The organism is Aliihoeflea sp. 40Bstr573 (assembly GCF_024105655.1).
Classification (GTDB): Bacteria; Pseudomonadota; Alphaproteobacteria; order Rhizobiales; family Rhizobiaceae; genus Aliihoeflea.
In genome coordinates this window covers 170811-227636 of sequence record NZ_JAAAMH010000006.1, presented here as the reverse complement: position 1 = coordinate 227636, position 56826 = coordinate 170811, and the positions used below count along the sequence as shown (strand labels likewise).

Annotated in this window: 49 protein-coding genes and 1 pseudogene (1 of these 50 cut by a window edge); 17 read left to right on the top strand and 33 right to left on the bottom strand. The window is 64.5% G+C overall.

Annotation, left to right across the window (positions count from 1 at the left end):
- Nucleotides 1–206 precede the first annotated feature (206 nt).
- The gene (locus tag GTK01_RS10430) at nucleotides 207–1532 is read left to right on the top strand and encodes an EAL domain-containing protein (RefSeq protein WP_252925811.1); all 1326 of its coding nucleotides are present in this window, start codon (nucleotides 207–209) and stop codon (nucleotides 1530–1532) included.
- Nucleotides 1533–1683: 151 nt separating this feature from the next.
- Here GTK01_RS10430 and GTK01_RS10425 read toward each other — a convergent pair whose 3' ends face one another.
- From GTK01_RS10425 to GTK01_RS10385, 9 genes are all read right to left on the bottom strand, one after another.
- Entirely contained in the window at nucleotides 1684–2577 is an 894-nt protein-coding gene (locus GTK01_RS10425; RefSeq protein ID WP_252925810.1) for an SDR family oxidoreductase, read from the bottom strand.
- Nucleotides 2578–2585: 8 nt separating this feature from the next.
- Nucleotides 2586–4700 carry a catalase gene (locus GTK01_RS10420; RefSeq protein ID WP_252925809.1) on the bottom strand — a complete coding sequence of 705 codons (2115 nt, stop codon included), beginning with the start codon at nucleotides 4698–4700 and terminating at the stop codon, nucleotides 2586–2588.
- 210 nt (nucleotides 4701–4910) lie between these two features.
- Nucleotides 4911–5303 (bottom strand): monovalent cation/H(+) antiporter subunit G, encoded by a 393-nt coding sequence (mnhG, locus tag GTK01_RS10415; protein WP_252925808.1) that lies wholly within the window; start codon nucleotides 5301–5303, stop codon nucleotides 4911–4913.
- Nucleotides 5300–5581, bottom strand: coding sequence for a K+/H+ antiporter subunit F (locus tag GTK01_RS10410; protein WP_252925807.1), 282 nt, complete (start codon nucleotides 5579–5581; stop codon nucleotides 5300–5302). The genes mnhG and GTK01_RS10410 overlap by 4 nt, the downstream gene beginning before the upstream one ends.
- Nucleotides 5578–6063 carry a Na+/H+ antiporter subunit E gene (locus tag GTK01_RS10405; RefSeq protein ID WP_252925806.1) on the bottom strand — a complete coding sequence of 162 codons (486 nt, stop codon included), beginning with the start codon at nucleotides 6061–6063 and terminating at the stop codon, nucleotides 5578–5580. The genes GTK01_RS10410 and GTK01_RS10405 overlap by 4 nt, the downstream gene beginning before the upstream one ends.
- Nucleotides 6060–7679: a monovalent cation/H+ antiporter subunit D gene (locus GTK01_RS10400; protein ID WP_252925805.1), complete on the bottom strand. Its 1620-nt coding sequence runs from the start codon at nucleotides 7677–7679 to the stop codon at nucleotides 6060–6062. The genes GTK01_RS10405 and GTK01_RS10400 overlap by 4 nt, the downstream gene beginning before the upstream one ends.
- On the bottom strand, nucleotides 7676–8020 hold the full coding sequence (locus tag GTK01_RS10395) for a Na+/H+ antiporter subunit C (protein ID WP_252925804.1): 345 nt from the start codon (nucleotides 8018–8020) through the stop codon (nucleotides 7676–7678). The genes GTK01_RS10400 and GTK01_RS10395 overlap by 4 nt, the downstream gene beginning before the upstream one ends.
- Nucleotides 8020–10947: a monovalent cation/H+ antiporter subunit A gene (locus GTK01_RS10390; RefSeq protein ID WP_252925803.1), complete on the bottom strand. Its 2928-nt coding sequence runs from the start codon at nucleotides 10945–10947 to the stop codon at nucleotides 8020–8022. The genes GTK01_RS10395 and GTK01_RS10390 overlap by 1 nt, the downstream gene beginning before the upstream one ends.
- 96 nt (nucleotides 10948–11043) lie before the next feature.
- The gene (locus GTK01_RS10385) at nucleotides 11044–11406 is read right to left on the bottom strand and encodes a hypothetical protein (protein ID WP_252925802.1); all 363 of its coding nucleotides are present in this window, start codon (nucleotides 11404–11406) and stop codon (nucleotides 11044–11046) included.
- Nucleotides 11407–11732: 326 nt separating this feature from the next.
- Between GTK01_RS10385 and GTK01_RS10380 the strand changes: the two genes are divergently transcribed.
- The gene (locus tag GTK01_RS10380; protein WP_252925801.1) at nucleotides 11733–12560 is read left to right on the top strand and encodes an IclR family transcriptional regulator; all 828 of its coding nucleotides are present in this window, start codon (nucleotides 11733–11735) and stop codon (nucleotides 12558–12560) included.
- A gap of 39 nt (nucleotides 12561–12599) precedes the next feature.
- Here GTK01_RS10380 and GTK01_RS10375 read toward each other — a convergent pair whose 3' ends face one another.
- Nucleotides 12600–14300 (bottom strand): FAD-dependent oxidoreductase, encoded by a 1701-nt coding sequence (locus tag GTK01_RS10375; RefSeq protein ID WP_252925828.1) that lies wholly within the window; start codon nucleotides 14298–14300, stop codon nucleotides 12600–12602.
- Nucleotides 14301–14322: 22 nt separating this feature from the next.
- Complete coding sequence (locus GTK01_RS10370) at nucleotides 14323–15075, bottom strand: SDR family NAD(P)-dependent oxidoreductase (RefSeq protein WP_252925800.1); 753 nt, start codon at nucleotides 15073–15075, stop codon at nucleotides 14323–14325.
- A gap of 174 nt (nucleotides 15076–15249) precedes the next feature.
- On the opposite strand from GTK01_RS10370, the gene GTK01_RS10365 reads away from it, so the two are divergent.
- From GTK01_RS10365 to GTK01_RS10350, 4 genes and pseudogenes are all read left to right on the top strand, one after another.
- Nucleotides 15250–16281 (top strand): TRAP transporter substrate-binding protein, encoded by a 1032-nt coding sequence (locus GTK01_RS10365; protein WP_252925799.1) that lies wholly within the window; start codon nucleotides 15250–15252, stop codon nucleotides 16279–16281.
- 70 nt (nucleotides 16282–16351) lie between these two features.
- The gene (locus GTK01_RS10360) at nucleotides 16352–16909 is read left to right on the top strand and encodes a TRAP transporter small permease subunit (RefSeq protein WP_252925798.1); all 558 of its coding nucleotides are present in this window, start codon (nucleotides 16352–16354) and stop codon (nucleotides 16907–16909) included.
- The gene (locus GTK01_RS10355; protein WP_252925797.1) at nucleotides 16906–18243 is read left to right on the top strand and encodes a TRAP transporter large permease subunit; all 1338 of its coding nucleotides are present in this window, start codon (nucleotides 16906–16908) and stop codon (nucleotides 18241–18243) included. Before GTK01_RS10360 ends, GTK01_RS10355 begins: the two co-directional genes overlap by 4 nt.
- Before the next feature lie 59 nt (nucleotides 18244–18302).
- Nucleotides 18303–18544, top strand: a pseudogene (locus GTK01_RS10350) (MBL fold metallo-hydrolase); the annotation flags it as partial.
- Nucleotides 18545–18662: 118 nt separating this feature from the next.
- Here GTK01_RS10350 and GTK01_RS10345 read toward each other — a convergent pair.
- The 8 genes from GTK01_RS10345 to GTK01_RS10310 all read right to left on the bottom strand — a co-directional run bounded on the left by GTK01_RS10345 (nucleotide 18663) and on the right by GTK01_RS10310 (nucleotide 27330).
- Complete coding sequence (locus GTK01_RS10345; RefSeq protein ID WP_252925796.1) at nucleotides 18663–19406, bottom strand: SDR family NAD(P)-dependent oxidoreductase; 744 nt, start codon at nucleotides 19404–19406, stop codon at nucleotides 18663–18665.
- Complete coding sequence (locus GTK01_RS10340; protein WP_252925795.1) at nucleotides 19403–20314, bottom strand: NAD(P)-dependent oxidoreductase; 912 nt, start codon at nucleotides 20312–20314, stop codon at nucleotides 19403–19405. The genes GTK01_RS10345 and GTK01_RS10340 overlap by 4 nt, the downstream gene beginning before the upstream one ends.
- Nucleotides 20311–21300: a D-erythronate dehydrogenase gene (gene denD / locus GTK01_RS10335; RefSeq protein WP_252925794.1), complete on the bottom strand. Its 990-nt coding sequence runs from the start codon at nucleotides 21298–21300 to the stop codon at nucleotides 20311–20313. Before denD ends, GTK01_RS10340 begins: the two co-directional genes overlap by 4 nt.
- 25 nt (nucleotides 21301–21325) lie before the next feature.
- On the bottom strand, nucleotides 21326–23140 hold the full coding sequence (locus GTK01_RS10330) for an IlvD/Edd family dehydratase (protein WP_252925793.1): 1815 nt from the start codon (nucleotides 23138–23140) through the stop codon (nucleotides 21326–21328).
- A gap of 102 nt (nucleotides 23141–23242) precedes the next feature.
- A complete protein-coding gene (locus GTK01_RS10325) occupies nucleotides 23243–24733 on the bottom strand; it encodes a tripartite tricarboxylate transporter permease (protein WP_252925792.1) in 1491 nt (496 codons plus the stop codon).
- A 10-nt stretch (nucleotides 24734–24743) separates the two neighbouring features.
- Nucleotides 24744–25214, bottom strand: a complete 471-nt coding sequence (locus GTK01_RS10320; protein WP_252925791.1) for a tripartite tricarboxylate transporter TctB family protein — start codon at nucleotides 25212–25214, stop codon at nucleotides 24744–24746.
- 72 nt (nucleotides 25215–25286) lie between these two features.
- Nucleotides 25287–26261 (bottom strand): tripartite tricarboxylate transporter substrate binding protein, encoded by a 975-nt coding sequence (locus tag GTK01_RS10315; protein ID WP_252925790.1) that lies wholly within the window; start codon nucleotides 26259–26261, stop codon nucleotides 25287–25289.
- 58 nt (nucleotides 26262–26319) lie between these two features.
- Nucleotides 26320–27330 (bottom strand): LacI family DNA-binding transcriptional regulator, encoded by a 1011-nt coding sequence (locus tag GTK01_RS10310; protein WP_252925789.1) that lies wholly within the window; start codon nucleotides 27328–27330, stop codon nucleotides 26320–26322.
- A 189-nt stretch (nucleotides 27331–27519) separates the two neighbouring features.
- Between GTK01_RS10310 and GTK01_RS10305 the strand changes: the two genes are divergently transcribed.
- From GTK01_RS10305 to GTK01_RS10285, 5 genes are all read left to right on the top strand, one after another.
- Nucleotides 27520–28290, top strand: coding sequence for an SDR family oxidoreductase (locus GTK01_RS10305; RefSeq protein WP_252925788.1), 771 nt, complete (start codon nucleotides 27520–27522; stop codon nucleotides 28288–28290).
- Nucleotides 28291–28339: 49 nt separating this feature from the next.
- Nucleotides 28340–29404 carry an ABC transporter ATP-binding protein gene (locus tag GTK01_RS10300; RefSeq protein ID WP_252925787.1) on the top strand — a complete coding sequence of 355 codons (1065 nt, stop codon included), beginning with the start codon at nucleotides 28340–28342 and terminating at the stop codon, nucleotides 29402–29404.
- 74 nt (nucleotides 29405–29478) lie between these two features.
- The gene (locus GTK01_RS10295) at nucleotides 29479–30798 is read left to right on the top strand and encodes an ABC transporter substrate-binding protein (RefSeq protein WP_252925786.1); all 1320 of its coding nucleotides are present in this window, start codon (nucleotides 29479–29481) and stop codon (nucleotides 30796–30798) included.
- Nucleotides 30799–30940: 142 nt separating this feature from the next.
- Nucleotides 30941–31840 carry a carbohydrate ABC transporter permease gene (locus GTK01_RS10290; RefSeq protein ID WP_252925827.1) on the top strand — a complete coding sequence of 300 codons (900 nt, stop codon included), beginning with the start codon at nucleotides 30941–30943 and terminating at the stop codon, nucleotides 31838–31840.
- A 61-nt stretch (nucleotides 31841–31901) separates the two neighbouring features.
- Complete coding sequence (locus GTK01_RS10285) at nucleotides 31902–32747, top strand: carbohydrate ABC transporter permease (protein WP_252925826.1); 846 nt, start codon at nucleotides 31902–31904, stop codon at nucleotides 32745–32747.
- Nucleotides 32748–32828: 81 nt separating this feature from the next.
- Here the strand turns inward: GTK01_RS10285 and GTK01_RS10280 are convergent, their stop codons facing one another.
- Complete coding sequence (locus GTK01_RS10280; protein WP_252925785.1) at nucleotides 32829–33671, bottom strand: ureidoglycolate lyase; 843 nt, start codon at nucleotides 33669–33671, stop codon at nucleotides 32829–32831.
- Between the two features lie 22 nt (nucleotides 33672–33693).
- Nucleotides 33694–34425, bottom strand: a complete 732-nt coding sequence (locus GTK01_RS10275; RefSeq protein ID WP_252925784.1) for an SDR family oxidoreductase — start codon at nucleotides 34423–34425, stop codon at nucleotides 33694–33696.
- A 260-nt stretch (nucleotides 34426–34685) separates the two neighbouring features.
- On the opposite strand from GTK01_RS10275, the gene GTK01_RS10270 reads away from it, so the two are divergent.
- Both GTK01_RS10270 and GTK01_RS10265 read left to right on the top strand, forming a co-directional pair.
- A complete protein-coding gene (locus GTK01_RS10270; RefSeq protein ID WP_252925783.1) occupies nucleotides 34686–35405 on the top strand; it encodes a BA14K family protein in 720 nt (239 codons plus the stop codon).
- Between the two features lie 179 nt (nucleotides 35406–35584).
- Nucleotides 35585–36526, top strand: a complete 942-nt coding sequence (locus tag GTK01_RS10265) for a PfkB family carbohydrate kinase (protein WP_252925782.1) — start codon at nucleotides 35585–35587, stop codon at nucleotides 36524–36526.
- Between the two features lie 3 nt (nucleotides 36527–36529).
- Here GTK01_RS10265 and GTK01_RS10260 read toward each other — a convergent pair whose 3' ends face one another.
- Nucleotides 36530–38542 (bottom strand): transcriptional regulator, encoded by a 2013-nt coding sequence (locus tag GTK01_RS10260; protein WP_252925781.1) that lies wholly within the window; start codon nucleotides 38540–38542, stop codon nucleotides 36530–36532.
- A gap of 126 nt (nucleotides 38543–38668) precedes the next feature.
- Between GTK01_RS10260 and cysK the strand changes: the two genes are divergently transcribed.
- Together cysK and GTK01_RS10250 are read left to right on the top strand one after the other, a co-directional pair.
- Complete coding sequence (cysK, locus tag GTK01_RS10255; RefSeq protein ID WP_252925780.1) at nucleotides 38669–39754, top strand: cysteine synthase A; 1086 nt, start codon at nucleotides 38669–38671, stop codon at nucleotides 39752–39754.
- Between the two features lie 18 nt (nucleotides 39755–39772).
- Nucleotides 39773–41245: a pyridoxal-dependent decarboxylase gene (locus tag GTK01_RS10250; protein WP_252925779.1), complete on the top strand. Its 1473-nt coding sequence runs from the start codon at nucleotides 39773–39775 to the stop codon at nucleotides 41243–41245.
- A gap of 3 nt (nucleotides 41246–41248) precedes the next feature.
- Here the strand turns inward: GTK01_RS10250 and GTK01_RS10245 are convergent, their stop codons facing one another.
- The 6 genes from GTK01_RS10245 to GTK01_RS10220 form a co-directional block, all read right to left on the bottom strand.
- Nucleotides 41249–42895: an ABC transporter ATP-binding protein gene (locus tag GTK01_RS10245; protein WP_252925778.1), complete on the bottom strand. Its 1647-nt coding sequence runs from the start codon at nucleotides 42893–42895 to the stop codon at nucleotides 41249–41251.
- Nucleotides 42892–43806, bottom strand: coding sequence for an ABC transporter permease (locus GTK01_RS10240; RefSeq protein WP_252925777.1), 915 nt, complete (start codon nucleotides 43804–43806; stop codon nucleotides 42892–42894). The genes GTK01_RS10245 and GTK01_RS10240 overlap by 4 nt, the downstream gene beginning before the upstream one ends.
- Entirely contained in the window at nucleotides 43806–44813 is a 1008-nt protein-coding gene (locus GTK01_RS10235) for an ABC transporter permease (RefSeq protein WP_252925776.1), read from the bottom strand. The genes GTK01_RS10240 and GTK01_RS10235 overlap by 1 nt, the downstream gene beginning before the upstream one ends.
- Nucleotides 44814–44878: 65 nt before the next feature.
- Complete coding sequence (locus GTK01_RS10230; RefSeq protein ID WP_252925775.1) at nucleotides 44879–46465, bottom strand: ABC transporter substrate-binding protein; 1587 nt, start codon at nucleotides 46463–46465, stop codon at nucleotides 44879–44881.
- 41 nt (nucleotides 46466–46506) lie between these two features.
- On the bottom strand, nucleotides 46507–47184 hold the full coding sequence (locus GTK01_RS10225; RefSeq protein ID WP_252925774.1) for an AroM family protein: 678 nt from the start codon (nucleotides 47182–47184) through the stop codon (nucleotides 46507–46509).
- Between the two features lie 149 nt (nucleotides 47185–47333).
- Nucleotides 47334–48266, bottom strand: coding sequence for an AroM family protein (locus GTK01_RS10220; protein ID WP_252925825.1), 933 nt, complete (start codon nucleotides 48264–48266; stop codon nucleotides 47334–47336).
- Nucleotides 48267–48402: 136 nt separating this feature from the next.
- Between GTK01_RS10220 and GTK01_RS10215 the strand changes: the two genes are divergently transcribed.
- A complete protein-coding gene (locus GTK01_RS10215) occupies nucleotides 48403–49482 on the top strand; it encodes a DUF917 domain-containing protein (protein ID WP_252925773.1) in 1080 nt (359 codons plus the stop codon).
- Complete coding sequence (locus GTK01_RS10210; protein WP_252925772.1) at nucleotides 49479–51035, top strand: hydantoinase/oxoprolinase family protein; 1557 nt, start codon at nucleotides 49479–49481, stop codon at nucleotides 51033–51035. Before GTK01_RS10215 ends, GTK01_RS10210 begins: the two co-directional genes overlap by 4 nt.
- 71 nt (nucleotides 51036–51106) lie before the next feature.
- On the opposite strand, the gene GTK01_RS10205 is transcribed toward GTK01_RS10210, so the two are convergent.
- The 5 genes from GTK01_RS10205 to GTK01_RS10185 form a co-directional block, all read right to left on the bottom strand.
- Nucleotides 51107–52705 carry an FAD-dependent monooxygenase gene (locus tag GTK01_RS10205; protein WP_252925771.1) on the bottom strand — a complete coding sequence of 533 codons (1599 nt, stop codon included), beginning with the start codon at nucleotides 52703–52705 and terminating at the stop codon, nucleotides 51107–51109.
- An 18-nt stretch (nucleotides 52706–52723) separates the two neighbouring features.
- Nucleotides 52724–54163 (bottom strand): aldehyde dehydrogenase family protein, encoded by a 1440-nt coding sequence (locus GTK01_RS10200; protein ID WP_252925770.1) that lies wholly within the window; start codon nucleotides 54161–54163, stop codon nucleotides 52724–52726.
- Nucleotides 54160–55179, bottom strand: coding sequence for an amidohydrolase family protein (locus GTK01_RS10195; RefSeq protein ID WP_252925769.1), 1020 nt, complete (start codon nucleotides 55177–55179; stop codon nucleotides 54160–54162). The genes GTK01_RS10200 and GTK01_RS10195 overlap by 4 nt, the downstream gene beginning before the upstream one ends.
- A gap of 67 nt (nucleotides 55180–55246) precedes the next feature.
- Nucleotides 55247–56035 (bottom strand): IclR family transcriptional regulator, encoded by a 789-nt coding sequence (locus tag GTK01_RS10190; protein WP_252925768.1) that lies wholly within the window; start codon nucleotides 56033–56035, stop codon nucleotides 55247–55249.
- Nucleotides 56032–56826, bottom strand: the final stretch of a protein-coding gene (locus GTK01_RS10185; RefSeq protein WP_252925767.1) for a TRAP transporter fused permease subunit. 1146 nt of this gene lie beyond the right edge of the window; 795 of the gene's 1941 nt are visible here — the last part of the coding sequence; its start codon lies off the right edge, out of view; it ends in the stop codon at nucleotides 56032–56034. The genes GTK01_RS10190 and GTK01_RS10185 overlap by 4 nt, the downstream gene beginning before the upstream one ends.

Below are 56826 nucleotides of genomic sequence, written 5' to 3'. Positions count from 1 at the left end.
AGGTCTTCATCCCAGCCTTCGCCGCGCGGACGGCCCTGCAAACCCAACCAGCGATGCCGCCCGCGCTGGCAACAAGACCGTCAATGCACTAACATTCCAGCCGGACCCGTCAGTGGGGGCTGATCAGGACGACATTCTGGAATCACCTCCGCTTAAGACCGTTCACGGTCGGCGGCGAGCAATTCTATGTCGGTGTTCTGCGAGACGTGTCCGCCATCCGGCAAACGGAAATCGCCCTGGACCGCGCCGCGAATCTCGACATCGCGACGGAATGCCTCAACCGGCAGTCGTTCATTGTCGCTGTCGAAAAGCGCCTCGCCGCCCATGACGGTCCGGCGTTGATCGTAAAGCTCGATGTGATCGGCTTCCACGACATAAATGCCGGATATGGCTTCGATGTCGGAGACGCCCTGCTGCTGGAGACCGGGCGCCGACTGAGGGAGACCGGGGCCGCCACGGTCGCCCGGATGGGAGCGAATGAATTCGCGCTGGCCTTCGAACTGCCGGATGAAGCGAGCGCGCAGCTCATTGTGAGCCGCGTTACTGCCGCGCTCGAGCCGGACTTCGTCGTTCCGGGCGCAAGCGTTTCGCTGCGTTTTGCAGTCGGTTATGCCATAGGCGAACCCGGCGGCAGTGCAATCGCGCTGGTCCGACACGCCGCAACCGCGCTGCAGACGGCCAAGACCGATCCGCTCGGCGGGCCTTGCAGGTTTCAGCGCGACGATGACAAGGAGGCTCGGCTCCGCGTCCGGTTGACCAGAGAGCTGAAGGTGGCTATTGTAAACGACGAGTTTGTCCATCATTTCCAGCCCCAGATCGACCTCTCGACCGGCGAGTGGGTAGGCGCCGAAGCGCTGATAAGGTGGAACCATCCGCTGTTCGGCAGTCAGCCGCCGGGCCGGTTCATCGAGGCGGCCGAGCGGACTGGCCTGCTCCTGGCACTTGGAGAACGCGGCGTTGGGGCCGTGGCGGCCTTTGCACGACGGATCAACGAGCACCGCGACCGTCCGCTGCGCTTCTCGGTCAACGTGTCGGCCACCGAATTCTTGCACCGAGACATGGCCGAGATGATGGGGCGCGTCTTGCGCCAGACGGGTGCTGAACCCGACTGGCTGACGCTGGAGATTACCGAGAGCATGCTCCTCAACAGCACGCCCGGCGTGTTGGATGCCTTCCAGCGACTGCGCGCCCTCGGCGTCGGCCTCTCAGTCGACGATTTCGGGACGGGGTACTCGAGTCTTCGAATGCTCGAGTCGTTCCCGGTGACCGAGATCAAGATCGACCGGAGCTTCGTCGGCGAACTCGCGGCCAGTCCCGCCAAGATGGTCATCGTGCGGGCCATCATCGAGCTCGGGCGTGCCCTTGGCCTGGCCGTGGTGGCGGAAGGCGTGGAGACCGAAGCGCAACGCATGTTGCTGGCCGGCATGGGATGTCCGATCGGACAGGGCTACCTGTTCGGCCACCCAGTCGACGGAGACAACTTCGCTGCGAACCTGGCAAGAGCAACGGAACGGACTAGTGGATTTGATTGAAGGGTTGGAACCGGGCCGGCCGTAGATTCTCGGAAATTGCCGGCTTGGGCCGCTGCTGGAGAATGCGTGGGTTCCACCGTGGATCCGCACGCATTCAAGTCGCAGCGATGCCCTCTCGGCGCGGAGAAGCACGCCAGCTTCTGGTCTGATGTCAGGCGATGCCTCTGCCGCCTGTCGCGCCCAGCACCTCGCCAATCAGGAAGCTACCTTCCTGCGAGGCGAGGAGAACGTAAAGAGGCGCGATCTCGACCGGCTGTCCCGGACGGCCGAAGTCGGAGTTCTTGCCGAAGTTCTTCACCTTCTCCTCAGGCTGGCCTCCACTTGGCTGTAGCACGGTCCAGAACGGGCCGGGCGCAACGACGTTTGCACGAATGCCCTTCTCGATGAGTTGCTTGGCGAGCGCCTTCGTATAGGCGGTAATGCCTGCTTTGGTCGTTGCGTAGTCGAGCAGGATTTCCGACGGCTCGTAGGCCTGGATGGAAGCGGTCGTAATCACGGATGCACCCGCCGGCAGATGCGGAACGGCCGCTTGCACGATCCAGTGCAGCGCGTAGAGATTGGTCTTCATCGTCTTGTCGAAGTCGTCAGTGGAGAGCGCGCTGACATCTTCCCGGAACTGCTGCCGTCCCGCGTTGACGACGAGGATGTCCAGGCCTCCAAGCCCGGAGACCGTCTTCTCGACCAGTTCGCGGCACCAGGTTTCATCCATGATGTCACCCGGCAGCGCGACCGCCTTGCGCCCCTCCCTCTCGATCAGCGCGATCACCTCGTCTGCGTCGGCCTGTTCTTCCGGCAGATAGGAGATCGCCACGTCTGCGCCTTCTCGGGCATAGGCAATCGCAGCGGCGCGCCCGATGCCGGAATCGCCACCCGTGACGAGCGCCTTGCGGCCCTCAAGTTTGCCCGAGCCGCGATAGCTCTCTTCGCCATGATCCGGCTGCGGGTCCATTTTTGCCGACAGCCCCGGGTGGGGCTGTGGCTGTTCGGGAAAGGGCGGTGCGGGATATTGCTTGCGCGGGTCCTGCATCTTCAGTCTGTCAGTCATCGGTTTTCCTACTTTTGCCGGCTTTCGCGGTTCCACAACCGCAATTTCCGGCAGGTCTCGACGAACCCTTTTGCGTCGGCAGCCTTCGATATCGCGACCACGCCTTCGTCCGGCTCGACACCCGCCTTGTCGAACAGCGGCTGAGCCGCCTCGACGTGAGCAATGAACTTGCAGTGCGCGAAGGCGTCGGCGACGAAATCACGCGCGGCGGGGTGGTTTGTGAGACTTTTGGCGCCTTCTTCGCTGACGATCAGCGCTACTGCGTCGTAGAGAACCGACGGGCCGCCGTCGATCATCTGCTGGCCTTCGATGAGCGAGCCGTCCGAGGCTTTGACGCCGCCAACCCTCGGTGCGACGATCTCCATCATCGCGCCTTCTTTGTGAAGGGCATCTGCGAGCGCCTTGACGAGCTGGGCATCGCAGCCATCGGTCACGAGAACGCCGACCTTGCGACCCTTGAAGCTATCCGGACCATTCTTGATGATCGACAACTTGTCCGAAGGTTCGAGGTCGTCGCGCGGAGTGATCGCTGGATCGGCCGGCTGCGGCATCGTCTTAAGCCCGAGGTTCTCGGCAACCTTTGTCGCCAGCGTCTCCTCGATGTTGAGAAGATGCGCCACGACACGCTCGCGGATCACCTCCGTCTCGACCTTGGAAAGCTCGAAGGTGAGCGCCATCGCTATGTGGTTCTGCTCGACCTCGGTCTGGCTTGCATAAAATTGCCTCGCCTGGCTGTAGTGGTCCGCGAAGCTTTCCGCTCGCAAGCGCACTTTCGGCCCTTCGACCTCCTCGCGATAGGAGCGGTGGCCGCGCGCCGGATGCTCGCGCGGACCTTCGCCCCACGAGTTCGGCTGGTAGTTGACGCGACCGGTCGGATTGCGCATCGCCATGTGGCCGTCCTGCTGGAAATTATGGAACGGGCATTTGGGCGCGTTGATCGGCAGGTGGGTGAAGTTGGTCGAGCCGAGCCGCTTCAACTGCGTATCGAGATAGGAGAAGTTGCGGCCCTGCAGCAGCGGATCGTTGGAGAAGTCGATGCCGGGCGGCACGTTCTGCGTCATGAACGCGACCTGTTCGGTCTCGGCGAAGAAATTATCCGGCATCCGGTCCAGCACCAGCCGGCCGACCGGGATCGGCTGGATGACTTCTTCGGGGATTAGCTTGGTCGGGTCCAGCACGTCGAAGTCGAAGCTGTCGGCGAATTCCTGATCGAACAACTGCACGCACAGCTCCCATTCGGGATAGTCGCCGGCCTGAATCGCGTCCCAAAGATCGCGGCGGTGGAAGTCCGGATCCGCGCCGTTGATCTTCACGGCCTCGTTCCAGACGACCGACTGCAGGCCGAGCTTCGGCTTCCAGATGAATTTGACGAAAGTCGACTCGTCCTCCGCGTTCAGCAGACGGAAGGTGTGGACACCGAAGCCTTCCATGAAGCGGAAGGAGCGCGGGATCGCGCGGTCGGACATGACCCACATGATCATGTGCATCGACTCAGGCGTCAGCGAGATGAAGTCCCAGAAATTGTCATGCGCCGACTGGGCCTGCGGGAAGCCGCGATCGGGCTCCGGCTTCACCGAATGGATGACGTCGGGAAACTTGATCGCATCCTGAATGAAGAACACCGGGATGTTGTTGCCAACGATGTCCCAGTTGCCTTCCTGCGTGTAGAGCTTGACGGCGAAGCCGCGTACGTCGCGCGCAAGGTCGAACGAACCTTTCGATCCGGCAACGGTAGAGAACCGCACGAAAGCAGGCGTCTTCTCGCCGGCACGCTGGAAGATGTCGGCGCGGGTGTATTTCGCCAGCGATTCATAGGTCTCGAAATAGCCGTGCGCGCCATAGCCGCGCGCATGGACGACCCGCTCGGGAATCCGCTCATGGTCGAAGTGGAAGATCTTCTCGCGAAAGTGGAAGTCCTCGATCAGCGCGGGGCCGCGTTCGCCATATTTCAACGTGTTCTGGTCGTCGGCGACGGGCCCGCCCTGTGCGGTCGTCAGGGGCGGCGTGTCGCCATCGGCGATCTGGTGGAGTTCGCCGCCATTCCCCCGCATCAACTTCTGGTCGTGTATGGTTGCTTCGCCGGTCCGGATGCCGGACTTCGTTGAAGTGCCCGCTTTTGCCATGGTATTCCCCTTGAGATTGGATGCATTGCCAGTACGGCGTCGGAACCAAACAAGAGTCGGAGCCAGATGTTCCAGCCCCGCGTTTGTGGGGGAAATTATCGCCGAGGCGGTTCAGCTATTCGCCCAGCAGTTGCATCGACAGCACCGGCCATGCTTGCACCAGCGCACGGAAGCATGCGGTCGGCGGTCAGGCAGTCCTGAACGGCCGCGTCAGCTTCCCTTATGATTGCTGACGGTGTCGGCGCGATCAACCGAGGTCTCTTTCGGCAGCGCGCCGGGGTTCTGCTCCGACCTGTCCCTGTAGACCGCAGCTCTGCCCAGCATCATCAAGGTCACGGGAGTGGTGACGGTGACGAAGACGCCGATCAGGATCTCGTGGATGACGGGGCGACCCTCGGCCGCGGTGAAGAAGATCATCGACCCCATCACCATGCCGCCCGCGCCCCAACTGGTCGCAAGCGTCGGCGCGTGGATGCGGTCGTAAAACGTCGACAGGCGTGCAACGCCGACAGCGCCGACCAGAGACAGCCCGGCGCCCAGGAGAATGAAGGCGGCGCTGACGATCGCGGCCCACAAGGGCACGTCCGCATAGCCAGTGGTCATTCGATCACCTCGCCGCGCATGAGGAACTTGGCAAGAGAGACCGTTGCCACGAAACCCAGCACCCCTATTACCAGCGCCGCCTCGAAGTAGAGCGTGTTGCCGGTGCGCACCCCGAAGGCCAGGACCTGCAGCATGGCGCAGACGTAGAGCGCGTCGAGCGCCAGCACACGGTCCTGGGCCCTCGGCCCGATGATCATGCGCCAGGTGCACAGGATCATGGCGAGAGCCAGCATGAGCTGCGCGATGAACAGCGCGGCCTGCATGATGAGGACATTCATTCGAAAATCTCCAACAACAGTCGCTCGTAGCGGTTGGTGATGATGTCGATCCACTCCGCCTCGTCGACAAGATCGAACACGTGGACGAGCAGCGTCCGACGTGCCGAATTGTAGTCGAGCCAGGCGGTGCCCGGCGTGCTCGTAAGGACGATGGCCAGGATGGCAAGCGCCGACGGGTTCGTCAGCCGGATGGGCACCGTGATGAAACCGGACGTCCGGCTGGCGCGACGGCCGCGCAGGATGATGAGCGCCACGGCGACGTTGGATCGGACGATGTCGTAGAGAACGATGCCCAGCAGTTCCGGGATTGCCGCGAAGCGCCGAACGCGCGGGCTCGCTTCGCCGAGCGCACGCAGCGCGTGGCTGGCGGCCACCGCGACCAGGACGGACAGCACCAGGTGACCGGGCGTGAAGCCGCCCAGCGCCAGCCACATGAACGCAAGGCCGACGGCAAGCAGCGGGTAGGGAAGGATCGCCGTCATTTGCTCTCCTGCGCAAAGGGTGGCACATGCTCCGCGCCAAGCACGGCACCGAGGTAGCGGCTCGGGTCATGCAGATCCGCCGCGGCCGCCGTGACAACGGCCATCACCGGGCCGGCCAGCAGTACAAGCGCGAACAGGACGGTGATCAGGAACAGGATTGGTGCGGTTTCCGTGATGGTGACGCGTGGCTGCATTGGTTCGACGGGCGCCCAGAACGTGCGGATACCCATTCGTGAAAGAGCGATCAGCGCCGTCACTCCGGAAAGGATCAGGAGGACGGCAAGCGCGATGCGCATGGCGGCGTCGCCTTCGCCGGCATGCGAAGCGGGCCCCATGATGGCGTGGAGGATCGCGAACTTCGACAGGAATCCCGAAAGCGGCGGCAGGCCGATCAGCACCATCGCCAGCAGGGAAAAGCCGATGCCCAGAATCGCCAGCGCGCCGGGCATCAGGCGGCGGACCTCTGCTTCTTCGCCCTCGTCCTCGCTTGCCGCCTCGCCATAGGCTTCCATGGTGACGGCGAGCACGTCGGCGGCCGCGTCCCGCTCGCGCTCGAGGAGTTCGACGACCATGAAGAACGCACTGACGGCCAGCGTCGAGCTGAGAAGGTACATGAGCGCACCGGCCGTGGCCGCCGGCTCGGACATGCCGAACGTGGCGAGCAGCGTTCCCGACGACATGAGCACGAAGTAGGCACTCGCGCGCTGCATCGACTGCGAGGCGAGGACGCCGATCGACGCGAAGATCAGCGTGACGGCACCCCCGATGAAGATGAGCGCCGAACCAAACGCCTCGCCACCTGCCGGCACCAGAAGTGCGAGGCGCAGAAGCGAGTAAATGCCGACCTTGCTCAACATCGAAAAGACAGCGGCGACCGGAGCGGCCGCGGAGGCGTAGGTGGGAACGAGCCAGAAGCCGAGCGGCCACATGCCGGCCTTCACGAGAAACGCCAGGCCCAGCATCGCCAGACCGACATGCAGCGCAGGCTCCGTGAAGCCTTCCAGCGATTGCGCCCGCAGCGCGATCTCCGCCATATTGAGGCTGCCGGTCGCACCGAAGACGAGGGCAATGCCTATCAGGAAGATCAGCGACGCGACGAGGTTGATGACGATGTAATGCAGCCCGGCCTTGACGCGTGAGGGCGCCGAACCGTGCAGCACCAGCCCGTAGGATGCGGCCAGCATCACCTCGAAGAAGACGAACAGGTTGAAAAGGTCGCCGGTCAGGAAGGCGCCGTTGAGCCCGACGAGCAGGAACTGGAACAGCGTGAAGAAGTGCGGTCCGACACGGGCCCATCGCTCGATGGCGAAGACGATCGCCGGAATCGCCACGATCGCTGTCACGACGAGCATGATCGCCGACAGCCGGTCCAGCACGAGATTGATCGCAATCGGCGCCGGCCAGTTTCCGAGGAGATAAACCAGCGCCGCAGCGTCGTTGTCGTTATGGACACGCCAGAGCATCATCGCGGCAACCGCAAGAAGCGCGCCAGTCGAGGCGAGCGAGATGACAGTTTTCAGTCGCCGCTCGCGGTCGTCGAAGAACAGCATCATCGCGCCCGCGATCAGCGGGATCAGGATGGGCGCAATGACGATATGCTGGAGATCGAGGTTCATCGCTCGCTCTCCCGCCCATCGACATGATCGGTCCCGGATATTCCGCGCGAAACGATCAGCACGACGAGGAACAGCGCCGTCGTCGCGAACCCGATCACGATCGCCGTCAGCACGAGCGCCTGGGGCAGCGGATCGGTATAGACGGCCGGATCGACCGGGCTGGAACCGTCGAGAACCGGTGGCGCGTTCACCCGCAGGCGACCCATGGAAAAGATGAAGAGATTGACGGCATAGGACAGCAGCGCCAGGCCGATGACCACCTGATACGTGCGCGGACGTAAGAGCAGCCACACGCCCGATGCAGTCAAAGTGCCGATGGCAAGTGCGATCAGCAGTTCCATCAGCTCTGCCCCCCTTCGCCGGTTGTGGAGGGCGCGGGCTTGCTGCGCGCCGTACGTATGGACTGGTGAGCGATGGCGATCAGCATCAGCACCGTCGCTCCGACCACGAGGCTGAAGACGCCGAGATCGAACAGGAGCGCGGACGCCGTGGGCACTTCGCCGACGAAGGGCAATGTCGTGTACTGGAAGTATGACGTCAGGAACGGATAGCCGAACAGCCAGGAGCCGGTGCCCGTCAGCGCGGCCATCAAGAGCCCGAAGCCGATCCAGCGCACGGGAAGGATGCGCAGCCGTTCCTCCACCCAGCGCGTGCCGCCTGCAAGATATTGCAGCAGGAAGCCGATCGACATCGTGATCCCGGCCGCAAATCCGCCGCCCGGCAGGTCGTGCCCTCGCAGGAACAGGTAGATGGCGAGCAGCACGATCACCGGGAACATCCAGCGCATGATCACGGACGGTACCAGCAAATAATCCTGAAGCGTCTCGCCAACCTCACGGTCGCGTTGCAGGTCGTCGAACGCGTTCTGCTCGCGTTGCTGGTAGGGAATCTCCTTGGTGTCGTCGGCGGGGCGGAAGCGGCGCAGGAGCGCGTAGATCGTCAGCGCCACGATGCCGAGTACGACAATTTCGCCGAATGTGTCGAAGCCACGGAAGTCGACCAGGATGACGTTCACGACATTGGTCCCGCCGCCCTCACTGTAGGCGTGCTCCAGATAATAGTCGCCGACCGATGGTGGAACGGGTGCCCGCATCGTCAGATAGGCGACGGTCGCCGTACCGAGCCCCGCCGCAACGGCCAGGACGAAATCGCGATGGCGGCGCAGGCGCGTGCGCATGTCGATCGGCAGCGGGTCGGCCTCGTTGCGCTTCGGCAACCAGCGAAGGCCGAGCAGGATCAGGACGGTCGTGACGATCTCGACGAGAAGCTGGGTAACGGCAAGGTCGGGCGCGGAAAACCAGATGAATGTCAGGCAAAGAACCAGACCCGCCCCGCTCATGAGGATCAGCGCGGCGAGACGGTGAAACTTGGCCTGAATGGCGGCCGCGATGGCGCAGCCACCGCCGATGATCCAGAGCGTCGCCAGTACCGGGTCGATGCCGCGAACCGAAAGCTCCGGCAGATTATCGCCGGCTCCCCACATCGCCCAGACGCCCGCCAAAATCGCCGCCAGGACCAGGAGACGCAACTGGGGCTGCAGGCGGCGGGTCGTCATGGTGCTTTCGACGAAGCGTGCACCGCGCCAGCTGATCGCGACGAGCACGCGCTCGAAGATTCGCTGGCCGCGCAGGCGCCGGATGAAGGGCGGTCCTTCCTCAGACCGCTCCAGGTAGGGTCGCAGCGCGACGTAGAGCGCCAGTCCCGCGACGAGGGCAATGATGCTCATTGCCAGCGGAAGGTTGAAGCCGTGCCAGACGGCAAGGTTGTATTGCGGCATTTCTTCACGCAGCACCGAATAGACGGCAGTGTCGAGCACTCCGCCCACGCTCAGCGCCGGAATGATGCCCACGATCAGGCAGACCAGGACCAGAAGCTCGATCGGAACGCGCATCCAGTGCGGCGGCTCGTGCGGCTCTTCGTTCGGCAGGTCGACGGGCTTTGGGCCAAAGAAGACCTTGTGGATGAAGCGGACCGAATAGGTGACCGCGAACGCACCGGCGAGTGTCGCCACATAGGGCGCGACGCCGTCGAGCAGCGAAGCGCGATGCTGCTCGATCGTCTCGGCGAAGAACATCTCCTTTGACAGGAACCCGTTGAGCAGCGGCACGCCAGCCATCGCGGCGCTGGCCACCATTGCAAGGGTTGCGGTGATGGGCAGATAGGAGAAAAGGCCGGACAGACGACGCATGTCGCGCGTTCCAGCCTCGTGGTCGATGATCCCGGCCGCCATGAAAAGCGATGCCTTGAAAGTGGCGTGGTTGAGCATGTGGAAGATCGCCGCGACCGCCGCGAGCGGGCTGCCGAGGCTAAGCAGTGTCGTGATGAGCCCGAGATGGCTGATGGTGGAATAGGCGAGCAGACCCTTCAGGTCCTGCTGGAAGATCGCGAATGCAGCGCCCAGGAACAGTGTCGTCATGCCTGCAAGTCCGACGATGAAGAACCATTCGTCAGTGCCTGACAGAACCGGCCAGAACCGGGCGAGCAGGAACACGCCCGCCTTCACCATGGTCGCGGAATGGAGATAGGCCGAAATCGGCGTCGGGGCCGCCATCGCATTGGGCAGCCAGAAATGAAAAGGGAACTGTGCGCTCTTGGTCAGCGCGCCGGCCAGGATGAGCAGGAGTGTTGGAACGTAAAGATCGTGCGCGCGAATGATGTCGCCGGCCGCCAGCACCTCGTCGAGATCGTAGCTGCCAACGATCTGGCCGAGCAGCACCAGACCCGCCAACAGGCACAAGCCGCCCGTCCCGGTGATCGTCAATGCCATGCGCGCGCCGTCGCGCGCGGCCTGATTGTGGTGCCAGTAGCCGACCAGCAGGAAGGAGAAGATGCTCGTCAGTTCCCAGAAGACGGCCAGCAGGATGATGTTGCCGGACAGGACGAGCCCCAGCATCGCGCCCATGAAGGCCAGCAAGAGCGCATAGAAGCGCGCGACCGGATCCTTTGGCGAGATGTAGTAGCGGGCATAGATGACGACGAGGAGGCCGATCCCGGTGATCACCATCGAGAACATCCACGCGAACCCGTCGATGCGCAACGTGATGCTGAGGCCGAGTGCGGGCACCCAGTCAATGACGTGCTTGACGACGCGGCCGTCTGTCACCGACGGATATGCCGCCAACGTTATCGCAAGCGCGCCCAGCGAAACCAGGCCGGCCAGCCAGGCCTCCGCGTTTCGCGCGTTCGGAGAAAGCAGCGCGGCGATGAGGCTGCCCAGGAAGGGCAAGCCGACAAGAAGAATCAGAAAGCTGCTTGGCCAGAGTGTCATCATTACCGTCCACAACGAATCCCGGAGCGGGCGAGCATCGGGGCGGCCGGTATTCGAGGGGGCGTCTCACTGATCTTACAGGAGCCGCCTCGCCTCTCAGGCGCGCGACGCTCGTTGCGTCATGACGGCGGGCGGCGCGCGGGCGAGCCCGGGCTGCACGACAGCGTGCGGGGCCGCGTCGTCGCGAGGTGGCGGTGCCTGAGCGCAATGCGGTCGGCTGTCAGCGGACCAGGGAGCAGCCGCGCAGAGGGCGTCGCCTGCACTGCTTGTGTCGACATGCGCCGTCAGCAGGTCGACATCGCGCTCGCGATATTCCTGCTCCTGCTGGGGCGCGCTGAACTTGTAGGGCGAGGCCGGATCAGCCTTGAGTTCCTTTGACAGAGCCGCCGCGATGTCAGGCCCGTTCGCCGGGTCCGATGGAAGTCCGGCATAGCCGATGAGGGCGAGAAGGAGCAGCATGAACGAAACCGAACGGCACGCCGCAATGCCGTGTCGTCTCGGGGCCGTCTTGCGCTCCGCTCCTCGCACCAGATCACCATTTGTAAGTGTTTGAGAACGACTTAAAGCAGGCTTCCGCCCCTGTCCATATGGCATCTGGAGACGGGGCTGTTTGTCGCGTTTGGCCCGCTACGCCGCCGGTAGAGCCGATACGTCTTCGGTCCGTTGCCCCATACGGCCGCGATGTGCTCTGGCGACCGGTCGGTCCATCGCGGCGGCGCGCATCGACGCACGCTGGACGCGAGCAATCAGTTGAGAAGCCCTGACGCCTGGGCTATCTGTCGGAAATGAATGAGCAGCTTCCAACGCTTAAGCGGAAGACGAGTGCACCCCGCGGCGTCCAATCGATCGACACGGGCGGCATCATCCTCAAGGCACTCGCCAACGCGCGCGGCCCGCTCAAGCTGCGCGACCTTGCCGAACTGACCGACATGGCGGCGGCTCAGCTTCATCCCTACCTCGTCTCGTTCCGCAAGATGGGCATGGTCGAGCAGACCGAGGCCGGCCACTACCAGCTCGGCGCGTTTGCGCTGCATCTGGGCCTGACCCGGCTGCGAAACCAGAACGCGTATCGCGAGACCGTGAGCCGCGTCGCCAGTCTGGCCGACGACCTGCAACTGATGATTGCCGTCACTGTGTGGGGGCTGCATGGGCCGACCATCGTGTATGTGCAGGAGTCGTCGGCTCGCATCCATGCCAACGTTCAGGTCGGCAACATCTTCCTGATGACGGCGACGGCGACGGGCAAGGTGTTCGCCGCCTACCTGCCGCTCTCGATCACCCAGCCGATGGTTCGCCAGGAGCGCTCGGATCGCACGCTTCTGGAACGCGGACCGTTCGAGTTCGACGAGACGCGCTACTGGGACGATGTCGAGCGCGTGCGCGCCCGCGGCTTCGAGACGACGCGCGACCTTCCGATTCCCGGCGTCAGCGCTGTGGCGGCGCCCGTCTTCGACCACACCGGCAAGATTCAGCTCGCGCTGACGGCGATCGGACCGACGAGCATGATCGATCTTGCCGACCACGGGCCGGCGGTCACCGGGCTCCTGCGCTTTACCCGGCGCATGTCGTCGGAACTCGGCCATCGCGAGCCGACAGGCGCTGAGGGCGGCTAAGGGCAAGCGCGCTGCCCGCGGGCAGCGCGCCAGCCCGCCTCACGCGTTGCCGCCGGCCATGTGTCGAGCGGCGATATAGCCGAACGTTACGGCCGGTCCCAACGTGATACCGCCGCCGGGATAGTTTCCGCCCATGATGCTGGCGGCGTCGTTGCCGACCGAGTAGAGGCCCGGCACGGGCCGACCATCGCCATTCAGCACCTGTGCGTTTTCGTTGCAGCGCATGCCGGCAAAAGTGCCAAGGTCGCCGACGACGAGCTTGACGGCATAGAACGGTCCCTTCTCGATCGGCGCCACGCAAGGGTTCGGCTTGTGGTCGGGATCGCCGAGCGACCGGTTGTAGGAAGTCGAGCCCTTGGCGAATTCCGGGTCCTCGCCTTTTCGCGCATGGCCGTTGAAGGTTTCGATCGAGCGGCGAAGTGTGGCCGGGTCGGCGCCGATCTTCTCGGCCAGTTCTTCGATCGTCGCGCCCTCGATGAGATAGCCGTTCCTGACATGCTGGCGGAACGGCACCGGCGCCGGCTTCACATATCCCAGCCCGTATTTGCGCAGTACGTGGTGGTCGGCGATGAAGAAGGCGCAGATCTCGCTTTCTTCCTCGCGGCAGCGCGCGATCATCGCCTGGCAGAAATCGTGATAGGAATTCGCCTCATTGACGAAACGCCGGCCAGATCGCGTGACCGCGATGACGCCGGGTTTTGACCTGTCGACAAAGTGGGGAAACGTGCCAAGCGTGCCGTCCGGCTTGACGGGCCGCGAGATCGGCACCCAGGCGGCCGCGTTTGGCAGGTCCGTCTCGACCGTGCCGCCGGCGGCCTCGCCGAGCCGCAAGCCGTCACCGGTATTGCCCGGAGGGGCCGGCGAGGCATGCTCATAGCCCGATGCGGCGTGCGGGAACATCGCCTTGCGGCGCACCGGGTCCTGCGGAAAGCCGCCGGCCGCCAGCACGACGCCCTTTTTCGCATGGACGCGCACGGCGCCTTGCGCCGTGTCGACGATCGCGCCCGTCACCCGGCCGGTATCGTCCTTCACGAGTTCGCGCACGGGCGAGCGTGTCCAGATCGGCACGCCCTTGTCGAAGCAGGACTTCGCCAGCCGCGCCACCAACGCGTTGCCATTCATCAGTCGCATCGGCCGGCCATGAAAGGCCATGTCGCGCAGGAACTTCAAGAAGAGCTTGCCGACATAAAAGGCCGAGACCGGCGAGCGCGTGACGTTGAAGAAGTGCAGCAACTCCTTGCCGGAGCCGATCATCATCCCTAGGAAGGTGATCTCGGCAAGCGGCGGGCGCAGGCGCTTGATCTCGTGACCGATCTCGCGGCCGTCGAACGGCCGCGCGACAATGGACCGCCCGCCATCCACACCGCCCGGCGCGTCGGGATGATAGTCGGCAAAGGTCGGACCGAGGTCGAACTGAAGCGCGGTATTCTGCTCGTAGAACTCCACCGCCTTCGGCCCTGCTTCGAGGAAGGCGTCCACGCGGCGCTCGTCGAAATGGTCGCCGGCTTCGTGGCGCAGATAGGTCCGGGCCATGTCGGGGCTGTCCGTCACGCCGGCACGCTTGGCGGGCGCGTTGCAAGGTATCCACATCCAGCCGCCCGAGCGGGCCGTCGTGCCGCCGAAAACCGGTTCCTTCTCGACAACGAGCACGTCGAGCCGACGATGCGCGGCATTGACCGCCGTCGACAGCCCCCCTGCCCCCGAGCCGACGACCAGCACGTCGCAATGATGTTCTTTCATCTGCATATCGATTTCCTTGGGATCAGGCGGCCAGATATCCGCCGTCGACCGGCAGCAGGGCGCCGGTCACGTAGCTGGAGAGGTTGGAGGCGAGAAAGAGCACGGGACCGACGAGCTCTTCAGGTTCGCCGACACGCCCAAGCGGGGTGTGGCTCATGAAACGGCTGATCGCTTCAGGCGTCTCGCGCGTGATCTTCGTCATCGGGGTGGCGATGACGCCCGGCGCGATGGCGTTGACGCGCACGCCTTGCGGGGCGAGGTCATGAGCGAGCGCACGCGTGAACTGCAGCACCGCCCCCTTGCTGGCGGCATAGGCGCCAAGTCCGGGGCCTGCGGTTACGGACATGATGGAGCCCAGATTTATGATGCGTCCCCTCGTTGCCCGCAACTGCGGCAGAAACGCACGAACCATGTTCCTGATGCCGTCGACGTTGACGCGGAAGATCGCGTCCCAGTCTTCGTCGAAACCGGCATCGTCGATCGGCGTTCGCCTGATGATGCCGGCATTGTTGACGAGGATCGCCGCGGGTCCGAATCGATCTTCCACCATGCGGGCAAAGCGAGCCGTGCCGTCGCGGTCCGAAACGTCGAGCGTCGCGCTCATGCAAGGGGTTCCGGCAGCGCTGATCGCCGACGCCGCAGCTTCGGCGGCCGCACCGCTGATGTCGCATATGGCGACCCGTGCGCCTGCCTGCGCCAAGCCTTGCGCAATCGCCAGTCCATTGCCCTGAGCCGCGCCGGTGACGACTGCGACCTCTCCCCTGATGCCTTCCATCTGACCTCCCGAAAAATTCGTTATTTACAAATTCGTTTGACTATAGCGAATTTTTTGGTTGAGCCAAGCCGCAGAATTTGCAAGATTGCTCCCCGAGCCGGGAGGAGGCTGGGTCGATCGTCGGCCCAATTCCGGCATTCTTATCCGCCCAGGAGCGGTCTAAGGGAGGTCTTGATGAGACGTTACGTCACCGCAGCCGCATTGGCCGCATCCGTTGCATTCAGCAGCCAGGCTTTCGCCGAAAGCTTCGATCTTCAGAGCGTGTTTGGCCTGAACGTTCCGTCGATCGGGCCGAGCCCGGTCAACTGGGCGGAGAAGGTTCGCCTCATGACCGCAGGCGAAGTCGACATCAAGGTTCATGGCGCAGGCGACTTCGTACCGCCCTTCGAAGTGTTCGGCGCGGTCTCGTCCGGCGCCATCCCGATGGGCTTCGACTGGATCGGCTACTGGGCCGAGTCCATCCCCGTTGCAAACCTGGTCGGCTCCATGCCGTTTGGCCCGACGCCTGATATCGCACTTGGCTGGATGTTCGAGGGCGGCGGCCTGGAGATCATCCAGAAGGCGTACGACGCCCATGGCGTGAAGGTCATTCCATGCCATCTGGTGGTGCCTGAGGCCGGCGGGTGGTTCAACAAGGAAATCAATACGCCTGAGGACCTCAAGGGCCTCAACATGCGTATCGCCGGTCTCGGCGGGCAGGCCCTTGCCAAGCTCGGCGCAAACACGCAGCTCGTGCCCGCGGGCGAGATCTACGTCTCCTTGGAGACTGGCCGCATCGACGCCGCGGAATTTTCCGCACCGCAGCTCGACAAGGGCTTTGGTTTCCAGAACATTGTGAAGAACTACTATTTCCCCGGCTGGCACCAGCCTTCGAGCTGGGACTCCATCATCATCAACATGGATGTATGGAACGGGTTCTCGGAAGAGCAGCAGACCATCATGACCGAGGCCTGCAAGGCCAACATCGCTGAGAACATGGCCGACCAGCTCAACGCGCAGATCGAGGCCGTCGAAGAGATCGAGGCTGCCGGCGTCGAGATCAAGCGTTTCCCGGACGAAGTGCTGGTTGCGATGCGCGAGGCCGCCAACGAGGTGATGCAGGAAGAAGCCGGCAAGGACGCGGTGTTCAAGGAAGCCTACGAGTCCCTGACCGCCTATATCGAGCGCACCTCGCGCTGGGGCGACCTGCAGGCGCTTCCGCGCTGATTGAAACCGGGGCCGCCATGCTCGCATGTGCGGCCCCAGTCTTTCGCGTGCCCATGGCTGGAGGTTGCGGATGAAGCGCGTTCTCGATGTCCTCGTTCTGCCTGGCAAATGGGTCGGCTGGCTGGTCCTGCCGCTCATCTTGTCCGTGTGCCTCACCGTGTTGGCCGCCAGGTTCGGCTGGAACGCCTTCGTGCGCTGGGATCAGTCCCTGCCGGTCATCGGCCAGGGCATCACGGTCAACACGCTCGCGGATCTGCAATGGTACATCTTTGCGATCATGGCGATCTTTGGCGGCGTCTACGCCTTCCGCGATGGCCAGCACGTCAGCGTGGACGTGTTCTCGGCCGGCTTGCCGCACCGTGTGCAGCTTGGCCTGCGCCTTGTCGGCGATCTGGTCTTTCTCCTGCCCTTCTGCGCCATCATCTTCTGGTACGGCTGGTCTTTTGCGCTGACCTCGTTCAACTCGGGCGAAGGCTCCACCTATGGCGGGCTGATGGACCGCTGGCTGATCAAGTCGATCATTCCGATCGGTTTCGCCCTTCTCGGTATTGCCGCCATCGTGCGCGCCATCGCGACAACCGGTGAAATCCTGCGCCCCGCTCCCACCGACGAATCGAACTTCGAATGACCGAATATTTCTGGCCGCTCGCCATGCTTGCCGGGCTCGTGCTCGGCATTTTCTCGGGATATCCCGTCGCTTTCGTCCTGTCGGGCATCGGCATCCTGTTCGCCGTGCTCGCTGGCGTGCCGATGCTGTTCTTGTCGACGGGCGTCTCACGCATCTATTCGGGTATCCTGACAAACTGGCTGCTGATCGCCATTCCCCTTTTTGTCTTCATGGGGCTGATGCTCGAGCGTTCGGGAGTGGCCGAGCGGCTGTTGAAGTCGCTGGCCGCGCTGTTCGGCCGGCTGCCGGGCGGCTATGCCTTCGCGGTCGCCATAATCGGCGTGGTCATGGCCGCCTCGACCGGCATCATCGGCGCATCGGTGGTGCTGATGGGCATGATGGCGCTGCCCTCCATGCAGCAGGCCCGCTACGACCCCAAGATCTCGACCGGCCTCATCGCCGCGTCCGGTACGCTCGGCATCCTGATCCCGCCCTCGATCATGCTGATCATCCTCGGCGATCAGCTCCGGATTCCCGTTGGCGACCTCTTCATGGGAGCAATCGGCCCCGGCCTCATGCTCGCCGGCCTTTATTTCCTCTACTTGATCGCCGTCGCCATCTTCCAACCGCACCGCATGCCACCCGGCGAAGTGGAACCGCCGACCGGGCGTGGGGGACTGGCTGTGCAGCTTCTTCGCGACCTGCTGGCGCCGGTCCTGCTCATCGCCGCCGTCCTTGGCACCATCATCGCCGGCATCGCCACGCCCACGGAAGCGGCCGCGATCGGTGCCGCCGGCGCGTTGCTGCTGGCGCTGATCTCCGGCCGGCTGGACTTCGCCACCTTGCGCACGTCGCTGCGGGACACGACGAAGACCACGGCGATGATCATCTTCGTGATGATCGGCGCGACGATCTTTTCCGTCATTTTCCGCCGGCTCGGGGGCGACGAGATGGTCATCCATGCATTCGATTCCCTCGGCACGGGACCCTATTTCGTGCTCTTCGTCATCATGGCGCTGGTCTTCATCCTCGGCTTTTTCCTCGACTGGGTGGAGATCGCGCTCGTGGTGGTGCCTCTCGTCGCCCCGGTCGTCGCCAATCTCGATTTCGGCATGCCGCAGGGCCAGGTCCTGGCCTGGTTCGCGATCGCTCTGGCGGTCAACATGCAGACCTCGTTCCTGACGCCGCCCTTCGGTTACGCGCTGTTCTACCTGCGCGGTGTCGCGACCGGCATCTCCATCGGCACCATCTACCGCGGCATCATCCCGTTCGTGTTGCTGCAACTGGCGGCGCTGGCGCTGCTCATTGCCTTTCCGCAGATCAGTTTGTGGTTGCCGGGCTATCTGGCGAGATAACGCCAGCAAGCTTGCGGACCAGCATCGAAACTGGTGCAGACATGACCATGAACTTCGCATCCACCGGCGTCATCATCGGCGACGACAGCGTGGTGATCGTCGACGCGCAGGCAACGCCGCGTCTGGCCAACAAGGTCATCCAGAAGATCCGGACCGTCACCGACAAGCCGATCAAGTTGTGATGCTGTCGCACTGTCACGCGGTGCGCGTGCCGGGCGCCTCGGCCTATGGCGCGTCGGAAATCTTCATGTCGGAAAAGGCCCGTTCGATGGTGGTCGAGCGCGGGCAGGAGGACTGGGATTGCGCCCGGTTGGCGATACCCTTCGCGATCAATTCGACCGTCACGCCACCACCTCGACATCGCGAATGACCGAGCCGGCGACCCAGCGCTCGGACAGGCACTTCTTGATACTCGTCCCCTAATAGACTGCGCGGCCGCCGGAAATGTCGAAGACGCCGCCGGTGGTGAATGAGCAGTCCTCGGAGGACAGCCATGCGATCATGGCAGCCACTTCCGCAGGTTCGACGAAGCGGTTGAGCGGGATTTTCGAGAGCATGTAGTCGATGTGCTCCTGCGTCATCTGGTCGAAGATGCCGGTTCGCGCAGCGGCCGGGGTTACGCAATTGACCAGGATACCCGATCCCGCCAGTTCCTTCCCGAGCGACTTGGTCAGCGCGATCAGGCCGGCCTTGGACGCGGAGTAGTGCGAGGCGTTGGGATTGCCCTCCTTGCCGGCGATCGACGCGACATTGACGATGCGGCCATAACCGGCGGCCATCATGAGCGGCACCAGCGCATGGCTCACCAGATAGGGCGCGACGAGGTTGACCTCGATCGTGCGCCGCCAGACCTCGGGCGTAAGCTCCCAGGTCTTGGCGTTGCCGCCTGTGATGCCGGCATTGTTCACCAGAATGTCGACCGGGCGAGCCTCGAAGGCCTTGCGTGCCGCTGCCGCGACGGCGCTTTCGTCGGTGAGTTCGACCACCGCGCCCGTCGCCTTTTCGCCGAGCGCCCCGGTCGCCTCGTCGATGGCGGCTGCGTCAATGTCCCACAACTCGACGAAAGCCCCGCTGTCGACCATGCGCTGCGCGGTGGCAAACCCTATGCCCCTGGCCCCGCCGGTGATGATTGCCTTGCGTCCGTTCAGATCGATGCGGTTCATGCCCGGTTGTCCTTTGCCTTGCGATCAATGCCGTTGAGTTCCGCAACGATGTCGGCGAGCATCGGCACATAGTCGTCGCCCCGCCCGATCCCTTCGGCTGTTGCGAAACTGTTCTTCACGCTCGAGGCGAGATGCGAAGCGATGCCGCTGTCATTGGCCAGGCCCGCCACGTAGCGCATGTCCTTGTGCGCATTGCGCAATGCGAATTTGTGCGCGTCGCGGTCACCGTCGACGGCATATTGCATGAAGGTCTGGAAGAAGCCGCAATCCATGCGGCTGCCATTGATGATGTCGCGGAAGGTCGCGGCGTCGACGCCATTCTTCGCCCCGATCGCGAGCACCTCGGCATAGAGCGCGGCATAGCCGAGCGCGACGAAATTGTTGAGAAGCTTGACGGTATGGCCGGCCCCGACCTCCCCCACCCTGACGATGCGTGCCGCCCAAGTTGCGAAAAGCGGCTCCATTCGTGCGAAGTCGGCTTCGCTCGCGCCGACCATCGTGTCGAGCTTTCCTTCCCACGCCTCCTTCGGCGTGCGCGCGAGCGGCGCGTCGACAAGAACGATCCCGGCCGCGTGACAGGCCTTCGCGAGCGTGCGCGTCGAGACCGGATTGGAGGTCGAACAATCGACGATCGTGTGGACCGACCCCTTGTCGGCAAGAATTTCCGAAATGACGCCTTCGACCTCAGGACTGCCGGGCAGGCACAGGAAGACGATGTCCGCGCCGGCGACGAGATCGGCCACCGTCTCGGCCTCGCTCGCCCCGCGTTGCCGCAGGTCCTCGACAGGCGCACGGTTGCGGTGGCCCATGATCGTCATCGGATGGCCGGCCTCGATGATGTTCTTGGCGATGCCATGGCCCATCAGGCCGACGCCGATGAAGCCGATCCGTTCGCGTTCTGCGGTCATGCTGCTCTCCCTTCGCCCTGCTGTCGCCTGGCCCGCTCATCGGCGATGTGCGCCTTCACGATCGCGGCGAAATCCGTGTCGGCCACGAAGCCCGCGGATTTCGCGCGCTCGGCCGAAAAGTCGCGCGGCCATCCCGCGACGATCTTGCCGATCGCCGCATCCGGCTCGCGCTTGATCAGCGCCGCGATTTCATCGCCCGCGATTTGGCGCAGCGTTTCCACCATTTCGCCAACGGTGATCGAAAGGCCTGGCATCGTCAGCGAGCGTCGATCGCCCAGCACCACTGTATCGAGGGTGGCGGCATGCAGCAGGAACCCAACCGCTGCCGCCGGGCTCGCCACCCAGTGGCGCACGTCGTCTCCGACCGGGAGCAACGCTTCGAGGCCCGCAAGCGGCTCGCGGATGATGCCGGAAAAGAAGCCGGACGCTGCCTTGTTCGGCTTGCCCGGACGCACGACGATCGTCGGCAGCCGGATACCGACGCCATCGACGAAACCCTTGCGGCTGTAGTCCGACAAGAGCAGTTCGCAGATCGCCTTTTGCGTGCCGTAACTTGTCAGCGGCGCATGTAGGAATGTATCGCGGATCGGCTCCTCGAAGGGCGCGCCGAACACCGCAATCGAAGAGGTGAAGACGAGGCGCGGCCGGTATTCGTCGCTCGCGAGCCGGATCGCTTCGAGCAGGTTCTGCATGCCGGCGAGATTGATCCGATAGCCCTTCTCGAACTCGACCTCCGCCTCGCCCGAGACGATCGACGCCAGGTGGAAGATGACATCTGGCCGCGCGGCGACGAGGCTCGAGATCGTCCCGGCGTCGGCGATGTCGCCGGCGCTCGTCGAAACGAGCGGAGAGGACACTCCGCCTTCGACCACATCGAAGGAATGGATCGCGTCGATCTTGCGCCCGCCAAGCTCCCCGTTGGCCACGAGCGCTTCGACAAGCCGGCGCCCGACCATGCCCGCGCCGCCAAGTATCAATATGCGCATCAGCTCTCTCCCTTTCTTCGAACGTTCAGTGATTGTCGCGCGGGACGAGCGGCAACGTGCCGTCGACACCGCCCTGCGCGAGTCGGCGATAGGCGACCGCCGGTTCCAGAACCATGCCCGTATCGAGCTGCGAGACGAGGCCGCGCTGGATTTCCTGCCAGGGCGTCTGGTGCGCGGGGATTTCGTATCCGCCCCGGCTTTCAAGTTCGGTTCGGCGGCTTTGCAACTCGGCCTCGTCGACCAGCATGTCGGCCGTCCCGTTCTTCAGGTCGATGCGGACGCGGTCGCCCGTCTTCAAGAGCGCCAGCCCGCCATTGAGCGCGGCTTCCGGCGAGGCATTGAGGATCGAAGGTGAGCCCGACGTTCCGGACTGCCGGCCATCGCCGATGCACGGCAGCGAATGGACGCCGCGCTTGATAAGGTAGTCCGGCGCGCGCATGTTGACGACCTCGGCCGCGCCGGGATAGCCGATCGGTCCCGCGCCGCGCATGAACAGGATGCATCGTTCGTCGATGTCGAGCGCCGGATCGTCGATCCGGTGATGATAGTCCTCCGGCCCGTCGAATACGATCGCCCTTCCCTCGAAGGCCATGGGCTGCTCAGGGTCGGACAGATAGCGCTCGCGGAATTCCTGCGAAATCACTGACATCTTCATGATGGCGCTATCGAAGAGGTTGCCGCGTAGGACGCGGAAGCCCCCCTTTGTCTTGAGCGGCCGGTCGAAGGGCCGGATGACGCGGTCGTCCTCGATCGTTGCGCCGCGGCAGTTCTCGCCGATCGTGCGGCCATTGACGGTCATCGCTCCCGCGGCGATGAGATCATTGGCCATGAGTTGCGCGACGACGGCCGGTACGCCGCCGGCATGATAGTAGTCTTCACCAAGATATTCGCCGGCCGGCTGCAGGTTGACGAGAAGCGGCACCTCTTCGCCATATTTCTGCCAGTCGTCGATCGAAAGCTCGACTCCGACATGACGCGCCAGTGCGTTGAGATGGATTGGCGCGTTGGTCGACCCTCCGATCGCAGAATTGACGCGGATGGCGTTGATGAAGGCATCGCGCGTCAGAATATCGGATGGCTTCAGATCCTCCGCGACCATTGCCACGATGCGCTTGCCGGTCAGATACGCCATCTCCTGGCGGTCGCGGTAGGGCGCGGGGATCGCAGCGGAACCGGGCAGCTGCATGCCGAGCGCTTCGGCAAGGCTGTTCATGGTCGTCGCCGTGCCCATCGTGTTGCAATAGCCGGTGGAAGGAGCCGAACTCGCCACCAGCTTGACGAAGCCGGCATAGTCGATCTCGCCGGCGGCCATCATCTCGCGTGCCTTCCACACGATCGTTCCCGAGCCGGTGCGCTCGCCGCGGAACCATCCATTGAGCATCGGACCGACCGACAGCGCGATGGCGGGAATGTTGACGGTCGCCGCGCCCATCAGCATGGCGGGGGTGGTCTTGTCGCAGCCGATCGTGAGGACAACCCCGTCGAGCGGATAGCCGTAGAGAACTTCGACGAGGCCGAGATAGGCCAGGTTCCGGTCCAGCGACGCGGTCGGTCTCTTGCCGGTTTCCTGGATCGGATGGACGGGAAACTCGATGGCGATGCCGCCGGCCTCGCGGATGCCCTCGCGCACCCGCTTGGCGAGCTCAAGGTGATGGCGGTTGCAGGGCGACAGGTCGGAGCCGGTCTGAGCGATCCCGATGATCGGCTTGCCCGATTGCAGTTCCTCCTGCGAGAGCCCGTAATTCAGGTAGCGCTCGAGATAGAGCGCCGTCATGTCCGGATTCAACGGATTGTCGAACCAAGCCCGCGACCGCAGTTTCCGCCCTTCATTCCTCGTCATGACTCATCCCTTAAACTACGGCCTTCGCAGGCATTTCCCACCATTTGGCAGCGCTGCCATTTCTAACTTGCGTTCATCCTCTGCACAACTCCAAAAGGTCGTTCAGGCCGATGCGGCTGCCCGGTTTCGGAACGTGGAATAAAGGACCGATGCCCAGATCACTGCGAGCGCCAGAGCAAGCACGGCGGCGATCGGACGGTCTATGAAGGTCAGGAGGGAGCCATCCGACTTGATCATCGTGGTGACGAAGTTTCGCTCAAGGATCGGCCCGATAACGATGCCGAGAATGCAAGGCGCGATCGGGATCTCGTTTTCCTCCATGAAGAAGCCGAGAATGCCGAAAGCCAGCATGACGACGATGCCATAGGCCGCATTGTTGGAAGCAAAGGCGCCGACGATGCAGAAGACGAGGATGATTGGCATCAAGATCGCGCGCGGGGTGCGCAACAGGCCGCGCGCGAGCTTGATAACCAGCCAACCGAGCGGGACCATCAAGAGGTTCGCCAGAATGAAGATCAGGAAGACGGCGTAAATCATCTGCGGATTGAAGAGGAAGAGGGTCGGTCCCGGATTGAGGCCCTTGACGTAGAGCACCCCGATGACGATCGCCGTGATCGTGTCGCCGGGGATGCCGAACACCAGCGCCGGCACCCAGGCGCTTGATAGCGCCGCGTTGTTGGATGCCGTGGCTTCGACCACGCCTTCCAGATGGCCCTTGCCGTATTTCCCGGGCGTCTTCGACAGCCGCTTGCTGATCGCGTAGCTGACATAGGCGGCCACGTCCGCGCCGGCGCCCGGCAGGATGCCGATCGCGGTGCCGACCACGTTGCCGCGGACCTGCTGGCGCCAGTATCGGACGATCATGCCGCCCCAGTTGCGGAAGATGTTGCCGACCTTGACCTGGACATTGTCCCAGGACGGCGCGCCGGCGGCCATTGTCCGGAGCACCTCGGAGATCGCGAAGAGCCCGATCATGGCGGGAATGAAGTCGATCCCCGCCATCAGATCCGTGGAGCCGAAGGTGAAGCGCGGCACGCCGGCCGCATTGTTCAATCCCACGGTCGATACCAGAAGGCCGATCAGGAGACTGATCATGCCCCTGACCGGCGAGGTTGCGCCGATGAAGGCCGCGCAGGTGAGGCCCAGCATCGCCATCCAGAAATATTCCTGCGAGGAGAAATTCAGGGCGAATTCGGCCAGCGCCGGTGCGGCAAAGATCAGCACCACCGTCCCGAACAAGCCGCCGAGCGCGGAGAACAGGACACAGGCGCCGAGCACCGTCTCGGCCTCGCCTCTGCGCGTCATCGCATATGTTTCGTCTACGTAGGCAGCAGACGCCGGGGTGCCGGGTATGCGCAGGAGCGCGCCAGGAATGTCGCCGGCGAAGATCGCCATCGCCGCGCAGGTCACCATCGCGCCGACCGCGGGTATCGGGTCCATGAAGAAGGTTAGCGGCACCAACAGCGCCGTCGCCATCGTCGCGGTCAGGCCAGGCACGGCACCAACGAGAAGTCCGAACAGTGCGGCGCCGACGAGCGTCGCCAGAACCGGCCATGTGAAGACGAGCCCGAATGCCTGGATGATCGCGTCCATGCCGTCCTCTCTACCAGGGAAGCCGCGGCATGATGCCGAAGGGCAAGGGCACCAGAAGCAGGCTGCGGAACACGTAGTCGGTCACCAGCGTGGCGGCGACGGCGAAAAAGACCGTCTTGCCCCAGGAAACCGAAAGACTGCGAAACAGGACGATGAGGATCGCGACCGACATCGGCACGAACCCGATCCGCCGGGCAAGAAGTATGTAGGCGACGATGCAGACAATCGTGATGGCGACTGCGAGCAGCGCGCCGGGCTGGCGGGTCCATTCCGTCCGCGCGACCAGCGGCACCGATCCGGCCTGCCACCCCTTGACGAAAAGGAGGAGCGCGCAGCCGATCATGGCGAGCCCGATCAGCGTGGGGAAGGCTGCCGCGCCATATTGCTGCCCAGGCACCGCCGGCAATGTGCGCGCATAGATGGCGATGGATGCTCCAAGAAGGAGGAGCACGGTGCCTAGCATCGTGTCGCTGAACCGCATCCGGGGCTCCGGTGATACGACTGTGGCGTACGCCTGCCGGCAATCAGCCCGGCAGGCGTCGTCGAAAGAACGCTACTGCGCGAGTCCGACCGCTTCCATCGTCTGACCGAGCGAGGCATCGGCCTGTTCCATGAAGGTGCCGAACTCCTCGCCCTTCGCCCAGCGCACGCCATAGCCCTGCGCGGCCATGAAGTTCTGGTAGTCTTCGCTGTTGTAGACCGCTTCCAGCGCATCCATCAGACGAGTGGCGACGTCATCGGGCAGGCCTTCCGGGCCGACGATCCCGCGCCATGCGCCGATCTGCCAGTCCGAGCCGATGGCCTCCGAGAGGGTCGGGACGTCGGGGAAGAGTTCGGCGCGCTCCGGCCCCATCAGGCCAAGCGACTTGACGCGTCCCGCCTCGATCAGGCCGCGCGCCTCCACGAGCGAGGATGGCACGATGGAAACACCGCCGGCCATCAGGTCCTGCAGGCCGGATGCCGCGCCCTCGCTGGGCACCCAGGGCACGAGTGTCGGATCGATGTCCTGGTCATTGAGCAGACCGGCGAGCGCGAGATGCCAGATGCCGCCCTGTCCTGTGCCCGACGCGCGGAACGTTCCTGCAGGCGAATTCTCGATGGCGTTGAGAAGACTTTCCAACGTGTCGTGCTCGGAGTCCGCCAGGACCTGAACGCCGGCGGCATCCTCGTTCATCAGCGCCAGCGGGGTATAATCCGCATAAGTGAGTTCGGTGAGGCCCTGCCAGTGCATCATGCCGATCTCGACCGTGGCGATGCCGATCGTGTAGCCGTCCGGCTCCGCCTCGGCGATAGCCGAATGCCCCACCACGCCCGATCCGCCGGTGCGGTTGACCACGCTGACCGGCTGGCCGAGTTCGCGTTCAAGACCAGCGCCGATGATGCGCGCGGTGGCATCCGTGCCACCACCCGCGCCCCACGGCACGATCAGGGTCAAAGGTCTGTCGGGATATTGCGCGGCCGCAGCCGTGATGCCCAGGGCCGATACGGCGATCGCGGCACCCATTGCCAGAACGGTTCTTCCGATCATCTTCAGTTCCTCCCTTTGTGGTTTGCGTAAGCCGCCGATGCCTCCTCGCACCAGCCGGTCAGGTGGTAGCTCCTCTGACGAGTTCGAATGGAATGTCGACGACCTTGGCGCCGCCTTGCGCCATCACCATGCGCGCGCCGATCTCGCCGATCTCCGTGCGCGGCGTGCGCACGGTGGTCAGCGGCTGAGGCGCGAAGCGGCCGATGTCGAGGCCGTTGAAGCCCATAATTGCCAGTTGCGAGGGCACGGAGATTTTGCTGGCGAAGCAGTGGAACAGCCCGCCGACGGCGAAGTCGTCATTGGAGAAGTACACCGCGTCGAGGCTCGGATTGCGCGCCAGCATTCGTTCCAGCGCGGCGCGTCCGACTTCCGTCGACGACGTGCGGCCGATGAGTTCCGTTTCCGCCACGCTCGCGCCCGCCTCGGCGATCACCGCGCTGAAGCCCTCGAAACGCTTGCGTGCCCGCGGATCGAAAGAGAATTCCGGCCCGACATAACCGATCCGGCGATAGCCGCGTTCGATGAGGTGCCGGGCACTCGCCGCCCCGGCCTCGCGCTGGGAGAAGCCGACGACGATGTCGATCCCCTCCCCGTCGGTGTCAAGCAGTTCGGCGATGCGCACGCCGCTGTTCTTCAACATGGCGCGCGTGCGCTCGGTATGCTCGAGGCCCGCCACGAGAAAGGCCGCAGGGCGCCAGGCCAGCATCGACTGGATGACCTTCTGCTCCTGCTCGATGTCGTAGTCGGTCACGGCGATGACCGTCTGGAAGCCGATCGGGTTAAGCGCGACCGCTGCACCGCTCAACAGGTCGGGAAAGACGATGTTGTGCAGCGAGGGAATGACGATTCCGACGAGATTCGAACCGGACGAGGCCAGCGTTCCGGCGATCCTGTTGGGGACGTAGCCGAGTTCCTCGACTGCTTTCATGACACGATCGCGCGTGGCCTTTGAGAACGAGCCGTGGTTACGCAGAACCCGCGAGATCGTGCTCATGCCAAGGCCGACGGCGGCGCTGACTTCGCGCAGCGTGACCTCCGTCCTTTGCCTTTGATCGTCGTCCTGGTCCATGCCGGTAAGCGCCCAATCTTCAGTTACAGACGACCGCTACCACAATTTTGGCAGCGCTGCCAAATATTACTTGCCAGCAATTTGACGATGCGTTACCCGTTTGCTCCAGGTTGCCCGCCTGCCCGTTTGTGAACGGTCAGGTTGCACCGGGGAGGAATGCCGTGACACAGACAGTGCGGATTTTGCCGCATGGTTAGTCATGCCCGAACGAAGCCCCCAGTCGCGCTGGTGACGGGCGGGGGAACCGGCGTCGGGTTGGCGATCTCAACCGCGCTCGCCACCGCCGGATGGCAGGTCGTCATCACCGGCCGTCGCATCGAAGTGCTTCAGACGGCAGCCGCCCAGCTTGGCGACGACGACCTCGCAGTCACCGGCATCGCTGCGGATCTTTCCGATCCGCAGGCGGTTGGCCGGCTCTTCGAAGAGATCACGGCACAGCATGGTAAGCTTGATCTTCTGGTCAACAATGCCGGCGTCAACGCGCCGCCCGTGCCATTGGAAGACGTCGATTTCGCGGACTGGAACGCCGTTCTAGGCTCCAATCTCACCTCCGCGTTCCTGTGCACCCAGCATGCCGTGCGCCTGTTCAAGGCGCAGTCGCCCAAGGGCGGACGCATCATCAACAACGGATCGGTGTCGGCAACCACGCCGCGCCCCAATTCGGCCCCCTATGCCGCGACGAAGCACGCGATCACCGGGCTCACCAAGGCGACCTCGCTGGAGGGTCGCGCGCACAACATCGCCTGCGGCCAGATCGACATCGGCAATGCGGCCAGCGACATGACCGACACGATTTCCAAGGGCGTCCTGCAGGCCGACGGCACCGTAAAGGCGGAAGCCACGATCGATCCGCGCGATGTCGCCGAGGCGGTCGTCTACATGGCCGGGCTACCGCTTGGAACCAACGTACTGAACATCACCGTCATGGCGAACGCGATGCCGTTCGTCGGGCGCGGATAGCGCGCTCGCTCTTCTGGCGGACGCAAAGGGAAATCAGGGAGGATCTCCAATGGCGTCAGTCGAAATCGACGACGTACGCAAGTCTTTCGGGAGCCACCCCGTCATCAAGGGCGTCAGCGTCGATATCGAGGATGGTGAGTTCGTCATCCTGGTCGGGCCGTCGGGCTGCGGCAAGTCCACGCTCCTGCGCATGCTGGCCGGCCTGGAACACATTACCGGGGGCGAAATCCGCATCGGCAACCGGGTCGTCAACGACCTGCCGCCCAAGGAGCGGGACATCGCCATGGTGTTCCAGAACTATGCGCTCTATCCGCACATGACCGTCGCCGATAACATGTCGTTCTCGCTCATGCTCGCCGGCGCCGCGAAGAGCGAGATCGAAAAGCGGGTGAAGCCGGCGGCCGACATTCTTGGCCTCACGAACCTGCTCCACCGATATCCACGCCAGCTTTCCGGCGGCCAGCGCCAGCGCGTCGCCATGGGACGCGCCATCGTCCGCGATCCGCAGGTCTTTCTGTTCGATGAGCCGCTTTCAAATCTCGACGCCAAGCTGCGCGTGTCGATGCGCACCGAGATCAAGAACCTGCACCAGAGGCTGACCACGACCACCGTCTACGTCACGCACGACCAGATCGAAGCGATGACGATGGCCGACAAGATCGTCGTGATGCATGACGGCATCGTCGAGCAGATCGGCGCGCCGCTCGATCTTTACGACAACCCCGCCAACCTGTTCGTCGCCGGCTTCATCGGCTCGCCGGCCATGAACTTTCTCAACGGTCGCATCGACGAGGCCGACCCGACCAGCTTCCTGACGGATGACGGCGCGGTGCTTCCGGTTCCCGCGCCGCCCGCATCCGCGCGCGGCCGGGCACTCGTCTACGGCATCCGGCCGGAAGCGTTTTCGCTCGGCGGGCCCGTCGGGCTCAAGGTCCAGGTCATCGAGCCGACGGGGTCGGAGAGCCAGGTCGTGGGGCTGGTGGGCAGCACACAGGTGACATGCGTTTTCCGTGAGCGGGTGCGTCTGGCTCCGGGGGAGACGCTCGAGCTGTCGATCGACCCGAACGCGGCGCATCTGTTCGATGCCGGAACGGGGATACGACTGACGGACTGAGACAGCCAAGGCAGAGGAGCGGGCGAGCGAGGGCGGGAGGCCCGAGACGTCCGAAACAAGAAGGAGGAGATGACATGACGTTCAATCGCAGACAGATCATGACAGGTGCCGCCGGACTTATCGGAACGGCCGCGCTTGGCGGAATCAGCATGCCGCGGCGTGCATTCGCCCAGAGCGCGATTCCCAACTACACGCCCGAATCCGGCGCCACGCTCAGGCTCCTGCGCTGGGTTCCCTTCGTCAAGGCAGAGGAAGAGGCGTGGAACGCCAACACGCGCGCTTTTACCGAAGCGACCGGCGTCGAAGTCCGGATCGATCAGGAAAGCTGGGAGGATGTGCGCCCGAAAGCGGCGGTCGCCGCCAATATCGGCTCTGGCCCCGACATCGTCATGGGTTGGTTCGACGACGTCCATCAATACCCCGACAAACTCGTCGACGTGACCGAACTCGGCACCGCGCTCGGCGAGGCCCATGGCGGCTGGTATCCGGGCCTCGAAGGCTATGCACGCCGCGACGACAAGTTCATCGCGCTGCCACTGTGCGCCATCGGCAATGCGATCTGCTATCGCGCCAGCCATGTCGAGGCAGCCGGCTTCTCGGAATTCCCGAACGACACGGACGGCTTCCTGGAACTTTGCAAGGCATTGCAGGCGAACGGCACGCCGGCCGGCTTCCCGCACGGCAAAGCCGTCGGCGACGGCAACAATTACGCGCACTGGCTGTTGTGGAGCCACGGCGGCAAGACCGTCGACGAAAGCGGCACTGTCGCGATCAACAGTCCTGAGACGCTTGCCGCGATCGAGTATGCGCGGGCCCTCTACGCGACCTTTATCCCCGGCACCGAAAGCTGGCTCGACATCAACAACAACCGCGCGTTCCTCGCCGGACAGTGCTCGCTCGTCGCCAATGGCGTTTCGCTCTATTACGCGGCCCGCAACGATCCGGCCATGCAGGAGATCGCCGACGACATCCGCACCACGACGCTACCGATCGGACCGGTCGGCGAATCTGTCGAGTTGCACCAGACATCCACGCTGGCGATCTTCAACCACACCCCTTATCCCGAAGCTGCCAAGGCGTACCTCGCCTTCATGTACCAGTCCGACAACATGAACGCGTGGATCGAGGGCGCCAGCGCCTATTGCTGCCAGCCTCTGCGGGAATACGAGTCGAACCCGGTCTGGACGTCCTCGCCGATCCACGAGCCCTACTCCAAGGCGTCGGCGAGCCTTCGCCCGAACGGCTGGGCCGGCCCGCTCGGCTACGCATCCGCGGCGGTGATGGCCGATTACGTTCTCGTCGACATGTTTGCCGAGGCGGTGACCGGCCAGCGCACGCCCGAAGATGCCATCGCGAACGCCGAGCGCCGCATCAACCGCTACTACCGCGTCTGACGCGGAGCGCGCCGGGTTCCACCAAGCCCGGCGCCCTTCCTTCAAGCCGCGACGGCCATGACGAGCTACTGACGGAGATCAACGGGCAATGTCCACGACCCTGGAAAGCGACAACGTTGCTTCGCCCCGGACCAGAGCGTCGATGCTGGCGCGCCTTGGCGAAAGCCGCAACGGGCTGGGCTTGCTGTTCATGCTTCCCGCGGCGGCCTTTCTCCTGTGCTTCCTGACCTATCCGCTCGGCCTTGGCGTCTGGCTCGGCTTTACCGACACATCGATCGGCCGCCGGGGAATCTTCATCGGCCTCGAAAACTATGTGTGGCTGTGGAACGACAACGTTTTCTGGCTCTCGATCTTCAACACGCTGCTCTACACCTTCGTCGCTTCGGTGCTGAAATTCGTGCTCGGCCTGTGGCTGGCGCTCGTCCTGAACCAGCATCTGCCGTTCAAGAATTTCTTCCGCGCGATTATCCTGTTGCCCTGGGTCGTCCCGACCGTGCTTTCTGCGCTGGCCTTCTGGTGGATCTTCGATTCGCAGTTCTCCATCATCTCGTTCGTGCTGATGGAATGGGGGCTGATCGACCGTCCGATCAACTTCCTGGGCGACCCGAACCTCGCGCGCGCTTCCGTCATCGCAGCCAATGTCTGGCGTGGCATTCCCTTCGTCGCGATCTGCCTTCTGGCCGGTCTGCAGACCATCCCGCAATCGCTGCATGAAGCGGCCGCGCTCGACGGCGCGCGTCCCTGGCAACGCTTCCGCTATGTGACGCTGCCGCTTTTGACGCCCATCATCGCGGTCGTGATGACATTCTCGGTGCTGTTCACCTTCACCGACTTCCAGTTGATCTACGTCCTGACGCGCGGCGGCCCGGTCAATGCAACGCATCTGATGGCGACGCTCTCGTTCCAGCGCGCCATCCCCGGCGGACAGCTCGGCGAAGGCGCAGCGATCGCGGTCGCGATGATCCCGTTCCTGCTCGGCGCCATCCTGTTCAGTTTCTTCGGCCTGCAACGCCGCAAATGGCAGCAGGGTGGAGCCGATTGAGGACATGACCATGACCGACAGCACAATCGCCGCCAAACCCACCGAAGACGATATCGTCGGCATGGACCAGTACGACACGCTGCTGCGTCGCATCGTCGTCGTTTACCTGCCCCTTCTCGTCTTCGTCTTCGTCCTCCTGTTCCCCTTCTACTGGATGGCGGTAACGGCGGTGAAACCCAATCACCAGCTCACGAACTACACCGACTACAGTCCGTTCTGGGTCGTCGGACCGACGCTCGAGCACATCAAGTATCTCCTGTTCGAGACCTCCTATCCGGGCTGGCTCTGGAACACGATGATCGTCTCGGTGTCCTCGACGATCCTGTCGCTGGCCGCCTCGGTTTTCGCCGCCTATGCGATCGAGCGCGTTCGCTTCACGGGTGCGCGCGTGACGGGGCTGATGATCTTCCTCGCCTATCTCGTGCCGCCGTCCATCCTGTTCATTCCGCTGGCCTTCATGGTCTTCCAGTTCGGCATCTACGACACCCGGCTGGCGCTGATCCTCACCTATCCGACCTTCCTCATCCCGTTCTGCACCTGGCTGCTGATGGGCTATTTCCGCTCGATCCCGTTCGAGCTGGAGGAAAGCGCGCTCGTCGATGGTGCTAGCCGCTGGCAGATCCTGACCAAGATCGTCCTGCCGCTGGCCATTCCCGGCCTGATCTCGGCCGGCATCTTTGCCTTCACCTTGTCCTGGAACGAATTCATCTACGCGCTGACCTTCATCTCCTCGTCGGAGAACAAGACCGTACCGGTCGGCGTCCTCACCGAACTCGTGCGCGGCGACGTCTATGAGTGGGGCGCGCTGATGTCCGGCGCGCTGATCGGCTCGCTGCCGGTCGTCATCCTCTACTCCTTCTTCGTCGACTACTACGTGTCGTCGATGACGGGCGCTGTGAAGGAATAGGCATTCACCCGGGAGAAGCGGCAAAAAGGCCGGCGCATCCGTGCACCGGCCTTTTCCTTTGAACCGATCCTTTTGCGTGGGTCAGTCGGCGGCGGTCCGCTGGCTCTGCTCGCCAAGACCTTCGATGCCGAGCCGCATGGTCTGACCGGCCTTCAGATAAACGGGCGGCTTCTGGCCCATGCCAACGCCCGGCGGCGTGCCCGTTGCGATGATGTCGCCGGCGTGCAGCGTCATGAACTGCGACAGATACGAGACGAGGTGGGCGACGCCATAGACCATCGTCTTCGTCGAACCGTCCTGGTAGCGGTGCCCGTCGACCTCCAGCCACATGCCGAGATTTTGCGGATCGGGGATTTCGTCGGCCGTCACCATCCACGGCCCGATCGGTCCGAACGTATCGCAGCACTTGCCCTTGTCCCAGGTGCCGTGGCGTTCGAGCTGGTACTCGCGCTCCGACACGTCGTTGACGACGCAGTAGCCGGCCACATGCGCGAGCGCCTCGGCTTCCGACACGTATTTCGCGGACTGGCCGATGACGATGCCCAGTTCCACCTCCCAATCCGTCTTCACCGAGCCGCGAGGAATGCGAACCTCGTCATTCGGCCCGACGATCGCCGAGCGCGGCTTCATGAACATGATGGGCTCCGGCGGGACCTTGGCGCCGCTTTCGGCCGCATGGTCGGCATAGTTGAGGCCGATGCAGATGAACTTGCCGACATCGCCGACGCATGGGCCAATCCGCGGATTGCCTTCGACCGGTGGCAGGCTTGACGGGTCGATCTCGGCAAGGCTCGCAAGCCCCGACGGCGTCAGCGTGTCGCCCGAGATGTCGGCGACCTTGCCCGACAGGTCGCGGATGCGTCCCTCGGCATCGAGCAGCCCCGGCTTTTCGTTTCCCGGCTGGCCATAGCGCAGCAATTTCATGCGTCATTCCCTTTCCTGTTGTTCAAATCGCCCAGCCGCCGTCGATCAGATGGATCGCGCCGGTCGTATAGCTTGCCCCCGACAGATAAACGACGAGATCGGCGATCTCCTCGGCCTTGCCGATGCGTCCGATCGGCTGGCGTGCGATGAAGGCGGTGCGGGCCGCCTCATAGTCGCCTTGCGCCCTCAGCCGTTCGTGCAGCGATGGGCTGTCGACCGTTCCCGGGCAGATCGCGTTGCAGCGGATGCCCTCTGCCACATAGTCGGCTGCGACCGATTTCGTCAGGCCGATCACCGCCGCCTTGGAGGCGCTGTAGAGGCACCGGTTGGGCACGCCCTTCACGCTGGAAGCGACCGACGCCATGTTGATGATGCAGCCGTCGCGGCGGTCCAGCATGCCCGGCAGAACCGCCTTGATCATGCGTATCTGCGCCTTCACGTTCAGCGAGAAGGCGAAATCGAACTCCTCGTCGGTACAGTCGAGAACTGTGCCGGCATGGACGACCCCCGCACAGTTGAACAGGATGTCAACCTGGCCGACTTCCCGGCTCAGGGCTGCAGTCGCTGCGGGATCGAGCACGTCGAGCGGGCGCGCGGCGATGCCATCGACGCCGTCGAGCGCCTTTAGACCTTCGAGATTTATGTCGGTCGCGACGACCTTGGCGCCGGCCGTTGCCAGCGCGATGGCGCTCGCACGGCCGATGCCCTGCGCTGCCGCCGTGACGAGGGCAGTGCGCCCTGTCAGATCGGTCATGCTCTCCTCCCTCACCATTGCGTCCCCTGTTAACATCCTCGTCCATCAAAGAGAACCGAAAAAGTGGCAGCGCTGCCATCCCCCACCCAGGCCCATCGGGGCAGGCGCAGCGGGAACGGCCGGCACCACGCCTGACTGTCGCGCCCTCACTTCCGGTGAGATCCGATCCGGCGCTCGATTGCCTCGTGCGGCAACGGACCCGTGTTCGGAACCGTAATCGCTTTTCGGCATTGATTGTCCAGCAATTGATGGAGGCCCCGATGAAACCCGTACTCGCCGCCGCCGCAGGATTCACACTGTCGCTGGGCATGTTCGCAGGCGGTGCCGTACTCGCCACCTACACGCTCACCGCCAAGCCCGTCGGCGAACAGGTGGGGCCGACACAGGATGTCGCGGCGCTCTGGACCTTGGAGCCGAAGCCGGTCGATACGGACGCGCAGGACCTGGAACGCATCGCCGCCGCGCCCCTGCCGCCCGAGCCGGAGGTCGCAGAAAGATCTGCACGAGGACCAACCGAGGTCGAGGAAATCACCATCGCGAGCGCAGACCCGGACGCATGGCCTCAAGACGAGATGGACGTCGATCAGACCACGACCAGCGCCATTCCCTCGCCGCAGGACATGCCTGCCAAGGAAGCAGCCGGTGCCCGTTTGCCGGCCGCACATGTGCAGTGGTGCGCGGACCGCTATCGTTCATACCGGATTGAAACGAACAGTTACACGCCCTACAGCGGTGGCCAGAAAAGCTGCGTGTCGCCCTATTCCGGCCAGGATGAAACCACGGTCAGCGCGGAATTTGCGCAGGTAGCCATGACTTCCGACGCGCAGACAGGCGCTTATGCGAACGCGTCCACGACGGGTCGTCATGTGGAGATGGCCTCGCGCCACGTGCAGTCGTGCTTTGACCGCTACCGCTCCTATCGGCCGGAGGACAACAGCTACCAGCCCTATGGGGGTGGCCCGCGCCAGCAGTGCCGATAAGCGCGGCGTAGTGGACAGCCGCGCGATGCGCGACTCATAGCGGCCGTGCTCCGCAGACTGCCGAACTTGATAGCCGACCCGTTGGCATCGTCGCCGCAATGGCGTACCGAGGTCGACGAGGCGCTCGGCGCAATGCCGGAAAAGAGCATGGCGGCTGCCATCGCAACGGAGGCTTGTCCGTGACCGCAAGGCTGTTTCTCTCGATCGGCGAGCCGATGGTTGAGCTCAGCCGCGCTGGCGACGGCGAGGCGGATTTCTGGCGGATGGGGTTTGCTGGAGACGTGCTCAATACGCTGTGGTACGCGCGCGCCATCCTTCCCGAGGCCGGCTGGCGCACCGCGCTATTGACGCGGCTCGGCGCTGACCCCTTCTCGGCGCGCATGCGCGCGTTCCTTGCCCGCAATGGCCTCGACACAACCTACGTCGGCCCCGACGAGACGCGCAGCGTGGGGCTTTACGCGATTGACCTGTCGCCAACCGGAGAACGAAGCTTTTCATACTGGCGCTCTGCTTCCGCCGCCCGCGGGCTCGCCGACGATGCCGCAGCGCTCGCAGATGCGATCGCGGCCGCCGACCTCGTCTACTTCTCAGGCATCACGCTGGCGATCCTTCCGCCGGCCGGCCGCCAAAATCTCGTCGACGCCGCCCGCACTGCCAAGGCGCGCGGCCAGGCTGTCGTCTTCGACCCGAACATCCGCCCGGCGCTCTGGGAGGATCGCGAGACGATGGCTCGCTGGCTGCGCGAAGGCATCGCGGCGGCGTCGATCGGCCTTCCCAGTTTTGACGATGATGCCGAGCTTTGGGGCGACGCCTCGCCTTCAGATTGCCTTCACCGCTGGCAGGCCGCGGGCTGCGGCGAAGTCGCCGTCAAGAATGGCGGCGGCGACATCGTGGTTGGTATGCCGGGTCACGTCGAAACGATTGCCGTCGAGCGTGTCCGTCCCGTGGACACGACCGGCGCCGGCGACGCGTTCAACGCAGCGTATCTCGCCGCACGGCTTGCCGGGATTGCGCCCGCCGAGGCCGTCCGCGCCGGGCATGGCCTGGCCCGCCATGTCATCGGCGAGCGCGGCGCGCTCATGCCCATGGAGCGGCTCAAGGAAGTGACCCTGCGCGGCTGAGGGCTACGCGCCGAAGCCGATGCTTGAAGCCGCACGGCGGAACAAAAGCTCGGCATCCGGCGAAAAATGGAAAGTCGTCAGGAAATCCTCGACGCGGAAGCTCGGAATCGTCTGGCGAACCATTTCGGCATAGACCCTCGCCTCATCGATCCGCCCTGCCAGCGCCAGGCAGTGAGCGGCGATCGCCAGGATGATCACATGCGCATTCGGCCGCGCCGCGGCCTTGAGCGCCCACTGGGCCGCTTCCTCGAACTGGCCGAGCCGCACATGCGCCAGGGCGCGCGCGCCCATCATCCCGAAGAGCAGCGGGTCGAACGGGCTCAGGCTGCGCGAATGGTCGGACGAGTTGATCGCCGCCGCCGCATCGCCCGACTGCGACTGCACGAAGGACAGCGCATAGTGCCCGAGCGCGAAGTTCGGGCTGAGGTCGACGGACCGCTCCAACTCGACCACCGCCTGGTCGTGGCGGCCCCGCAGCCACAGCGCCCGCCCCATAGCCCAGTGCGCGGCCGGGTCATGATCGTCTGCCAGGAGGCTGCGCCCCGCAGCGTCGAACGCGCTATCCGCCTCCTTATGTCGATCGTTCCACTGCTGGAATGCGTTCTGCCAGTGCGTGAAGGACAGCCCCGAATAGGCCCGTGCGAAGGTCGGGTCGATCGCGCTCGATTGGCGGAAGAATTGCTGCGCCAGATCGTTGTCGGCCTTGGTGAAACGGTACATGTGCCAGAGGCCGCGATGGTAGGCCTCCCAGGCATTGAGTGAGTTGGGCGGTTTCAGGATGGCGCGGTTCTTCTCCGCCGTCTCGATCTCGTTGGCGATAGAGGCGACGATCATGTCACAGATATCGTCGAGGACGAGGAAGGCATCGTCGCGCCGGACCTCGAACTCCTCCGACCAGACGATGCGCGCCGTCCGCATCTCCACGAGTTCCACCGAGACCTCCGCCCGCTGGCCGTGGCGCCGTACGATACCATGCGCGAAATAGTCGACATCGAGCCGCCGCGCCGCCTCGGCAGGCGCCACCTCCTCTTCCGACAGGGCAAAAACAGAGCCACGGGCGATGACGAAGAGGGTTCGCAGCTTGGCGAGCCTTGTGATGATGTCATGCGTCAGACCGTCGGCGAGCCGGCGCTCCCCGATCATCAGGTCGTCCTCGTTGAAGGGCATGACGGCGAGCGAGGCGCGTGAGCGCGCGGCAGGCCGCTCGGTATCGGGCGCGATTTCAGCCTTGAACGCGGGCGCGGCGGTGACCGGGGCGGTCGCGGTTCTGCGCAGTTCCCGCCATGCCTTCGACACCGCGTCGAGATCAACGGCCTCGGCCTCATAGAGTCGCGCCACGGCGGCGAAATGCCGTTCGGCCTCATGCGGCAGCCCACCGTCGAGCAGCGTCTTCAGCAGGAGCGTCTGGGCGCGTGGGTCGAACGGCGACAGCTCGACCCAGCGTTCCACATGTGGCCGCAGAAACTGCGGGCTTTCCGCCTTAAGCTCGACCAGCCGCTCCAGGATCGCCGCGTGACAGGAGCGATAGTGACGGCGCTGCGTCGCCAGCCAATGGTCGAGTTGCGGGCTGCGGGCCAAGTCGAGGCCTTCGAGGAAATCGCCGACGAAAAGGTCGCAGAGCGCCGCAAGCTCCGCCCCGTCGAGCGTTGCGAGCCCGTCGCGCATTGCGGCATCCACGAGCAGGACGTCGACCGTGCAATCGCCAAGATCGAGCGCGATCATGTCGTCGCGGGCCGAGAGGCGAACGCGACCAGGCTCGTCGAGGATGGTGCGCAGCTTGCTCAGGCACCAGCGCAGCTCGCCGCGCGGGTCGTTGGCGACGTCGCCAAGAAGTTCGCAGAGCCGGCTGCGGCCGACGGGATGGCCGGAAGCGGCAAGATAGGCCAGCAGCGCGCGCACCTTTCGCGACGGCGGCAGGTCAATCGTCGCCCCGCCGCGCGCGACCGACAAGCGGCCGAACATGCGCAGCACCAGGGCCGCGGAAGGCGGTTCTGCATGGGACGGCGAAATTTCCATGCGCGATTCCACGCTTTCTACAACGGCCCCACCCTTGGCAGCAGACTACCACCGCGGGCGACGGCTGACATCCGCCATTTGAGCGGGTCCGTCGTGGAAGCATCTGCGGCAACCAGGGAGAAGATCATGCAAAGCGGCCAGACCATCCGCACCACCGCCGGGCGCGGCCGGCTCTTCGACAGCATTCTCGACACGATCGGCGACACCCCGGCCGTCCGGATCAACAATCTCGCCGTCCCCGGCGTGACCATGTATGTCAAGGTCGAGTTCTTCAATCCGGCGGGCTCGGTGAAGGATCGTCTCGCACTCAACATCATCGAGGACGCCGAGCGGCGCGGCCTCCTGAAGCCCGGCCAGACCGTGGTGGAGGCGACGAGCGGCAATACCGGCATCGGCCTCGCCATCGTCTGTGCGCAGAAGGGCTATCCGCTCGTCGTCACAATGGCAGACAGCTTTTCCGTGGAGCGGCGCAAGCTGATGCGGATGCTCGGCGCCAAGGTCGTGCTGACACCGCGCGCGCTGAAGGGATTTGGCATGTACCAGAAGGCGGTGGAGCTCGCCGAGGCAAATGGCTGGTTCCTCGCCCGCCAGTTCGAGACCGAGGCCAACGCCGACATCCACGAGATGACGACGGCGCGCGAGATCGTCAATGATTTCGCCGGCTCGCGTCTCGACGTCTTCGTCACCGGCTATGGCACGGGCGGCACGGTTACCGGCGTCGGCCGCGTCCTGCGCCGTGAAATGCCACAAACGCGCATCGTCTTGAGCGAGCCCGCCAACGCGCAGCTTCTCGGCAGCGGCCAGCCCCAGCAGCGCGGCAGCAATGGCGCGCCAAGCGCCAGCCACCTCGCCTTCGAACCGCACCCGATCCAGGGATGGACGCCCGATTTCATCCCCAACGTGCTGCAAGAGGCCGTCGACAAGCATCTCTACGACGAGGTGATCCCGATCTCCGGCCCGGAGGCCATCAAATGGGCGCGCGACCTTGCCCGCCGCGAGGGCATCTTCACCGGCATATCCGGCGGGGCGACGTTCGGCATCGCGCGGGGGATCGCGGAAAAGGCGCCGGCCGGCTCGGTGATCCTGTGCATGCTGCCCGACACGGGCGAGCGCTACCTGTCGACCCCGATGTTCGAGGGTATCGAGGAAGACATGGACGCCGAGGAACGGGCGCTTTCCCTGTCGACCCCCGGCTTTCAGTTCGCAGCCTGAGTTTAGCGGGGGCAGGCCATGGACGCGGGACGCGAAATGCTTGCGCAGGCGCAGGAAGATACGCTCGATCCAGCCGATTGGGGAGCGCTTGCCGCCCTCGCCCACAAGATCGTCGACAACGGGTTCGCCCATATGGCGACGCTTAGGGAGCGCCCGGCCTGGCGGGACCTGCCAGGCGAATTGGCGGAAATCTTCAGCGGACCGCCGCCGCGCGCGCCGCAGCCCCTGAGTGAGGTACTCGAGACCGTGGGCGAAACGGTGATGTCCTATCCGATGGGCAACAGCCATCCGCGGTTTTGGGCCTGGTACATGGGTGCGGGCAACATGACCGGGGCGCTCGCGGATTTCATCGCCGCTGTCCAGGCCTCCAACCTCGGGGGCGGCAAGCACGCCGCCGCCCTCGTCGACCAGCAAGTCGTCGACTGGCTGCGGCAGATGGTCGGCTTTCCCGATACGGCGAGCGGCACGCTCGTCAGCGGCGGCTCGATTGCCAACCTGATCGGCCTCACGGTCGCCCGCAACCTCAAGGCCGGGATCGATATCCGCGAACTGGGCATCGGCGCCGTGCCAAGGCCGCTCCGCTTTTACGGCTCCGACCAGCTCCATAGCTGCCACCGCAAGGCGGTCGAAACGCTCGGCCTTGGCAATCGCGCGCTGCGGCGCATTCCGAGCGACGCGAGCTGGCGCATCGACATTTCCGCCCTGCGAGAGGCGATCGCAGAGGACCGCGCGGCGGGCTTCCGGCCTGCCTGCATCATCGCCAGTGCCGGCTCGGTCAACACGGGTTCGATCGACGATCTCAATGCGCTTGCCGACCTGGCCGCCGAGGAAGCCCTGTGGTTCCACGTCGATGGCTGCATCGGCGCGCTCATCGCCATCGCGCCCGGCCACCGCGAGCTCGTCGACGGTCTTTCCCGCGCGGATTCGCTCGCGCTCGACCCGCACAAATGGCTCCATGCACCGTTCGACGTGGGCTGCTGCCTGGTGCGCAACGCCGCCGCGCATCGCGGCGCCTTCAGCACGTTTGCTGAATATCTCGCAACGTCCGAGCGCGGCCTCGCCTCGGGCGCATGGCTCTACGAGCTCGGTCTCCAGACCAGCCGGGGCTTTCGCGCGCTGAAGGTCTGGATGGCGCTGAAGGAGCATGGCGTCGACAAGTTCGGCCGGCTGATCGACCAGAACATCGACATGGCGCATTACCTGACGCGCCTCGTCGAGACGGAGCCGACGCTGTCGCTCACCGCGCCGACGGTCATCAACATCGTCTGTTTCCGCTTCGATCCGGGTGGGCTCGGCGAACCGGCGCTGAAGGCGCTCAACACCGAGATCATGCTGCGTCTCCAGGAATCCGGCATCGCCGTTCTTACCGACACGACGCTGCGCGGCAATCACAGCCTGCGCGCGGCGATCTGCAACCACCGCACCCGCTACAACGATCTAAACCTCGTCGTCGGCGAGATCGTGCGCATCGGCAAGGAGCTTACGGCATAGGCCTTACTGCGCTGCGGCCAGTCCCGCGTCGGCGAGCAGCGAAGACGGCGCGGTCTTGCGAGCGCTCGCCAGCAATTGCTGGGTATAGTCCTGCGCCGGCATCTCGAAAATCTGCGCGGTCGGCCCCTGTTCGACGATCTTGCCGCGCTTCATCACCAGAACCCGATCGCAGATTTCACGCACCACGGCGAGGTCGTGCGAGATGAAGAGGTATGTCAGGTCGAGCTCGGCCCTCAGGTCGCGCAGGAACTCGAGAATCTGCGCTTGGACCGACACGTCGAGCGCCGAGGTCGGCTCATCGAGCAGCAGCAGCTTGGGCTTCAGCGCGACGGCGCGCGCGATGCACACGCGCTGCTTCTGACCACCTGAAAGTTCGTGCGGGTAGCGGTAGCGGAACGCCTTTGGAAGCTGGACCGTGTCGAGCAGCTTCTCCACATTGGCCTCGATCTCGCGGCGCGAGAGCTTCGACTGAATGCGAAAGGGCTCGGCGATCGCATCGCCGATCGTGTGCCGGCCGTTGAGTGCCGAATGCGGGTTCTGGAAGACGAGTTGCATGTGCCGGCGCATCTGGCGCAGTGCCTCGCCGTTCAGCGCCGTGATGTCGCTGCCATCGAAGGTGACCGCACCCGCCGTCGGCTCCACCAACCGCAGCACCAGACGCGCGATGGTCGACTTGCCGGAACCCGATTCGCCGACAATGCCGAGCACCTCGCCCTGCGAAACCGCGAAATCCACGTCGTCGACCGCCCGCACCCCACCGCTGGATTTCGTCGCGTAGGTTTTGGAGAGCCCCTTGACCTCCAGCAGCGGCCGCGTCGGCTCGCGTTCGTCGCGCGCGGCCAGTGGCGCGTCGATCTCCGGCACGGCGGCGAGCAGGCGCTTTGTATAGTCGTGCTGAGGGGCGCGCAGAATGTCCTCGGTCGCGCCTTCCTCGACGATCTCGCCGCGAAACATGACCGCGCAGCGTTTCGCCACCGTTGCGATGGCACCGACGTCGTGGCTGATCATGATGACGGTCAGGTTCAGCTTCGCGACCAGTTCGTTGATTAGGTCGAGCACCTGCGCCTGCACCGTCACGTCGAGCGCGGTGGTCGGCTCGTCGGCGATCAGGAGGTCTGGCTTGCCCGAAAGCGCCATCGCGATCAGGACGCGCTGGCGCATGCCGCCGGAAAGTTGATGCGGGAACTGGTCGCAGACGCGCGCGGGGTCGGGAATGCCGACCTGGTCCAGCAGTTCTTCGCTGCGCGCCCGCCGCTCCGCGGCAGACATCGAGACGCCCGTCGCCCGGTTGTGCGCGGCGATGACATCGCCGATCTGCCGCCCGATCGAAAAGAGCGGGTTGAGATAGGTCATCGGGTCCTGGAAGATCATCGATATCCGCACGCCGCGGATTTTCTTCCAGCCCTTGTCGTTCAAGCTCGAAAGATCGGTCCCGTCGAAGCGGATCGACCCGTTCACGACCCGCGCACGCTTCGGTGCGAGCCCGAGAACGGAGCGCACCAGCACCGTCTTGCCCGAGCCGGATTCGCCGACGATGCCAAGCGTTTCGCCGCGCCGGACGGTCAGATCGATGTCTTTGAGCACATGGACCGGCCCGTCGAACGTGTCGATGTCGAGCGTGTAGTTCCTGATTTCGAGCAAATCGCTCATCGCTCACGGCTCCGGGGATCGAGGATGTCGCGCAGGCCGTCGCCGAGAAGGTTGAAGCCGAGCACGGTGAGGAAGATCGCGGCGCCGGGGAAGAACGAATACCACCACCAGTCGGGCATGTAGCTGCGCGCGACCGAGATCATCGCGCCCCATTCGGGCGCAGGCGGACGCGCGCCGAGCCCGATGAAGCCGAGGCTGGCGGCGGCGAGGATCGCCATGCCCATGTCCATGCTCATCTTGACGATGATCGGGGACCAGCAATTCGGCAGGATATGGTGCCACATGATCCATGGCGTGCGCGCACCGAGCGAGCGGGCGGATTCAACGAAGAGCTCTTCCTTAACGGAAAGCGTCTTGGCTTCGACGAGGCGCACATAGCCTGGCCACCAGACGATGGCGAGCGCGATGACGCAGTTGGTGATGCCCGGCCCGAGCGCCGCGACGATGGCGAGGGCGAGCGCCAGCCCCGGCACGGCGAGGAACAGTTCGGTGAAGCGCATGATCGCCGCCCGCGTCCAGCCGCCGGCATAGCCCGCGATAATGCCGAGCGGTATGCCGATGCCGGCGCCTATGCCGGTGATCAAAAGGCCGATCCAAAGCGACGTGCGCGCACCGACGATGACGCGCGACAGTATATCGGACCCCATCTCGTCGGTGCCGAACCAGTGGTCCGCGCTCGGCGGCTGCAGGCGCTCGGCCATATTGAACGCGCCGGTCGTGTGTTCGGGATACGGCGCCAGCCAAGGCCCGAAGGCTGCAAGTGCCAGAAACAGAATGACGAGCACGAGGCCCAGCATCGAGGAGAAGCTGGCCGCGAAGGTGTAGGCATAGAGCCGCAGCTGCCGGATGCGGCTTTCATGACGCTCACGAAAGGTCAGGCGAACGGGCGTTGTCAGGTCGCTGGTCGTCATCACGCGTTCCTCAGTCGGGGGTCGATCCAGGCATAGGCGAGGTCGACGATCGTGTTGGCGACGATGAAGAAGAAGCCGATCAGGAGCGTCACGCCGATCACGGGCTTGAAGTCGGAGGCAAGCGCGGACGAGACGGCGTAGAGCCCAATGCCGGGCCAGTCGAACACGGTCTCCACCAGCACGGTCGAGCCCAGCATCCAGCCGAAGCGTAGGCCGATCATGGCCAGCGTCGGCAGCATGGCGTTCTTCAGCGCATAAAGCGCGACGATGCGTCGGGAGGACAGGCCGTGCGCGCGGGCAGCGACGACATGGTCGGACGAGAGCACCTCGATCATCTCGGCGCGGTTCACACGCAGGATCGAAGCAAGGCAGGGGAAGGAGAGTACGACCGCCGGCAGGATGATATGCTTCAACGCGGTCCAGAACGTATCGAACTGTCCGCGCAGGAGACTGTCGACCAGAAGCAGATGCGTGATCGGCTCGGGCGGCAGCGCGACGAGCGGCAGGCGTCCGGAAACCGGGAGCCAACCCATCTGCACCGCGAACAGGAGCTGGAGCAGAATGCCGAACCAGAAGGCCGGCAGCGCGACGCCGGAAATCGAGAAGATGCGGGTGGCGTGGTCGAACCAGCTATTGCGGTAGACCGCCGAGAGCATGCCCATCGGTACGCCGACGAGAATGCCGAGCGCCATCGCCACCAGCACCAGCTCGATCGTGGCGGGCGCATAGCGCAGGAGTTCGTCAAGGACGGGGCGCGTCGTCACGATCGAGGTGCCGAGATCGCCGCGCACGAGGTCGCTCATATATATGACGAACTGCTCGGTCACCGGCTTGTCGAGGCCGTTCTGGACGCGAATGGTTTCGACCATATCCTCGGTCGCGTTGGGACCGGCGACGAGCCTTGCCGGGTCGCCCGGCGCGACATTGGTGATGAGGAAGGTCAGCGCGGCGATGCCGAGCATGGTCCCCACCAGCGCCGCCAGCTTGCGCAATGTGAAACTCAGCATCGTCTCCTGGTCCCCTGATGCGGGAAGCGCCGTGGCGCTTCCCGCTGCGTTGTTGTCTGCCTGGCTTACTCGGCCTCGACCCAGAGCGGGTAGAGGTCGACCTCGCCGGTGAACCGGACCGGGCTGAACTGGAAGCCCTTCAGGTAGTCGCGGTGCGCCCAGCGGCGGTTCTGCAGCATGCCGAAGACTTCCGGCTGGTCGGCGACGATCTGCGTCTGGATCTTGGCGTAGAGGTCGGCACGCTTGTCCCAGTCGGTCGCGGCGCGGGCCTCGTCGATCATCTTCGAGACCTCCGGGTTGTCGTAAAACGCCATGGCGTAATACTGACCCCAGGAGTTCTTGTGGTACTGATAGGCCACGGCGTCCGGGTCCGTCGAGATCGGCGTGACATAGACCGAAGTCATTGCCGGCGAGGTTTCGACCCGCGAGCCGTTGGCGACCATGTTCGGCCACTGCTCCGGCTTGATCTCGACATTGATGTTGAGCGCCTTGAGGTTATCCAGCAGCACCAGGCCGATGCGGCGCGCCTCCTCGAGGCCGGCGACGTGGACATATTCCAGCGTGATGCCGCCTTCGGGATGCTCTGACTTGGCGAGATATTCCTTCGCCTTTTCCAGGTCCTGGCGCGGAATGTCGGCGACGTCGATGTGTCCGCGCATGCCGTCCGGCAACGGGCTCGTCTGCAGCGAGGCGGCACCGTTGTAGATCTGGACCAGCGCATCGTAGTCGAGCGCGTGGGCGATCGCCTTGCGCAGGTTGATGTCGGCGGTCGGACCCTGCTGCGTGTTGAACTTGATGCCGAAGGTCGTCATGCCCTTGTGGTTCTGGATCTCGATCCCGGGCATGTTGGCGATCTGCACATAGTCGTCCGAGGTCAGGCCCTCGACGATGTCGACCTCGCCGCGCTGGAGCGAGGCGCGCTGTGCGGAAGGCTCGCGGATGATGCGGTAGATCACGCCGGCGGGACGGTTCTCGCCCTGCGGCCAGCCCTTCCAGTAATCGGCGACCGACTGCAGCTCGTAGAGCACGTTCGGCTCCCAGCGGCCCAGCTTGAACGGACCGGAACCGGCGGCGTTCTCGGTCAGCCAGGCTTCGCCATAATCGCCATCGACCTCATTGGCCTGAACTTCGGCCGGGTTGACGATGAACCACCAGGGCAGGAAGGACAGGAACGGCGCGTAAGGCGCCTTTAGCTCGAACTTGACCGTGTAGTCGTCGACCACCGAGACGCCTTCGGGCGCCAGGAAGTCCTTGAGCATCCAGGCAACGCCCTTGTTCAGCTTCAGGCCGCGCTCGAAGGAATAGCGCACCGCCTCGGCATTGACCGGGTCGCCATTGTGGAACTTGGCGTTCTCGACCAGCTTGAAGGTCCAGGTCTTGCCGTCCTCGCTGGTCTCCCAGCTCTCGGCGATCCACGGCTTGATCTCAGCCGGATCGCCTTCATACTTGACCAGCGCGTCGTAGACGGCCTGCTGCACCATGCGCGTCGACCAGTCGTAGCGCACGTGCGGATCAAGCACCGGGATCGCCTGCCGACCGGCGAAGACGATGATCTCGCCATCCTCGGTCCGTTCGAAGGCGGATGCGGGCGAAGCCATGAAGCTGCCGGCAAGCAGCGCCGCGGCCATCGCGGATAGAACCAGTTTCCTCATCATCGACAGTTCCCCTTTGTCACAGTGAAAATCATCCGGTTTCAAATCATCTGGCGCACGACGCCCGCGACGACGCGGCGCGACAGCAGCACCGGCGCGTCGACCGCCTGGCGAATCTCGTCGAGCATGGCGGCCGTGTAGCCCATGCAGTGCATCACCACGAGATCGCAGGCCGCGACGCCCTTTGCGCCAGCCGCCATGCCCGCGCCCGAATAGGGCGAGGCCGACACGACAGTCGGGTTGCCGGCGAAGACATGGCGCTGACCGAACTCGGCCACCTGCCGCTCGAGCGGAAGGATGACGCCGAGATTGCGGCACGAAGCGGCCAGCGCCTCCACCGTCGAATCGACGATGCGCTGCGCTTCGACGACCAGCGTGTTCTGGAGCGGATCGATGCGAGTGCCGGTGCAAAGCAGCACGACGATGTCGAAGCCCTTGCCGTCGATCTCGGCCAGCAATTCGTTGAGCCGTTCTTCGGTGCGCGCCTTCGAGGAGACGATCTCCTCGCCCGAGGCGAGGCGCGTCGCGAAGGAATGCTCGCCGTCCCTGGCGCGAAAGGCGTCGAGATCGGCGCCTTCAAGCCCGTCGAGCACGCCGAACTCCTCATAGGAAGGGCGAACCTCGAGGCCGGCCGCGATCTCGGCCATCATTTCCGGCACGATGTCGGACCGCGGCGTCTGGCCGATCGTAACGAAGGCGATACGTGAAATGCGCGACATGCAGCTTCTTTCCTCAGGCAATCTAATACCGAAGCCTAGCCGTCAAAAAGCCTCGCGGACTATAGGGAACTCCCCCTAGCTGAAGTGCAAATTACCGGTCCGGCCTGCCGCATTCGCAAGCATCGGCATGCCCGATTCCCCGGCAGCGATCAGGGGTGACCAGCCTGAATGACCAGGCGGATGAGGGCGGCGGAAGACGTCACCTCCATCTTCGCCATGACATGGGACCTATGAATCTCGACCGTCTTCGGGCTGATGCCGAGCTGGCGGGCGATCGCCTTGTTGGACAGGCCTTCGGAAGCCAGCGACATGACCTGCCGTTCGCGCGGTGTCAGCCGGTTGACGCGCTCGGCGAACTCGCCGGACATGCCCGGCAGGCTGATCGGCTGTGGCCGGTAGAGGAGAAGCCGGATCGCGCTCGAGATGATTCGCCGCGCCAACACCACCGGCTTGCCGGTCACCTTCGCCGCCATCTCGCGGTCGGCTTCCGAAAAGCTCACCGAATTCAGGACGATGATCTCGCATTCGGCAAGGTCGAAGAGCGCGCGGGCCAGCGACGCGCGGTCACCGTCGACCGCATGGCTGGCCGTGATCCGGTAGGGCTGAAGCGCGGGAATGTCGAGTTCTACGATCTGCTGTTCCAGCGGCTGGATCAGCCCCACCGATGAGCCCTGAGCGGCCAGGGAAATGACGGCCGATTCCAGTGCCCGCTGCGCATTGACGGTCGGGCACGTGCTTTCGAAATCGCGGAAGAGCCCGGTCGACAGGATCACGACAAGGTCGAACTCGTTCGGCTTGAAGCCGGCAACCAGCCGCGCCATGCGCTCTCCGATGCGTGGCTTGGAGACCACGATCTCGCTGTTGTCCGCCAGCCGCGTCACGATGCTCGTCTCGCCCTGCCGAACGCGCAATTCGTCGATCTCGTGCCGCGACAGACCGTCGAGCGCGCCGAGTTCCATGGCCTCGATGGGCATGTCGAGATTGGCCAGCATTTCCCCGATGAGGTCGGCGCGCGGGGTCTGCCCGACGCTGACGAACATCACCTTTCTTGGCGACGTCGTTCCCGAGCTCATATCCTTCATGGTCACGTGACGTGTTGCTCCTTGTCCACCGCCTGCGGGCTGCTCAATTCGTGAGCAAGCGCAATATAGGGGCAGTTCCTTATATTGTCGGCCCGCTTTCGAAGCTAGCTTCTCGCCAAATATTTGGAGGCAAGACATGATCCGTGACTTCGCGGCGGACGAGATCGATCCGCTGGCCGTGGGCGCCTGGATATTGGGAACCGGCGGCGGCGGCAGCCCCTATCTGGCGCAGCTCAACCTGAAGAAGCTTTACCGCGAGGGCAGGAAGTGCCGGCTGATCGACCCGCTGGCGCTTGACGACAACGACGCGGTCGCGGTCGTCTCCAAGATGGGCGCGCCGCTCGTCGGCCAGGAACGCTTGGTCGATCCGGCCCATCTCGCCCGCGCCATGAAGCTGATGGAAGAATATACCGGCAAGCCGTTCCGCGCCGTGATGAGCGTGGAAATCGGCGGCGGCAACGCGCTGTCGCCCTTCCTCGCCGGCGCAATGCTCGACATTCCGGTCGTCGACGCCGACGCCATGGGCCGCGCCTATCCGGAAGCGCAGATGACGTCGTTCGCCATCGGCGACCTTCAGATGTATCCGCTGACGCTGGTCGATTGCCGAGACAACGAGACGATCGTCGCCAAGGCGGCGAGCTGGAAGTGGATGGAGCGCATATCGCGCAAGGTCTGCACCGAAGTCGGCTCGACGTCTGCCACCTGCAAGGCGCCGCGCACCGGCCGGGAAGTCAAGGACTGGGGCGTCCTCCACACCGTCACCAAGGCGACCAGCCTCGGCCGCGCCGTTCTCGACGCACGGGCGCGGCATGCCGACCCCGTCGCCGCCGTGCTGGAGCACGAAGGGGGCATCGAGCTCTTCAAGGGCAAGGTCACCGACGTCGACCGAACCACGACGGGCGGTTTCCTGCGCGGCGCGGCGAAGATCGAGGGGCTCGACAACGATCGTGGCGCGAGCTTCGAACTCTCGTTCCAGAACGAGTGGGCCGTCGCCTTCCGCGATGGTCAGCCCATCGCCATGACGCCCGACCTGATCTGCCTTCTCGACACCGTGTCGGGCGAAGCGATCGGCACGGAGACGGTGCGCTACGGCCAGCGCGTCACCGCCGTCGCCCTGCCCGCGCCAGCCGTCCTGCAGACGCCGAAGGGCCTCGAACATGTCGGCCCGCGTGCCTTCGGCTACGACCTCGAATTCAAATCGGTATTTGCATCATGAAGCGTATCGGCATTGACGTCGGCGGCACCAACACGGACGCCGTCCTCATCGACGGCGAGACCGTTCTTTCCGCCATCAAGTTCCCCACCACGTCGGACGTGATGAAGGGCGTGGTCGACGCGATCCGCCACGTCACGGCGAGCCAGCCGGCCCACGCTGCGCCGGTGGACGCGGTGATGATCGGCACGACCCATTTCACCAATGCAGTCGTCGAGCGCGCCCGGCTGGAGCGCGTCGCCGCAATCCGCATCGCCATGCCGGCCGGCGCCTCGCTGCCGCCGATGGTGGACTGGCCGGACGACCTGCGCGAATCCGTCGAGCCGATGAGCTTCATGGTCGAGGGCGGCCACGAATATGACGGTCGCCCCCTCGTCCCGCTCGACCGCGATGCGGTGCGCGAGGCGGCGATGAAGATCCGCGACGCGGGCATCCAGTCGGTCGGCATCACGGCGCTCTTCTCGCCGCTGACCACCGAATGCGAGGTCGAGGCGGCCGAGATCGTGCGCCAGGTCATGCCCGATGCGCGCATTACCCTGTCGCACACGCTCGGCCGGATCGGGCTTTTGGAACGCGAGAACGTCACGCTTCTCAACGCCGCTCTTCAGGGGCTTGGCCAGCGCACGGTCGGCGCCTTCGGCCAGGCGCTGAAGGAATCGGGCGTCCACGCCCCGTTCTACCTGACGCAGAACGACGGCACCGTCGTGCTGGCCGAAGTCGCGGCCGCGAACCCGGTCTACAGCTTCGCCTCCGGCCCGACCAATTCGATGCGCGGCGCGGCATTCCTGACCGGCCTCAAGGAAGCCATGGTCGTCGACGTCGGCGGCACGACCAGCGACATCGGCTGCCTCGTTGGCGGTTTTCCGCGCGAAGCCAACAACGTTGTGGAAGTGGGCGGCGTGCGCACCCTCTTCCGCATGCCGGACCTTCTTCCGATGGCGCTTGGCGGCGGCACCATCATCGATCTCGATCGGGGCACGATCGGACCGCGCAGCGTCGGCTACCGAATCACCAGCGAAGCGCTGGTATTCGGTGGCTCGACGCTGACGACCACGGACGTCGCCGTGGCCGCCGGGCTTGTCGAGATCGGCGACCGCGACCGCGTGAAGCATCTCGATGCATCCACCGTCTCGACCCTCCTGAAGCGCATCGAGAAGATGGTCGAGGACAGCGTCGACCGCATGAAGACCTCGGCCGAGGGCGTTCAGCTCATCGCGGTCGGCGGCGGCTCTTTCCTCATTCCCGAGAAGCTCGCCGGCGTGCGCGAAGTGCTGCGCGTCGAGCATGCCGGCGTCGCCAACGCGCTCGGCGCGGCAATGGCGCAGGTTTCCGGCGAAGTGGATCAGGTGTTTTCCGGCCTCTCGCGCGATGCGGCCATTGCCGAGGCCGAGAAGCTGGCGCGCGAGCGTGCGATCGAGGCCGGTGCGCAGCCCGGCACGATCACCACGCTCGACACCGAAGACATTCCGATCGCCTATCTGCCGGGCGACGCCCGCCGTGTGCGCGCGCGCGTCGTCGGAGACATCGCCTTCAGCGAGAAGCGCAAGGTCGCCTGACACGGCCTGCAATGACGAAAATGGGCGCGAAACCGGAAGGTTCCGCGCCCCTCTTTCTTCAGAAGTCTTGATCAGCGTCCCGTAGCGTGGACGAGCAGGTCCGGGGAAAGCGCATCGCCCGCAAAGGCGACGAACTGGTCGGGTCGCACGAGCACGTATCGCGCTCCGTAATCGGACGTCTCGCCCGCTGCATCGTCCATGACAATCGTCAGCGGGATACCCGCTTCGTCCGCCGCGGCCTCGAAACGCTCGACACCGTCTTCACCGCCGAGTGCCAGAAGCGTGAAGCCAGATCCCAGCCGGTCATAGACGTTTTCGCCATTCGACATTTTCCGCGGCGCCAGATGGTGCCCGGGCCGCGCCTTGAAGGTGTGGCCGCCAATGGCGTTGGTCTGCCCGCCCGCGCCTGTCACAATCGGCGAACCGCGATAGTTCGGCTCGAAGGCGTTGACCTCGTCGCGCGCGCCCGATCCCCGCGCCGTCCATTCGCGCTCGAAGGCCGCGCGGTCGCAATCGGGGTCATGCGTTTCGAGGAAGGCCCGGTCGCTCTCGATCGCCTTTTCGATGAAATCCTTCGCCGTCGAGGCGAAGACCGGGCGGCGCTCGGCATCATAGCTGTCGAGCAGGTTCTCGCCGCCCCAGCCCTGCAGCGTCGCAGCGATCTTCCAGCCGAGATTCCGCGCGTCTTCGAAGCCGGTATTGATGCCGTAGCCGCCATAGGGCGGATGGCTGTGCGCGGCGTCTCCGGCAATGAACACATTGCCCGTGCGGTAGCTGTCGGCAATCGCGACGCGCAAGTCCCAGAAGCCGATATGCTCGAACTCGACGTCGAATGCCGCACCCACCGCGCGATGCAGATAGCCGGTGAAGTCGAAATTGTCCTTGGTCGTGTCGGCCGGCACCGGCGCATGGAAAAACCAGGTATTGCCGAGATCGACGCGGCCGAAAAACTGCCAGTACCCTTTCAGATCCGGGTGCAGAACGTTGTAGAACGACTTGCCGGGAAAGCGCTTCAAGAGCTCGTGGAGCCCCGTCGAGCGGAAGACGAGCAGCACCATCAACCTGTCGTGGTCCGAACGGGTCTGCGTGATGCCGGCCATGTCGCGCACGGCAGACTTGCTGCCGTCGCAGCCGACGAGATAGCGCGCGCGGACCTTCACCGGCGCTCCGCCATCACGCGGCGCGGCTGTCACCGTCACCCCGCCCTCATCTTCCTCGATCGCCTCGCCGGAATAGCCGTAGAGCGTCTCGACGGCGTCGATCTCGGCCGCACGCGCGCGCAGAACGTCCTCGGTTGCATATTGCGGCAGCCGCTCATTGTCGGTGAAGTAGTAGGGCCGCACGAGCTCGCGCTGCAGCCAGTCATAGTGATAGTCGCCGAGAAGCGTGCCGTAGGCGGTGAGGCCGCCGATCCCGTATTCTTTCGGCACGGTGCGCGCGGCGCGCAGCTCCTTTTCCGCGCCCCAGAAATGGAAATGCTCCATGGTGCGCTGCGTCAGGTTCTGGCCCTTCGGCACGCGCTGCGGCGTTGGATAGCGCTCGACGACGATCGTCCGGATGCCGCGCTGGCCAAGCTCGATAGCCAGCCCCGTACCGACTGGTCCGCCGCCGACGACCACAACATCCGCTTGCCGTTCCATTTCGCCCGTCATCATTTTCCGTTCATTCATTGCATCGGGTCGGCGCGATCAGATCGCGCCGGCCTCGAGATAGACATGCTTGGTTTCGAGAAAATCGTTCAGCCCCTCGACGCCGTGGAGCCGGCCGAGGCCCGACTGGCGATAGCCGCCGGTCTCGCCCTCGGCGAAAAGGCGCCCATGGCAGTTGAGCCAGACCGTGCCGGCGCGAACGGCGCGCGACATGCGCATCGCCCGATTGAGGTCACGCGTGAAGACGCTGGCGGCAAGGCCATATTCCGTCGCGTTTGCCTTCCTGGCGGCTTCCGCCTCGCTCTCGAAGGTCTCTATCGAGACGATCGGGCCGAAGAGTTCTTCTTGCACCAGCGGCGAGGCGACATCGTCGATCGTGAAGAGCGTCGGGGTCAGGAAGGCGCCCTTTGACAACGCCCCATCGGGAACGCCACCCTTCAGCACCAACTCGCCCTCGTCGCCAGCCTGTTCGATCAGCCGCGAGACGCGGTCGCGATTGCCGATGTCGATGAGCGAGCCCATCTGGCTTTGGGCATCGCCGCCCGGCCCGACCTTCACTGCCGAGAACGCCGCCTTGATCCGGTCGGTGAACTCCTTCGCGACGGACTTCTCGACCAGGAATCGCGCTGCTGCGACGCAGATCTGCCCTGCCATCACCAGCGAGCCGCCGGTCAGTTCGCGCACGGCCTGGTCGAGATCAGCATCGGCGAAGACGGTTGCCGGCGCCTTGCCGCCGAGTTCGAGCGACAGGCGCTTCAAGGTCGGAGCCGCGCCCGCCATGATGCGCTTGCCGGTCGCGCTCGATCCGGTGAACGAGATGACGTCGATGTCGCTCGACGCCACCAGTGCCTCGCCGACTTCAGAGCCCTGCTCGTTGACCGAATTGACGACGCCTTTCGGCAGCGACGGGCATTCGGCAAGGCAGCGCATGATCCGCGCGTGGATCAGCGGCGTCTGCGGCGCGGGCTTGATCACGGTCGTGCAGCCGGCGGCGAGCGCCGGGGCCAGCGAGCGCGCAAGCAGCGTCACCGGCGCGTTCCATGGCACGATGATCGCCGCGACACCTGCCGCCTCGCGATTCATCATCGAGAAATTGCCGGGCATCGTCTCGAGCGTGCGGCCGAGCACGGTGCGCGCGAGACCCGCGTAGTAGCGGATCTCCGAAATCGCTCCCATCGTCTCGCCGAGCGCCTCGCGCCTCAGCTTGCCGTTCTCGGCAACGACAAGGTCCGCGATTTCCTCCTTCGCCGCTTCCAGCCTGTCGGCGAATTCGAACAGCACCGCCGCGCGCAAGCGCGGCGACGAGGCCCAGCCGGTCGTTTCGAAGGTTTCGCGGGCGAGCGCCGCGGCCTGGTCGGCGAGGGCCCTGGTGCCCGGCTCATAAGTGCCGAGCACGCTGCCGTCGGCGGGGTTCAGGCTGTCGCGCGCGCCCGCGCCCTTCACCCATTCGCCGCCGATATAGTTGAGTGCGGTCGTCATGCCGCGCCGAGCCCCAGGAACTTGCGCGCATTGCCCTCGAAGAGCTTGGCGCGCAGCTCGTCGGAGATGTCGAGTTCCTCGAGGATGCGGATCGTCTCGCGAATGTACATTGGCCCGCCTTCGGGATCGAAGGGCGCGTCGGAAGCGAACATCACCCGGTCCTCGCCGAAGAACTCGATCGCATGCTCGATCGCCTTGGCCGAACCGAACGAGGCCGTATCGGCATAGAACTCCTTGAAGTAGTCGAGATGCGGGCGCTTCAGCGCCTTGCGCACGGCCGCCAGGTCGCGGTCCGTCGTGCGCTTGCCCATCTGGTCCCAGCCGGGGCCGACGCGGCCCTCGAAGAAGGGGATCATGCCGCCGGCATGGTGGGTGAGGACTTTCAGTCCCTCGAACTTGTCGAAGAACCGCGAGAAGACCATGCGCGCCATCGCGGCCGAGGTCTCGTATGGCCAGCCGAAGGTCCACCAGATCTCGTATTCAGACCGGCTTTCGTTCTTGTAGTCGGCGAAATTCTCGCCGCGCGCCGGGTGCAGCCAGACCGGCTTGCCGGCCTTTGCCATATATTCGAAGAACGGCTCGTATTCCGGCAGATCGACCGGGTTTCCGGCGATGTTGGTGAAGATCTGCATGCCGGCCGCGCCCAGGTCCTCGACCGCGCGGCGGCATTCCTCGACCAGCGCGTCGGGATTGTTCATCGGGGCGGTGCCGACGAAAGCAGGGAAGCGCTCGGGATACTTCCGGCACAGTTCGGCCATGGAGTCCGAGCCGATCTTCGACAGTTCAAGCGCCTTTTCGGGTCCGGCCAGCTTTTCCAACGGCGGCGAGGCAAGCGAAAGCACCTGCTGGTAATCCTCGCCGAACTTGTCCATGACTTCGAAGCGGCGGTCGAGATCCGTCATCATCGGCACGGCGCCGGAGCGCATTGTGATGTCGGTCATCTCGCCGATATGCGCGATCAGCGCATCGAAAAACGGTTTCGGCCAGATGTGGTTGAAAATATCGATCTTCTTCATGGGACCTCCCTCGGCAATGGCCGGAGGATGCCTTCGCGGCGCCCATCAAGTCAACAAGAAATCTCATTCAATGAGATTTGTTCTCGTCGTTCTCGGCCCGGCCGCGCAACAGCGATTCCGAGACGTTCCGCGCTGTCGCCTTGACGTCGGCCGCGATGCGCTCGATCTCCGCGCCGTCGACGAGATTGCCGGCAATGGTCACGCAGATGCTCGCGACAGGGCTGCGCCCCGCATCGAAGACCGGTGCGGCAATGCCGACGACGCCGGGTGTCACCTCGCCGTAAGCGACACTGACGCCCGCCTTCCGGACCTTCTTCAACTGCTCCATCACGTCCTCGACGCTGTTGCCGAGGCCAACAGCGCGCAGATCGTCCATTGTCCGCTCGACCAGCGGCACGAGATGCCTGCGCGGCAGGAAAGCCATGATCGAACGCGCGATTGCGCCGCGTCCCAGCGGCATCGGTCGCCCGCGCGGATAGGAGGAGAGCGGGTTCTTCGTGGAGGTGTCGGAGTCGACGCAGAGCAGCCGGTTGCCGTACCAGCGCACCAGGAGCGCCGTGCAGCGGTATTTCGAAGTGAGATTCTTGAGATGCGCCGTGCCGTTGATGATCAGCCGGTCGGATTTGCGCATCAGATAGTCCATCTCGACCACTTTCGGGCCGAGCGTGAAGCCGGTGTTCGGCATCGAGGTGAGAAGCCCCGCCTCTTTCAGCGTCTTGAGATATCGGTAGAGGGTGGGCCGGCTGTAGCCCAGTTCTTCCATCAGTTCCTCGGGCGTCCATTCCAGGCGGTCCTCGCTGAAGACTTCGAGGACCGCGAGGACCTTTTCCAGACTGTTGCCCGCCGGTTTCGTCAAGACACCGCCTGTGGGGTGAGGCTGCGCGAACGCCGCCAGTCGGCGATCATCAGCACGACGCCGCCAATCACACCGACGATGTCGGTATATTCGGCGCCCGCGAAAGTCCCGGCCGGGATCAGCGCCAGAAGGCCGAACATCGCGAAGGCAATCCGCATGACGGGGGCCAGTTTGGTCATGAAGAAGCCAGCCAGCGCGGCCGATATCAGCCAAACACCGAGCGTCGCGGTAACAATCGCGACCGCGATGTCGACCGGCTCGCCGACCATGATCAGCGTCGGCGAATAGACGAACAGGAACGGGATGACGAAGGCGGCCCAGCCGAACTTCATCGACGCGAAACCGGTAGCCATCGCCGACGCGCGGGCGATGCCGGCGGCGGCGAAGGCGGCGATGGCGATCGGCGGGGTGATCATCGACATCATGCCGAGATAGAGGATGAACAGATGCGCCGCAATCGGGTTGATGCCGACCTCGATCAGTGCCGGCGCAACGAGCGCGGCAAGCAGCACGTAGACGCCCAGTGTCGGCAGACCCATGCCGAGAACGATGCAGATGACCGCCGAAAGCAGGAGCAGCACCAGCTTGTTGCCGCCGCCGAGCTGCACCAGCGCATAGGTCAGGTTGAACGACAGGCCGGTGACGTTGAGAATGCCGATGACGATGCCGGCCGCAGCCGAGATCAGGATGATCTCGACCACGTTCTTGCCCGTCAGCGGGATCGTTTCCCACAATTGCCGCAGGCTCGGCCGCTTGGACTGATAGCCAAAGGCGAGCGCGGTCGCGATGAC

Bases quoted from the DNA above. Each gene is read 5' to 3' on its own strand.
- GTK01_RS10425 (WP_252925810.1), bottom strand. From the start codon at position 2,577: ATGACTGACAGACTGAAGATGCAGGACCCGCGCAAGCAATATCCCGCA.
- GTK01_RS10420 (WP_252925809.1), bottom strand. From the start codon at position 4,700: ATGGCAAAAGCGGGCACTTCAACGAAGTCCGGCATCCGGACCGGCGAA.
- mnhG (WP_252925808.1), bottom strand. From the start codon at position 5,303: ATGACCACTGGCTATGCGGACGTGCCCTTGTGGGCCGCGATCGTCAGC.
- GTK01_RS10410 (WP_252925807.1), bottom strand. From the start codon at position 5,581: ATGAATGTCCTCATCATGCAGGCCGCGCTGTTCATCGCGCAGCTCATG.
- GTK01_RS10405 (WP_252925806.1), bottom strand. From the start codon at position 6,063: ATGACGGCGATCCTTCCCTACCCGCTGCTTGCCGTCGGCCTTGCGTTC.
- GTK01_RS10400 (WP_252925805.1), bottom strand. From the start codon at position 7,679: ATGAACCTCGATCTCCAGCATATCGTCATTGCGCCCATCCTGATCCCG.
- GTK01_RS10395 (WP_252925804.1), bottom strand. From the start codon at position 8,020: ATGGAACTGCTGATCGCACTTGCCATCGGCACTTTGACTGCATCGGGC.
- GTK01_RS10390 (WP_252925803.1), bottom strand. From the start codon at position 10,947: ATGACACTCTGGCCAAGCAGCTTTCTGATTCTTCTTGTCGGCTTGCCC.
- GTK01_RS10385 (WP_252925802.1), bottom strand. From the start codon at position 11,406: ATGCTGCTCCTTCTCGCCCTCATCGGCTATGCCGGACTTCCATCGGAC.
- GTK01_RS10380 (WP_252925801.1), top strand. From the start codon at position 11,733: ATGAATGAGCAGCTTCCAACGCTTAAGCGGAAGACGAGTGCACCCCGC.
- GTK01_RS10375 (WP_252925828.1), bottom strand. From the start codon at position 14,300: ATGAAAGAACATCATTGCGACGTGCTGGTCGTCGGCTCGGGGGCAGGG.
- GTK01_RS10370 (WP_252925800.1), bottom strand. From the start codon at position 15,075: ATGGAAGGCATCAGGGGAGAGGTCGCAGTCGTCACCGGCGCGGCTCAG.
- GTK01_RS10365 (WP_252925799.1), top strand. From the start codon at position 15,250: ATGAGACGTTACGTCACCGCAGCCGCATTGGCCGCATCCGTTGCATTC.
- GTK01_RS10360 (WP_252925798.1), top strand. From the start codon at position 16,352: ATGAAGCGCGTTCTCGATGTCCTCGTTCTGCCTGGCAAATGGGTCGGC.
- GTK01_RS10355 (WP_252925797.1), top strand. From the start codon at position 16,906: ATGACCGAATATTTCTGGCCGCTCGCCATGCTTGCCGGGCTCGTGCTC.
- GTK01_RS10345 (WP_252925796.1), bottom strand. From the start codon at position 19,406: ATGAACCGCATCGATCTGAACGGACGCAAGGCAATCATCACCGGCGGG.
- GTK01_RS10340 (WP_252925795.1), bottom strand. From the start codon at position 20,314: ATGACCGCAGAACGCGAACGGATCGGCTTCATCGGCGTCGGCCTGATG.
- denD (WP_252925794.1), bottom strand. From the start codon at position 21,300: ATGCGCATATTGATACTTGGCGGCGCGGGCATGGTCGGGCGCCGGCTT.
- GTK01_RS10330 (WP_252925793.1), bottom strand. From the start codon at position 23,140: ATGACGAGGAATGAAGGGCGGAAACTGCGGTCGCGGGCTTGGTTCGAC.
- GTK01_RS10325 (WP_252925792.1), bottom strand. From the start codon at position 24,733: ATGGACGCGATCATCCAGGCATTCGGGCTCGTCTTCACATGGCCGGTT.
- GTK01_RS10320 (WP_252925791.1), bottom strand. From the start codon at position 25,214: ATGCGGTTCAGCGACACGATGCTAGGCACCGTGCTCCTCCTTCTTGGA.
- GTK01_RS10315 (WP_252925790.1), bottom strand. From the start codon at position 26,261: ATGATCGGAAGAACCGTTCTGGCAATGGGTGCCGCGATCGCCGTATCG.
- GTK01_RS10310 (WP_252925789.1), bottom strand. From the start codon at position 27,330: ATGGACCAGGACGACGATCAAAGGCAAAGGACGGAGGTCACGCTGCGC.
- GTK01_RS10305 (WP_252925788.1), top strand. From the start codon at position 27,520: ATGGTTAGTCATGCCCGAACGAAGCCCCCAGTCGCGCTGGTGACGGGC.
- GTK01_RS10300 (WP_252925787.1), top strand. From the start codon at position 28,340: ATGGCGTCAGTCGAAATCGACGACGTACGCAAGTCTTTCGGGAGCCAC.
- GTK01_RS10295 (WP_252925786.1), top strand. From the start codon at position 29,479: ATGACGTTCAATCGCAGACAGATCATGACAGGTGCCGCCGGACTTATC.
- GTK01_RS10290 (WP_252925827.1), top strand. From the start codon at position 30,941: ATGCTGGCGCGCCTTGGCGAAAGCCGCAACGGGCTGGGCTTGCTGTTC.
- GTK01_RS10285 (WP_252925826.1), top strand. From the start codon at position 31,902: ATGGACCAGTACGACACGCTGCTGCGTCGCATCGTCGTCGTTTACCTG.
- GTK01_RS10280 (WP_252925785.1), bottom strand. From the start codon at position 33,671: ATGAAATTGCTGCGCTATGGCCAGCCGGGAAACGAAAAGCCGGGGCTG.
- GTK01_RS10275 (WP_252925784.1), bottom strand. From the start codon at position 34,425: ATGACCGATCTGACAGGGCGCACTGCCCTCGTCACGGCGGCAGCGCAG.
- GTK01_RS10270 (WP_252925783.1), top strand. From the start codon at position 34,686: ATGAAACCCGTACTCGCCGCCGCCGCAGGATTCACACTGTCGCTGGGC.
- GTK01_RS10260 (WP_252925781.1), bottom strand. From the start codon at position 38,542: ATGGAAATTTCGCCGTCCCATGCAGAACCGCCTTCCGCGGCCCTGGTG.
- cysK (WP_252925780.1), top strand. From the start codon at position 38,669: ATGCAAAGCGGCCAGACCATCCGCACCACCGCCGGGCGCGGCCGGCTC.
- GTK01_RS10250 (WP_252925779.1), top strand. From the start codon at position 39,773: ATGGACGCGGGACGCGAAATGCTTGCGCAGGCGCAGGAAGATACGCTC.
- GTK01_RS10245 (WP_252925778.1), bottom strand. From the start codon at position 42,895: ATGAGCGATTTGCTCGAAATCAGGAACTACACGCTCGACATCGACACG.
- GTK01_RS10240 (WP_252925777.1), bottom strand. From the start codon at position 43,806: ATGACGACCAGCGACCTGACAACGCCCGTTCGCCTGACCTTTCGTGAG.
- GTK01_RS10235 (WP_252925776.1), bottom strand. From the start codon at position 44,813: ATGCTGAGTTTCACATTGCGCAAGCTGGCGGCGCTGGTGGGGACCATG.
- GTK01_RS10230 (WP_252925775.1), bottom strand. From the start codon at position 46,465: ATGAGGAAACTGGTTCTATCCGCGATGGCCGCGGCGCTGCTTGCCGGC.
- GTK01_RS10225 (WP_252925774.1), bottom strand. From the start codon at position 47,184: ATGTCGCGCATTTCACGTATCGCCTTCGTTACGATCGGCCAGACGCCG.
- GTK01_RS10220 (WP_252925825.1), bottom strand. From the start codon at position 48,266: ATGAAGGATATGAGCTCGGGAACGACGTCGCCAAGAAAGGTGATGTTC.
- GTK01_RS10215 (WP_252925773.1), top strand. From the start codon at position 48,403: ATGATCCGTGACTTCGCGGCGGACGAGATCGATCCGCTGGCCGTGGGC.
- GTK01_RS10210 (WP_252925772.1), top strand. From the start codon at position 49,479: ATGAAGCGTATCGGCATTGACGTCGGCGGCACCAACACGGACGCCGTC.
- GTK01_RS10205 (WP_252925771.1), bottom strand. From the start codon at position 52,705: ATGAATGAACGGAAAATGATGACGGGCGAAATGGAACGGCAAGCGGAT.
- GTK01_RS10200 (WP_252925770.1), bottom strand. From the start codon at position 54,163: ATGACGACCGCACTCAACTATATCGGCGGCGAATGGGTGAAGGGCGCG.
- GTK01_RS10195 (WP_252925769.1), bottom strand. From the start codon at position 55,179: ATGAAGAAGATCGATATTTTCAACCACATCTGGCCGAAACCGTTTTTC.